The sequence below is a fragment of the Pseudomonas sp. 22515 genome (genome assembly GCF_052044625.1).
GTDB classification, from domain to species: domain Bacteria; phylum Pseudomonadota; class Gammaproteobacteria; order Pseudomonadales; family Pseudomonadaceae; genus Aquipseudomonas; species Aquipseudomonas alloputida.
On the sequence record NZ_JBQENN010000001.1, the window covers coordinates 271,594 to 314,384 of the forward strand.

At 63.1% G+C, this 42,791-nt stretch carries 38 protein-coding genes and 1 tRNA gene (1 of these 39 running past the window's edge); 29 read left to right on the top strand and 10 right to left on the bottom strand.

The window, feature by feature from the left end; translation table 11 throughout:
• A protein-coding gene (gene thiC, locus ACTJJN_RS01150) for a phosphomethylpyrimidine synthase ThiC (protein WP_003249473.1) crosses the window boundary here: on the top strand, nt 1-666 show its final stretch. It extends 1,215 nt beyond the left edge of the window; only the last 666 of its 1,881 coding nucleotides appear in the window; the start codon falls outside the window, past its left edge; the stop codon is at nt 664-666.
• Between the two features lie 99 nt (nt 667-765).
• Complete coding sequence (cytX, locus tag ACTJJN_RS01155) at nt 766-2,049, top strand: putative hydroxymethylpyrimidine transporter CytX (protein WP_221099815.1); 1,284 nt, start codon at nt 766-768, stop codon at nt 2,047-2,049.
• On the opposite strand, the gene ACTJJN_RS01160 is transcribed toward cytX, so the two are convergent.
• Nucleotides 2,018-2,764, bottom strand: coding sequence for an RsiV family protein (locus ACTJJN_RS01160; protein WP_003249476.1), 747 nt, complete (start codon nt 2,762-2,764; stop codon nt 2,018-2,020). The two genes, cytX and ACTJJN_RS01160, sit on opposite strands and share 32 nt — an antisense overlap.
• Before the next feature lie 185 nt (nt 2,765-2,949).
• On the opposite strand from ACTJJN_RS01160, the gene ACTJJN_RS01165 reads away from it, so the two are divergent.
• The 9 genes from ACTJJN_RS01165 (at nt 2,950) to ACTJJN_RS01205 (ending at nt 12,321) form a co-directional block, all read left to right on the top strand.
• The gene (locus ACTJJN_RS01165) at nt 2,950-3,567 is read left to right on the top strand and encodes an NUDIX domain-containing protein (RefSeq protein WP_179053250.1); all 618 of its coding nucleotides are present in this window, start codon (nt 2,950-2,952) and stop codon (nt 3,565-3,567) included.
• Nucleotides 3,558-4,010 (top strand): DUF1249 domain-containing protein, encoded by a 453-nt coding sequence (locus ACTJJN_RS01170; RefSeq protein ID WP_003249480.1) that lies wholly within the window; start codon nt 3,558-3,560, stop codon nt 4,008-4,010. The genes ACTJJN_RS01165 and ACTJJN_RS01170 overlap by 10 nt, the downstream gene beginning before the upstream one ends.
• 85 nt (nt 4,011-4,095) lie before the next feature.
• A complete protein-coding gene (gene cpdA, locus ACTJJN_RS01175; protein WP_012053867.1) occupies nt 4,096-4,896 on the top strand; it encodes a 3',5'-cyclic-AMP phosphodiesterase in 801 nt (266 codons plus the stop codon).
• A gap of 226 nt (nt 4,897-5,122) precedes the next feature.
• On the top strand, nt 5,123-5,731 hold the full coding sequence (locus tag ACTJJN_RS01180; protein ID WP_003249484.1) for a YqiA/YcfP family alpha/beta fold hydrolase: 609 nt from the start codon (nt 5,123-5,125) through the stop codon (nt 5,729-5,731).
• 35 nt (nt 5,732-5,766) lie between these two features.
• Nucleotides 5,767-7,671, top strand: coding sequence for a DNA topoisomerase IV subunit B (parE, locus tag ACTJJN_RS01185; protein ID WP_003249486.1), 1,905 nt, complete (start codon nt 5,767-5,769; stop codon nt 7,669-7,671).
• Nucleotides 7,668-8,654 carry an esterase-like activity of phytase family protein gene (locus tag ACTJJN_RS01190; RefSeq protein ID WP_440780756.1) on the top strand — a complete coding sequence of 329 codons (987 nt, stop codon included), beginning with the start codon at nt 7,668-7,670 and terminating at the stop codon, nt 8,652-8,654. The genes parE and ACTJJN_RS01190 overlap by 4 nt, the downstream gene beginning before the upstream one ends.
• On the top strand, nt 8,651-9,121 hold the full coding sequence (locus ACTJJN_RS01195) for a retropepsin-like aspartic protease family protein (RefSeq protein WP_440780757.1): 471 nt from the start codon (nt 8,651-8,653) through the stop codon (nt 9,119-9,121). The genes ACTJJN_RS01190 and ACTJJN_RS01195 overlap by 4 nt, the downstream gene beginning before the upstream one ends.
• Nucleotides 9,122-9,179: 58 nt before the next feature.
• Nucleotides 9,180-11,438 (top strand): DNA topoisomerase IV subunit A, encoded by a 2,259-nt coding sequence (parC, locus tag ACTJJN_RS01200; RefSeq protein WP_014754625.1) that lies wholly within the window; start codon nt 9,180-9,182, stop codon nt 11,436-11,438.
• 172 nt (nt 11,439-11,610) lie between these two features.
• Entirely contained in the window at nt 11,611-12,321 is a 711-nt protein-coding gene (locus ACTJJN_RS01205; RefSeq protein WP_003249494.1) for a PqiC family protein, read from the top strand.
• Between the two features lie 261 nt (nt 12,322-12,582).
• On the opposite strand, the gene ACTJJN_RS01210 is transcribed toward ACTJJN_RS01205, so the two are convergent.
• Nucleotides 12,583-14,040, bottom strand: coding sequence for an AhpA/YtjB family protein (locus ACTJJN_RS01210; protein WP_003249496.1), 1,458 nt, complete (start codon nt 14,038-14,040; stop codon nt 12,583-12,585).
• A 134-nt stretch (nt 14,041-14,174) separates the two neighbouring features.
• Between ACTJJN_RS01210 and serB the strand changes: the two genes are divergently transcribed.
• The gene (gene serB, locus ACTJJN_RS01215; protein ID WP_003249498.1) at nt 14,175-15,389 is read left to right on the top strand and encodes a phosphoserine phosphatase SerB; all 1,215 of its coding nucleotides are present in this window, start codon (nt 14,175-14,177) and stop codon (nt 15,387-15,389) included.
• Nucleotides 15,390-15,465: 76 nt separating this feature from the next.
• On the opposite strand, the gene asd is transcribed toward serB, so the two are convergent.
• Genes asd through ACTJJN_RS01230 form a run of 3 tightly spaced genes read right to left on the bottom strand, consistent with a single transcriptional unit; the run spans nt 15,466 to nt 18,728 of the window.
• A complete protein-coding gene (gene asd / locus ACTJJN_RS01220) occupies nt 15,466-16,329 on the bottom strand; it encodes an archaetidylserine decarboxylase (protein ID WP_003249501.1) in 864 nt (287 codons plus the stop codon).
• Nucleotides 16,330-16,338: 9 nt separating this feature from the next.
• Nucleotides 16,339-17,148 (bottom strand): rhodanese-like domain-containing protein, encoded by an 810-nt coding sequence (locus ACTJJN_RS01225; protein WP_003249503.1) that lies wholly within the window; start codon nt 17,146-17,148, stop codon nt 16,339-16,341.
• Between the two features lie 44 nt (nt 17,149-17,192).
• Nucleotides 17,193-18,728 carry an HDOD domain-containing protein gene (locus tag ACTJJN_RS01230; RefSeq protein ID WP_003249505.1) on the bottom strand — a complete coding sequence of 512 codons (1,536 nt, stop codon included), beginning with the start codon at nt 18,726-18,728 and terminating at the stop codon, nt 17,193-17,195.
• 130 nt (nt 18,729-18,858) lie between these two features.
• On the opposite strand from ACTJJN_RS01230, the gene motA reads away from it, so the two are divergent.
• Nucleotides 18,859-19,710 carry a flagellar motor stator protein MotA gene (gene motA / locus ACTJJN_RS01235; RefSeq protein WP_003249507.1) on the top strand — a complete coding sequence of 284 codons (852 nt, stop codon included), beginning with the start codon at nt 18,859-18,861 and terminating at the stop codon, nt 19,708-19,710.
• A gap of 3 nt (nt 19,711-19,713) precedes the next feature.
• Entirely contained in the window at nt 19,714-20,754 is a 1,041-nt protein-coding gene (gene motB, locus ACTJJN_RS01240) for a flagellar motor protein MotB (protein ID WP_003249509.1), read from the top strand.
• Nucleotides 20,755-21,061: 307 nt separating this feature from the next.
• On the opposite strand, the gene rsgA is transcribed toward motB, so the two are convergent.
• Nucleotides 21,062-22,093, bottom strand: coding sequence for a small ribosomal subunit biogenesis GTPase RsgA (gene rsgA, locus ACTJJN_RS01245; protein WP_003249512.1), 1,032 nt, complete (start codon nt 22,091-22,093; stop codon nt 21,062-21,064).
• A 152-nt stretch (nt 22,094-22,245) separates the two neighbouring features.
• On the opposite strand from rsgA, the gene orn reads away from it, so the two are divergent.
• Together orn and ACTJJN_RS01255 are read left to right on the top strand one after the other, a co-directional pair.
• On the top strand, nt 22,246-22,788 hold the full coding sequence (gene orn / locus ACTJJN_RS01250) for an oligoribonuclease (RefSeq protein ID WP_003249514.1): 543 nt from the start codon (nt 22,246-22,248) through the stop codon (nt 22,786-22,788).
• A gap of 91 nt (nt 22,789-22,879) precedes the next feature.
• The gene (locus tag ACTJJN_RS01255) at nt 22,880-23,491 is read left to right on the top strand and encodes a trimeric intracellular cation channel family protein (RefSeq protein WP_003249516.1); all 612 of its coding nucleotides are present in this window, start codon (nt 22,880-22,882) and stop codon (nt 23,489-23,491) included.
• Nucleotides 23,492-23,574: 83 nt separating this feature from the next.
• On the opposite strand, the gene queG is transcribed toward ACTJJN_RS01255, so the two are convergent.
• Nucleotides 23,575-24,639 carry a tRNA epoxyqueuosine(34) reductase QueG gene (queG, locus tag ACTJJN_RS01260; protein WP_014754621.1) on the bottom strand — a complete coding sequence of 355 codons (1,065 nt, stop codon included), beginning with the start codon at nt 24,637-24,639 and terminating at the stop codon, nt 23,575-23,577.
• Nucleotides 24,640-24,704: 65 nt separating this feature from the next.
• On the opposite strand from queG, the gene ACTJJN_RS01265 reads away from it, so the two are divergent.
• The 13 genes from ACTJJN_RS01265 (at nt 24,705) to ACTJJN_RS01325 (ending at nt 39,806) form a co-directional block, all read left to right on the top strand.
• Nucleotides 24,705-25,565 carry an NAD(P)H-hydrate dehydratase gene (locus tag ACTJJN_RS01265; protein WP_003249520.1) on the top strand — a complete coding sequence of 287 codons (861 nt, stop codon included), beginning with the start codon at nt 24,705-24,707 and terminating at the stop codon, nt 25,563-25,565.
• Nucleotides 25,553-26,026, top strand: a complete 474-nt coding sequence (gene tsaE, locus ACTJJN_RS01270) for a tRNA (adenosine(37)-N6)-threonylcarbamoyltransferase complex ATPase subunit type 1 TsaE (protein ID WP_003249523.1) — start codon at nt 25,553-25,555, stop codon at nt 26,024-26,026. The genes ACTJJN_RS01265 and tsaE overlap by 13 nt, the downstream gene beginning before the upstream one ends.
• 11 nt (nt 26,027-26,037) lie before the next feature.
• Nucleotides 26,038-27,468 (top strand): N-acetylmuramoyl-L-alanine amidase, encoded by a 1,431-nt coding sequence (locus tag ACTJJN_RS01275; protein ID WP_003249525.1) that lies wholly within the window; start codon nt 26,038-26,040, stop codon nt 27,466-27,468.
• Nucleotides 27,468-29,366: a DNA mismatch repair endonuclease MutL gene (gene mutL / locus ACTJJN_RS01280; RefSeq protein ID WP_004577531.1), complete on the top strand. Its 1,899-nt coding sequence runs from the start codon at nt 27,468-27,470 to the stop codon at nt 29,364-29,366. Before ACTJJN_RS01275 ends, mutL begins: the two co-directional genes overlap by 1 nt.
• Nucleotide 29,367: 1 nt before the next feature.
• Complete coding sequence (gene miaA / locus ACTJJN_RS01285; RefSeq protein ID WP_004577530.1) at nt 29,368-30,339, top strand: tRNA (adenosine(37)-N6)-dimethylallyltransferase MiaA; 972 nt, start codon at nt 29,368-29,370, stop codon at nt 30,337-30,339.
• A 94-nt stretch (nt 30,340-30,433) separates the two neighbouring features.
• On the top strand, nt 30,434-30,694 hold the full coding sequence (hfq, locus tag ACTJJN_RS01290) for an RNA chaperone Hfq (RefSeq protein WP_003249532.1): 261 nt from the start codon (nt 30,434-30,436) through the stop codon (nt 30,692-30,694).
• A 12-nt stretch (nt 30,695-30,706) separates the two neighbouring features.
• Nucleotides 30,707-32,008: a ribosome rescue GTPase HflX gene (hflX, locus tag ACTJJN_RS01295; RefSeq protein ID WP_003249534.1), complete on the top strand. Its 1,302-nt coding sequence runs from the start codon at nt 30,707-30,709 to the stop codon at nt 32,006-32,008.
• Nucleotides 32,009-32,104: 96 nt separating this feature from the next.
• Nucleotides 32,105-33,286, top strand: a complete 1,182-nt coding sequence (gene hflK, locus ACTJJN_RS01300) for an FtsH protease activity modulator HflK (protein WP_003249536.1) — start codon at nt 32,105-32,107, stop codon at nt 33,284-33,286.
• On the top strand, nt 33,286-34,155 hold the full coding sequence (hflC, locus tag ACTJJN_RS01305) for a protease modulator HflC (protein ID WP_003249538.1): 870 nt from the start codon (nt 33,286-33,288) through the stop codon (nt 34,153-34,155). The genes hflK and hflC overlap by 1 nt, the downstream gene beginning before the upstream one ends.
• Nucleotides 34,156-34,456: 301 nt before the next feature.
• Nucleotides 34,457-35,644 carry an ATP phosphoribosyltransferase regulatory subunit gene (locus ACTJJN_RS01310; RefSeq protein WP_010955481.1) on the top strand — a complete coding sequence of 396 codons (1,188 nt, stop codon included), beginning with the start codon at nt 34,457-34,459 and terminating at the stop codon, nt 35,642-35,644.
• 56 nt (nt 35,645-35,700) lie between these two features.
• Complete coding sequence (locus ACTJJN_RS01315; protein WP_003249542.1) at nt 35,701-36,993, top strand: adenylosuccinate synthase; 1,293 nt, start codon at nt 35,701-35,703, stop codon at nt 36,991-36,993.
• 341 nt (nt 36,994-37,334) lie between these two features.
• Nucleotides 37,335-39,269 (top strand): methyl-accepting chemotaxis protein, encoded by a 1,935-nt coding sequence (locus tag ACTJJN_RS01320; protein ID WP_440780761.1) that lies wholly within the window; start codon nt 37,335-37,337, stop codon nt 39,267-39,269.
• Between the two features lie 69 nt (nt 39,270-39,338).
• A complete protein-coding gene (locus tag ACTJJN_RS01325; protein ID WP_012053859.1) occupies nt 39,339-39,806 on the top strand; it encodes a DUF2867 domain-containing protein in 468 nt (155 codons plus the stop codon).
• Nucleotides 39,807-39,890: 84 nt separating this feature from the next.
• Here ACTJJN_RS01325 and ACTJJN_RS01330 read toward each other — a convergent pair whose 3' ends face one another.
• From ACTJJN_RS01330 to ACTJJN_RS01340, 3 genes are all read right to left on the bottom strand, one after another.
• Nucleotides 39,891-41,456 carry an ABC transporter permease gene (locus tag ACTJJN_RS01330; RefSeq protein WP_012053858.1) on the bottom strand — a complete coding sequence of 522 codons (1,566 nt, stop codon included), beginning with the start codon at nt 41,454-41,456 and terminating at the stop codon, nt 39,891-39,893.
• Nucleotides 41,456-42,469 carry an extracellular solute-binding protein gene (locus ACTJJN_RS01335; RefSeq protein WP_003249550.1) on the bottom strand — a complete coding sequence of 338 codons (1,014 nt, stop codon included), beginning with the start codon at nt 42,467-42,469 and terminating at the stop codon, nt 41,456-41,458. Before ACTJJN_RS01335 ends, ACTJJN_RS01330 begins: the two co-directional genes overlap by 1 nt.
• 242 nt (nt 42,470-42,711) lie before the next feature.
• A tRNA-Leu gene (locus ACTJJN_RS01340) sits at nt 42,712-42,790 on the bottom strand.
• Nucleotide 42,791: the final 1 nt, after the last annotated feature.

Sequence of the window (42,791 nt, forward strand, 5' to 3'; positions counted from 1 at the left end):
CTGGAAACCCTCGGCGAGCTGACCAAAATTGCCTGGAAGCACGACGTGCAATGCATGATCGAAGGCCCCGGCCACGTGCCGATGCAGTTGATCAAAGAGAACATGGACAAGCAGCTGGAGTGCTGCGACGAGGCGCCGTTCTACACCCTCGGCCCACTGACCACCGACATCGCGCCGGGTTACGACCACATCACCTCGGGCATTGGTGCGGCGATGATCGGCTGGTTCGGTTGCGCCATGCTCTGCTACGTCACGCCGAAGGAGCACTTGGGCCTGCCGAACAAGGACGACGTCAAGACCGGCATCATCACCTACAAGATCGCCGCGCATGCCGCCGACCTTGCCAAGGGCCACCCGGGTGCACAGATTCGCGACAACGCCTTGTCCAAGGCGCGTTTCGAGTTCCGTTGGGAAGACCAGTTCAACCTGGGCCTCGACCCGGACACTGCCCGCGCTTTCCACGACGAGACCCTGCCGAAGGAATCGGCCAAGGTCGCGCACTTCTGCTCGATGTGCGGGCCGAAGTTCTGCTCGATGAAGATCACCCAGGAAGTGCGTGAGTACGCAGCCAAGATCGAGGCCGTGGATGTGACGGTCGAGCAAGGCATGCGTGAGCAGGCCGAGCGGTTCCGCCAGGAAGGCAGCCAGCTGTACCACAAAGTCTAAGCACGCTGGGGCCGCTTTGCGGCCCTTTNNCCTTGCGTCGCGATACGAGGACGAAGTCCTCGCCAGGAACACCAACAATATTGCCGGCGAGCGCCAACCATGACATCACCCAGCCAGTTCTCTCCCGACCATCCAATCCCCATCCAGCAGCGCATTTTCGGTGCTCGCGACCTATTTTCACTGTGGTTTTCCCTCGGCATCGGCCTGATGGTACTGCAGGTCGGCGCCATGCTGGCGCCAGGCCTGGGCCTTGCTGGCGCCGTGCTGGCCATCGCCCTGGGCACCGGTGTCGGTGTGCTGTTGCTGGGTGCGGCGGGGGTTATCGGCAGCGACACCGGCCTGTCCGCCATGGGCACCCTGAAACTCAGCCTGGGCAGCCATGGCGCGCGCTTGCCGGCGCTGCTCAACTTGCTGCAACTGGTGGGTTGGGGCGCTTTCGAGATTATCGTCATGCGCGATGCTGCCAGCTTGCTGGGGGCGCGAGCGTTCGGTGAGGACAGTGCCTGGAACAGCCCCATGCTCTGGACGTTGTGCTTCGGTGCCCTGGCCACCCTGCTGGCCGTCAGCGGGCCACTGGCCTTCGTGCGCAAAGTGCTGCGCGCCTGGGGCATCTGGTTGTTGCTGGGCGCTTGCCTGTGGCTGACCTGGAACCTGTTCGCCAAGGCTGACCTGGCGGAGCTGTGGAACCGTGCCGGGGATGGTTCGATGTCGCTGGCGGTTGGCTTCGATATCGTCATCGCCATGCCGCTGTCCTGGCTGCCGCTGATCGCGGACTACTCGCGCTTTGCCCGCAATGGCAAGCATGTGTTCGGCGGCACGATCGTTGGCTACTTCATCGGCAACACCTGGCTGATGAGCCTGGGCGTGGCGTACACGCTGGCGTTCGCCGCCAGTGGCGAAGTCAATGCCCTGCTGCTGGCCCTGGCAGGCGCCGGCATGGGGATTCCGCTGCTGCTTATTCTGCTGGACGAGTCGGAAAAGGCTTTCGCCGACATTCACTCGGCGGCGGTTTCCACTGGTGTGCTGCTACCGCTGAAGGTCGAGCACCTGGCGTTGGCCATCGGCGTGTTGTGCACCCTGATTGCCCTGTTGGCGCCGCTGGCACAGTACGAAAACTTCCTGTTGTTGATCGGCTCGGTGTTCGCGCCGCTGTTCGGCGTGGTGCTGATGGACCACTACGTGGTCCGTCGACGCCGTCTGCCAGCGCAGGTCAATGGCTTGCACTGGCAGGCGTTGGTGGCCTGGTTTGCCGGGGCGGTGGCCTATCACCTGATTGCCGCCAAGGCGCCGGAACTGGGCGCTACCCTGCCCGCATTGCTGCTGGCAGGTGTGCTGCATGGGCTGCTAAGCCTCAGCCGCGGCCGGGAAACAGTTCAGGCTTGAGTACGCCATTCAGGCGCGGGTAGGGGATCTTCAGTTCCACGTGGCCCATGGAATAGGGCGCGATGGCATAGACCTCGTACTTGACCACTACCGCGCCGTACGTCAGGGCGACGTGCGGCGATTTCTTGAACGGCCAGGTCTTGACGAACTCGGCATCCTTGTCCATTCCCACGCTCATCAGCCAGGCACGGTGCGATTCTTCGACGGTTTTCCAGAAGGTGTCTTCCTGGCCGGGCACCAGCATGTCCTGCAGGGTCAGCACCTTGTCCAGTTTGCGTGAATAGTTGATGAAGCCGCGCCCGGGCATGCCGTGGGCGCCACCGCTGTCCAGGTAGCTGGACAACTCGATGATCACCAGCCCGTCATGCTGCTCGCGTACCTTGGCTTGCAAGTAGCTGCTGTTACGTTTGTCGGCACTGGCCAGATATTGCTGTTCGTAGGCCTGCAGGGTGGCTGGTGCGGTGCCATGCTGATTGTCTTCGGTCAGTTGCAGCAGGCGTTTTTCGACGATGCCGTCGAGCTTGGGCAGGGCCGGGAAGTGGATCATGTCGATGTTCACCAGCGGGCAGTCGCTCTCGCTGCAGCCGGGTTTGACATGCTCCCAGGCGTCGCGCTTGACCTCGAGCGGGGCCCGGTAGTTGGGCGTGAACAGGCTCTGGCAGGCGCCCAGAGCGAGTGCCAGCACGGCCACGGAAGTCAGTTTGACAAGTGTCATGATGATCCTTGCAGAACAGGGAAAAGTCGGCCTTTGACCGTCTGCGCGGCCTTCAGTTCGCCACTAAGCTAACAGAGTGAAGGGCTGCTGTCCCGAGTGCGCCAGCGGTTGCTGGAAAGGGGTGAAACCAACAGGCGTGCGGAGTAGGATGGCGCGAAGCAGTATTCGAGGTAATGAGGATTTCCATGTCAGACGCGTTGAACGCTGTGCCCAAGGGCTTCGAAATCATCGAGCGGGCCAATTGCTTCCAGGGCTTTTACAAGCTCGACAAGTTACGCCTGCGCCACGAGCTATTTGCCGGGGGCATGGGGCGCGAGATCAGTCGCGAACTGTTTGTGCGCCACGATGCGGTATGCGTGCTGCCGTACGACCCTGTGCGGGACGAAGTGGTGCTGATCGAGCAGTTCCGCGTGGGCGCACTGGACAAGGTCGCCAACCCTTGGCTGATCGAGATGGTTGCCGGGCTGATCGACAAAGACGAGCAGCCCGAGGAAGTCGCCCATCGCGAGGCTGAAGAAGAAGCAGGCCTGACGTTCAGCGCCCTGTGGCCGATGACCCGCTACTTCCCGTCGCCTGGCGGCAGTGACGAATACGTTCACCTGTTCCTAGGCCGTTGCAGCAGCGAGGGCGCGGGAGGGCTGCATGGCCTGGAGGAAGAGGGCGAAGACATTCGCGTACGCGTGTGGGCGTTCGAGGATGCCCTGCAGGCGGTGCGCGACGGGCGCATCTGCAATGCGGCCACCATCATTGGCCTGCAATGGCTGGCGCTGAACCGTGACGAAGTAAGAGGTATGTGGAAGTGAACCTGCTGCGCGAGCGCTATCGAGTTGACCTGGTCGGGCTGCAGGCAGCCTGCGAGGCCAACTATGCCCGGCTGATGCGCTTGTTGCCCGACATGCGCACCACCCAGAGCTCGCGCCGCATCGGCATGACCCAGGGTGACCAGATGCTTGGCGTGCTGGTGCTCGACGTGGTGCTGGCCTGCCCGTATACCACCACCCTGCATGTGCGCCAGGAACACAGCCTGCCGTGGCTGCCAGTGCCCCACCTGGAAGTGCAGGTGTATCACGATGCGCGCATGGCCGAAGTGGTCAGCGCCGAACACACCCGGCGCCTGCGCAGCATCTACCCGTATCCGAACGACGCCATGCACCAGCCGGACGAAAAGGCTCAGCTCAACCTTTTCCTGGGGGAATGGCTCAGCCACTGCCTGGCCTGCGGCCACGAACTGGCAAGTGTTCGCTGAATTGTGACGTGAGTCGGTTGCGGGTGTTTGCTCGTCACCGTCGCACAGCCATAATTCCCGCTGAATCCATTCGAGGAGATGGCCGTTGTCGCCGCCAGACCAATCCCGCCCCGTGCATGTGGTGCAACTGACCGATGCCCACCTGTTCGCCGACCCGGCTGGCAGCATGCTGGGCCTCAAGACCCGAGACAGCCTGCGCCACGTGGTGGCCCAGGTGCGGCGCGAGCAGCCGCTTGTCGACTTGCTGCTGTGCACGGGCGACCTGTCCCAGGATGCCAGCGTGGCATCCTATGAAGCGTTTCGGGAGCTGACCGCACCGTTTGCCGTGCCCACGCGCTGGCTGCCGGGTAACCATGACGAGGCTCAGGTGATGGCGCAGGTGGCGCCGGAACTGGTGCAGGCGGTGACCGATATTGGCGCATGGCGGGTAGTCATGCTCAACACCGCCGTGCACGGTGCTACCCACGGGTTTCTGCAAGACGACCAGCTGGCCGTGCTGGAAGCCGCCTTGAAAGAGGCTGGCGAGCGGCATTGCCTGGTGTGCTTCCACCATCAGCCAGTGGACATCGGCTGCGCCTGGATCGCGCCGATCGGCTTGCGCAATGCCCAGGCGCTGTTCGATATCGTTGAAGGATATCCACAGGTACGGGCTTTGCTATGGGGGCATGTGCATCAGGAATGGGATGAGGTCCGAGGGGGGCGGCGCCTGCTGGCCACGCCGTCGACCTGCATTCAGTTCGCGGCGCGCAGCGAAGACTTCCAGGTGAGCGAAGAGCCTCCGGGGTATCGCTGGTTGCGCCTGCATGCCGACGGGCGGCTGGAAACCGGGGTGGAGCGGGCGCTGGATTTCGAGGTGCAGCTCGACTTCGATAGCCCTGGCTATTGATGATTTTGGGGCTGCTGCGCAGCCCTATCGCGACACAAGGCCGCTCCCACAGGNTGGGAGCGGCCTTGTGTCGCGATAGGGGCGCAAAGCCCCCCCGGCACTCTAAAAGCTGTTGAAGAATGTGTTGCTAAAACCCCTGTGCGGCGCCAAAACCCGGCGAACGCGCTACACTGCGCGTCCCTGCGCCCGCATTATCAGGCGCGAAGCCACAGATTCCGGGGGCAGCATGTCGGGTTCCATCCTCTATATCCATGGCTTCAACAGCTCGCCGCTTTCGACCAAGGCGCGTCAGCTGGAGGCAGTCATGCAGCAGCTCGGCCTGGCCGACCAGCTGCGAGTGCCGGCCCTGCACCACCACCCACGGCAAGCCATGGTCCAGCTCGAAGCGGCCATCGCCGAACTGGGTGCGCCACTGCTGGTGGGCAGTTCGCTCGGCGGCTACTATGCCACCCATCTGGCCGAGCGCCATGGCCTCAAGGCCCTTCTGGTCAACCCGGCGGTAACCCCGCACAAGCATTTCGACGGTTACCTGGGCACCCAGCGCAACCATTACAGCGGTGAAACCTGGGAACTGACCCACGATCACGTGCAGGCCCTGGCCGAACTGGAAGTCGCGGCCCCGGCCGATGCCGACCGCTATCAAGTGTGGCTGCAGACCGCCGATGAAACCCTGGACTATCGCCACGCCGAGCGCTATTACCGTGCTTGTGCCCTGCGTATCCAGGCCGGTGGCGACCACAGCTTCCAGGGCTTCGCCGAGCGCCTGCCGGCACTGCTGGCCTTCGCCGGCATTGCCCGTGGGCAGTATGCGGCGCTCGATTTTTCTGTATTTTGACTTTTTTGCATTCACCAGACTGACGACGAGACCCTATGGCCAATCCCAGCGCTAGCGCCTATAACGCAGACGCCATCGAAGTCCTCTCGGGCCTTGATCCGGTCCGCAAGCGGCCGGGCATGTACACCGATACCAGCCGCCCCAACCACCTGGCCCAGGAAGTCATCGACAACAGTGTCGACGAAGCACTGGCCGGCCACGCGCGTTCGGTGCAGGTCATCCTGCATGCCGACCATTCGCTGGAAGTCAGCGACGACGGCCGCGGCATGCCGGTGGACATCCATCCGGAAGAGGGCGTGTCCGGGGTCGAGCTGATCCTCACCAAGCTGCACGCCGGCGGCAAGTTCTCCAACAAGAACTATCAGTTTTCCGGTGGCCTGCACGGGGTGGGCATCTCGGTGGTCAACGCCCTGTCGACGCAGGTGCGTGTGCGCGTCAAGCGTGACGGCAATGAATACCAGATGACCTTTGCCGATGGCTTCAAGGCCAGCGAGCTGGAAGTGGTCGGCTCGGTTGGCAAGCGCAACACCGGCACCAGCGTGTACTTCAGCCCAGACCCGAAGTACTTCGACTCGCCCAAGTTTTCCATCAGCCGTCTCAAGCACGTGCTCAAGGCCAAGGCGGTATTGTGCCCGGGGCTGCTGGTCAGCTTCGAGGACAAGGCCAGCGGCGAAAAGGTGGAATGGCACTACGAGGATGGCCTGCGCTCCTACCTGGTCGACTCGGTCAACGAATTCCAGCGCCTGCCCGACGAGCCGTTCTGTGGCAGCCTGGCGGGTAACAAGGAAGCGGTTGACTGGGCTTTGCTGTGGCTGCCCGAAGGCGGCGACAGCATTCAGGAAAGCTACGTCAACCTGATCCCCACCGCCCAGGGCGGCACCCACGTCAACGGCCTGCGCCAGGGCCTGCTGGATGCCATGCGTGAGTTCTGCGAGTTCCGCAACTTGCTGCCGCGCGGGGTGAAGCTGGCGCCGGAAGACGTTTGGGAGCGCATCACCTTCGTACTGTCGATGAAGATGCAGGACCCGCAGTTCTCCGGGCAGACCAAAGAGCGCCTGTCATCGCGCGAGGCCGCCGCGTTCGTCTCCGGTGTGGTCAAGGATGCTTTCAGCCTGTGGCTCAACGCCCACCCCGAGCTGGGCATGCAACTGGCAGAACTGGCCATCAGCAACGCCGGTCGCCGCCTCAAGGCCAGCAAGAAGGTCGAGCGCAAGCGCATCACACAGGGCCCGGCATTGCCCGGCAAGCTGGCCGATTGTGCGGGCCAGGACCCGATGCGTGCCGAGTTGTTCCTGGTCGAGGGTGACTCGGCCGGTGGTTCGGCCAAGCAGGCGCGGGACAAGGAATTCCAGGCCATCCTGCCGCTGCGCGGCAAGATCCTCAACACCTGGGAAGTAGACGGTGGCGAAGTCCTGGCCAGCCAGGAAGTGCACAACATTGCCGTGGCCATTGGCGTCGATCCGGGGGCAACCGACCTTGCGCAGCTGCGCTATGGCAAGATTTGCATCCTCGCCGACGCTGACTCCGATGGTCTGCACATCGCCACATTGCTGTGTGCGCTGTTTGTTCAGCACTTCCGGGCACTGGTCGAAGCTGGGCACGTTTACGTGGCCATGCCGCCCCTGTACCGCATCGACCTGGGCAAGGAAATCTACTACGCCCTCGACGAAGCCGAGCGTGACGGCATCCTCGACCGCCTGGTGGCTGAGAAGAAGCGCGGCAAGCCGCAGGTAACACGCTTCAAGGGCCTGGGCGAGATGAACCCGCCGCAGTTGCGCGAAACCACCATGGACCCGAACACCCGGCGCCTGGTGCAGCTGACCCTGGACGACGTAGAAGCCACCTGCGAGCTGATGGACAAGCTGCTGGCCAAGAAGCGCGCCGGTGACCGCAAGAGTTGGCTGGAAACCAAGGGCAACCTGGCCGAGGTCATGGTTTGATTCGGCAAGTACTTGCCGTTTGCCTGGCGCTGGTTGCCCTGCCTTCCCTGGCGGGCAACTGGCCAGAGCTGAAGATGACAGCCGAGCACCCGATCGACGGTATGCGCGGTGGCAACCTGTCGGGGCTGGTGGAATGCCGGGGCGGGTTGTGGGGCGTGTCCGACCGTGACGACGACCGTATCTACCGCTTCGATCAGCAGAACCCTACCTGGCGCGCGCAGCCGCTGACCTTCACCCCGCCGGCTGTCCCGGAAAGCGGCCTCCCATGGGGGTTGAAGTCGCGCAATTGGGCGGCATCGTACATTCGCGGTGGCGAGCTGGATTTCGAAGGTATCACCTGTGACCAGGCGGGTAACCTCTATCTGGTCAGCGAGGCGCATGCCGCGGTGCTGCAATTGCCGCTGGAAGGCGAGCCGGACTGGTTGAGGATCGACTCGGCCATGGTGCGCCAGGCCCGGGCAAGCGGCATGCTGCTGAACTTCAATGCCCTGTTCGAAGGCCTGGCGATCAACCCGACGGGTGACCGCCTGTGGCTGGCTGCGGAGCGTGAGCGCCGTGGCTTGGTGGCCATCGAGCGCCAGCAGTCGGTCTGGACCTGCGGGCGTGGTTGCGTGCTGCTGAGCGAGGCGGGGGTCGAAATGCAACCCGCGCAGATGCCCAATGCCAGGGCCCTGTCGCGCGACTTCGCTGACCTGGCCTGGTTCGAGGGCAAGCTGTTTACCCTCGAACGCAACGCCTACCGGGTGTGCCGACGTGATGTCGACAGTGGCAAGGTCGAGCGTTGCTGGTCGTTCGCTGCTGATGCGCTGGTCGAGTCACGGCGCTACGCGCAGCCGTTTGGCCTGGCCGAAGCACTGGTGATCGATGCCAAGGGCGCCTGGATTGGCCTGGACAACAACAACGGCGCCCGTGCCGACGGTGAAACCCGCCCACTCGTCTGGCGCTTCGACGCACCGGAAGGTGGCTGGAGCGCCAAACCATGAGCCAGGCGCCGGGCAAGCGCGCGGGCAAGTTGCTGATGATCGTCGCTTGGGCGGCGGCGCTGTTTCTTGCCACGCGTTTTTTCGGCCAGTGGGAAGACAGCCAGCGTAATCCCAACAGCCAGGTGCAATCCGAACATGGTCAAGGCTTTATCGAAGTGCGCCTGCTGAGTAATGGCCAGGGCCACTTCGTGGTGGATGGTGCCATCAACGGCCAGGTGGTGCATTTCATGCTCGACACCGGCGCCACCGATGTGGCGATCCCGGAGGCGTTGGCTCATGAACTGAGCCTGGAGCGCGGTAGCCCGGTGCTACTGAGCACCGCCAATGGCCGTACTGAAGGTTACCGCACGCGCCTGACCAGCCTGCAACTGGGCGATATCCGCCTGCAGAACGTACGCGCCATCGTGGTGCCGGGCCTGGATGGGGCCACCGTACTGCTGGGTATGAGTGCCCTGCAACAACTTTAATTTACCCAGCGCGGTGGCACCATGTTGCTGCGCCAGAACCTGAAATGACGAGGCCCGCATGAGCGACTCACTGGAACTCAGCCTGGACGGCGTAGAACGCCGCTCGCTGGCTGAATTCACCGAACAGGCCTACCTCAACTACTCCATGTACGTGATCATGGACCGTGCCCTGCCGCACATCGGCGACGGCCTGAAGCCGGTGCAGCGCCGCATCGTCTACGCCATGAGCGAGTTGGGGCTCGATGCCGATGCCAAGCACAAGAAGTCGGCACGTACCGTCGGTGACGTGCTTGGCAAGTTCCATCCCCATGGCGATTCGGCCTGCTACGAGGCCATGGTGCTGATGGCGCAGCCGTTCAGCTACCGCTACACCTTGGTCGATGGCCAGGGCAACTGGGGTGCGCCGGATGATCCGAAGTCGTTCGCCGCCATGCGCTACACCGAGGCGCGGCTGTCACGCTACGCTGAAGTGCTGCTCAGCGAAGTCGGCCAGGGCACCGTGGACTGGGTGCCGAACTTCGACGGCACGTTGCAGGAGCCGGCCGTGCTGCCTGCGCGCCTGCCCAACATCCTGCTCAACGGTACCACCGGTATCGCCGTGGGCATGGCCACCGACGTGCCGCCGCACAACCTGCGAGAGGTGGCCAGTGCCTGTGTGCGACTGCTCGATGAGCCCAAGGCAACCATCGAGCAGTTGTGCGAGCACATCCAAGGGCCGGATTACCCGACCGAGGCGGAGATCGTCACGCCGCGGGCTGAAATTCTCAAGATGTACGAAAGCGGCCGCGGCTCGATCCGCATGCGCGCCGTGTACCGCGTCGAGGATGGCGACATCGTCGTCACTGCGCTGCCGCACCAGGTCTCCGGGGCCAAAGTGCTGGAGCAGATTGCCGCGCAGATGCAGGCCAAGAAGCTGCCGATGGTCGCCGACCTGCGCGACGAGTCGGACCACGAGAACCCTTGCCGTATTGTCATCATCCCGCGATCCAACCGCGTCGATGTCGACGAGCTGATGCAGCACCTGTTCGCTACCACCGACCTGGAAAGCACCTACCGGGTCAACGTGAATATCATCGGCCTGGACGGCCGGCCGCAGTTGAAAAACCTGCGAACCATCTTGGTGGAGTGGCTGGAATTCCGCACCAATACCGTTCGTCGCCGCCTGCAGCACCGTCTGGATAAGGTCGAGAAGCGTCTGCACCTGTTGGACGGTTTGCTCACCGCATTCCTCAACCTGGATGAAGTGATCCACATCATCCGTACTGAGGAATACCCCAAGCAGGCCCTGATCGAACGTTTCGAGCTGACCGAGATCCAGGCCGACTACATCCTCGAGACCCGCCTGCGGCAGTTGGCGCGCCTGGAAGAGATGAAAATCCGCGGTGAGCAGGATGAGTTGCTGAAGGAGCAAGCCAAGCTGCAGGCCTTGCTGGGGAGCGAGGCCAAACTGCGCAAGCTGGTGCGCAGCGAGCTGATCAAGGATGCCGAAACCTATGGCGATGATCGTCGCTCGCCGATCGTAGCGCGTGCCGAAGCCAAGGCCCTATCGGAAAACGAGCTGATGCCGACCGAGCCCGTCACCGTGGTGCTGTCGGAGAAGGGCTGGGTGCGCTGCGCCAAGGGCCACGATATCGACGCCACTGGCCTTTCCTACAAGGCCGGCGACGGTTTCAAGGCTGCTGCGGCTGGGCGTTCCAACCAGTTTGCCGTGCTTATCGATTCCACCGGTCGCAGCTACTCGCTGGCGGCCCACAGCCTGCCATCGGCGCGTGGCCAGGGCGAGCCGCTGACTGGCCGTCTGACGCCGCCACCGGGGGCGACTTTCGAATGTGTGTTGTTGCCTGACGACGATGCGCTGTACGTGGTGGCTTCGGATGCCGGTTACGGCTTCGTGGTCAAGGGTGAAGACCTGCAGGCCAAGAACAAGGCCGGCAAAGGCCTGCTCAGCTTGCCCAACGGGGCCAAGGTCATGACCCCGCGTCCAGTAGCTGATCGCGAGCAGGACTGGTTGGCGGCCGTGACCACCGAAGGCCGCTTGCTGGTGTTCAAGGTCAGCGACTTGCCGCAGCTGGGTAAAGGCAAGGGCAACAAGATCATTGGCGTGCCGGGTGACCGGGTGGCCAGCCGTGAAGAATTTGTTACCGATCTGGCCGTGATTCCCGAAGGCGCGACCCTTGTATTGCAGGCCGGCAAGCGTACCCTGTCTTTGAAGGCGGACGACCTGGAGCACTACAAGGGCGAGCGCGGTCGGCGCGGCAGCAAGCTGCCACGCGGGTTCCAGCGCGTCGATGGGTTGCAGGTGGAAGTGCCGACATAACCGGTTGTAATGTCTGGAACGGCAATTTCAACGCCGTTTCGGGCAGAAATGCTGGAGTCGGACGGTTATTTCGCGGATGATATGCCCCTTGCGGTGCCGGCGTGGCCGTGTGCCCGTTTGAATCTACATGTATCACTGCGGTGTGCCTTGTGGCAGCCGCCTGGATGGGATGATGAAATTTCTGCGCCTTCCATTTGCGCTGTTGATGACTGGCCTGCTGGGCCTTGGCGGGTGCACCATGCATCAGCCGGTTGCCCTGTATCAGCTCGACAGTGGTGATCCTGGCCAGCCGTCGCAGAGTGCGGGCATGGCCGTGGTACTCGGCCCGGTATCGGTGGCCGATTACCTTCAGCGTGAGACGTTCCTGCAGCGTCAACCTGATGGCAGCCTGAGCGCGGCGACCGACGGTCGTTGGGCTGGCAGCCTGTCATCGGATATCGACCAGCTGCTGGTGCGTCAACTGGCCTGGCGCCTGGACAGCCAACGCGTAGTACTGGCCCCGGCGACCGCAGGCTTCAGCCCGGACGTGCAAGTGCTGCTGTCGATTACACGCCTGGACTCGGGCAAGAACCAGCCGGCCATCCTGGATGCCCAGTGGCGTCTGCTTGACCGCCGTGGCCGTGTGCGTGACAACCGTATCATTCACCTCGAGCAGCAGCATGAGGGCAGTGAGTCGTCGCAGGTGCAGGCTCAGGGCCAACTGCTGCAGAAGCTGGCCGAACAGCTGAGCACGGCGGTGAAGCCGCTGGCCAACCAGCCGGCGATTGCCGAAGAAGCACCGAAAAAGCCCGCTGCACCGACGCAGGTGAAGAAGGGGCCGGAGAAACCCAAAATCCCGATGGCCTCGCCGATTCGCACCGATATGGAAGTTTATCGGTTCTGATCAAGCGGCCAGATACGACAAAGCCCGCATTCGCTGCGGGCTTTTTTGTATCTGCCGGTCTTCGTAGGAGCGGGTTTACCCGCGAAGAGGCCGGCCCTGCTGACCAATTTCCACCCGCCGTTCACCGTTGCCGCCGCCACCGTATTCGCGGGTAAACCCGCTCCTACCGGGGGCGCTATTGGCTGGATCTTGCGCCAGGCACGTGATCGCAAGGAAACCAGCCTGGCTCAAGACATGCGCTGTAGATGCAGCGTATGCCTGTCAGGCGCGGTGCTCATGCATGCGTGCCAGTTGCCGTTCCAGCATTGACGGGTAGGGCTCCATCAGTCGCTCCACACAGCAGGCGCCTTCGGGGCTGGCGATCGGGCGAATACGCGCACGCTGGCGAATGAGGGCGTCATCGTTGATCTGCCGCTCTACCAGCAACAGGTTACGGCTGTGCTGCGACAGTGCCAGGGCATCCTGGACCTTCTCGGCCATCAACAGGTCAACCAGTTCCAGCCCATGCAGGTCGTTGCCCAAGACCAGGCCTAGCTGCAGTTGCAGGGTAATGCCGCTGTCGGCTACCTCGATCTGCAGGGCGTGGCCCAGGGCGCGCAACAGTTCGCCACAGCAAATGGCGTTGGTCAGGTAGTCCTCGCCACACTCGCGGCTGTGGAACAGCACCAAGGTGCTGCCGTCGTTCAGCGTGTGGGTTTCACCGTCGTAGAGCGAGGCTGCGTGCTCCAGGCAATCGCGGTAGCGCTCGGTCAGCTCGGCCAGGCGTGTGCGTGGCAGGCGACGCAGTTGCTCCTGCGAGCCCAGCTGCACGGCAAGTACGGCGCTGTACTGCGGCTCGTCGGACTCGACCTCTGCGGCGGCCTTGGGTGCAGTGTCGTCGTCCAGCAGGCCGGCGAAGGCCTCGTCGTCATCCTCGTCTTCCAGGGCAGGTTTGGCGCGCGGTACGGCCTTGGGTGCCGGGGCAGCGGCGGGCAGGTCGTCGAACTGCTCGTCGTCTTCTTCCTCAGGCTCCGGCTCCGGGGGCGGAGGCGGGGCCAGGCGTGCATGCAGCTGGCGGGCGATGTCGCCAATTTCGTCCTGGCGGTCGGTGGCCGGGGTATAGGGCTGCGGGTCGCGCAGCCATACCCGCAGCTGCAGCAGTGGCAGGGTGATGAAGCGGCCCTGACGCAAGCTGAGGGCCAAGGCCAGGGCCAGCAGGATAGCGGCCAGAATGCCCATGCTCTGCAGGCTGATCAGCATCGGTTGCTGGAACTGGCTCATGTCCAGGCTGATGCGCAACTGCCCGGCCGTCACGTCCTGGAACGTGATTTTGGTCTGGTACAGGCCTTCGGCCTCGCCCAGCAGGCTGTTGCGCGGGCGCTGGCCCGCTTCGGCGAGGATGCGGTTATCCACGCTGTAGATTGCGGCATGGGCCACCAGCGGGTTTTTAACCAGGTTGCCCAATAGCACGTTGAGGCTGAGGATGTCATTGGACACCAGCAGCTCGGTGGCCGATGTGGCCGTCTGGGTGGTCAGGCTCTGGCCCAAGGCATCGGCCTGCTCATGCATGGCCTGCTTGAACTGCAGGCCCATCACGCAGGCGTAGATCACCAGCGCCAGCGCCACCAGGAAAATGTTGGTGCAGGCGATGCGCAGTGCCAGCGGCACGCGACGTTGACTCAGGGCGCGATAGATCATCAGGAAGAAATTGTCTGGTTTGACTGGCGTGGGCCGGTTCACAGAGCTCGGCTCTTAATGGCATGAAAGTGGGGGGAGTATAGCGAGCCGGGTTTTGTCGGCAAAGTATCGTTGGCGCCCGATGGTCATGGAAAATCGGTAGAATGCGCATTTTTCATCGAAGTCGGAGCCAGGTTGTGCGCGAAATCGTCCTGATCAACATCACCGGTGAGGACCGTCCCGGTCTCACTGCGGCTATCACCGGCGTCCTGCTACAGGGCGGTGTGAGTATCCTCGACATCGGCCTGGCGGTCATGCACGGCACCTTGTCGTTTGGCATCCTGGTCGACATCCCGGACAACGAAGTGGCTACCGCGCTGTTGCAAAGCGTGCAGGCTAAAGCCCACGAACTGAACCTGCAGGCCCGTTACACGCCGATTTCCGAGGCGGACTACCAGCATTGGGCTGATGGGCATGGCGAAGCGCGCCACATCGTTACCCTGCTCAGCCGTAAGATTACTCCCGAGCAGCTGCAGCGGGTGAGTGCGGTGATCAGCCAGTACGGCCTGACCATCGAGCGTATCGAGCGCCTGTCGGCCCGGGTGGCACTGGATGCCGAAACCGACAAGGGTAAGGCAGCCGTCGAGATCTCCGTGCGCGGTGTACCGAGCGATGCCCAGGCCCTGCGTGCCGACTTCTTTGCCCTGGCTGAAGAGCTGAGCGTCGACATCGCCTTCCAGAAGGACGATCTGTTCCGCCGTAACCGCCGCCTGGCGGTGTTCGACATGGACTCCACGCTGATCGAGGCCGAAGTCATCGACGAACTGGCCAAGGCGGCGGGTGTGGGTGAGCAGGTGGCGGCGATCACCGAGCGCGCCATGCGCGGTGAACTGGACTTCCGCGCCAGCTTCAAAGAGCGCATGGCGCTGCTCAAGGGCCTGGATGTGGGGGTACTGGACGAGATCGGGGCATCGCTGCGCCTGACCGAGGGTGCCGAGAACCTGTTTGCCGAGCTCAAGCGCCTGGGATACAAGACCGCGATTCTGTCCGGTGGCTTTACCTATTTCGCTCGTCAGGTGCAGGCGCGCCTGGGTATCGACTATGTGTTCGCCAACGAACTTGAAGTGGTCGATGGCAAGGTGACGGGCGTGGCTGTTGAGCCGATTGTCGATGCCCAGCGCAAGGCCGATTTGTTGAAGAAGCTGGCCAGTGACGAAGGCTTGCAACTGGAGCAGACCATCGCCGTGGGCGATGGTGCCAATGACCTGCCGATGCTGTCGCTGGCCGGTTTGGGCGTGGCGTTTCGTGCCAAGCCGCTGGTGCGCCAGTCGGCCAAGCAGGCGATTTCCACCTTGGGGCTGGACGGGGTGCTGTATCTGCTGGGCCTGCGTGATCGTGACGCCCGCGGCTGATCCGTAAATCCGGGGCCGCATGGCGGCCCAACGAAAAAGGCCCTGCATATGCAGGGCCTTTCTCATATGGCTCGAATCAAGCCTGCACAGGCGCCGCCAGCTGCTGCCCCATGCGCACTGCAGAACCCGCACCCAGGCTCTCAGCCCACTTCACCTGCTCCGGCCCGAACAGCACGATGGCGGTCGAACCCAGCTTGAAGCGGCCTAGTTCGGCACCTTTCTCCAGGTGGATCGGCGTGCGGCTGGCTTCGTCGTAGCGGAAGGTCTTCAGCTCACGTTTGGGCGGCGTGACCAGCCCGGCCCATACCGTTTCGATCGAGGCGACGATCATCGCGCCGACCAGTACCACAGCCATTGGCCCACGCTCTGTATCGAACAGGCAGACCACGCGCTCGTTGCGAGCGAACAGCTCGGGGACATTCTCTGCGGTGGTCTGGTTGACCGAGAACAGGCGGCCCGGCACATAGACCATTTCGCGCAGGGTGCCGGCCAGCGGCATGTGCACGCGGTGGTAGTCCTTGGGCGACAGGTAGATGGTGGCAAACTCGCCGCCCATGAACGGCGCGGCCATGGCCGGATCACCGCCCAGCAGCTCTTGCGCGCTGAAACCGTGGCCTTTGGCCTGGAAGATACGACCGTGCTCGATCGGGCCAAGCTGGCTGACCGCACCGTCGGCCGGGCACAGGATGGCGCCCGGGGTTTCGTCCAGCGGACGGGCACCAGGTTTCAAGGCGCGGGTGAAGAACGCATTGAAGTGCTCGTAAGCGCTCAGGTCTTCGACCAGCGCCTCGCTCATGTTCACCTGGTAGCGCTTGGCGAACCATGCGGTGAAGGCGTTCTTGAACCAGCGCACGCGGCACTCGGCGATGCAGCCGGCCAGCCGCGACAGCAGGTGGTGCGGCAGCAGGTACTGGCTGATGATGAACAGACGGGATTTCATGCAGGTTCCTTAGACTTCTACAGGCGTGTCCGGGTGGTTGCCCCATTCGCCCCACGAGCCGGCGTAGGCCTTGACGCGTGGGTAACCGAGGGACTTGGCCACCAGGTAAGTGAAACCGGAGCGGCGGTGGGTCTGGCAGTGGGTGATCACCTCCTTGTCAGGGGTGATGCCCAGTTGCTTGAGGACTTCAGCGATGTCCTGGCGGATGCGCAGGTGGTCGTTGAAATCCATGCCGGCGGTCCACTCGAAGTTGATCGCGCCGGGGATGTGGCCGCCTTTGGCTGCCAGCACTTTTTCGCCGCTGAATTCCTGCGGGCCGCGTGCGTCCCAGATGACCAGGTCATCGGCGCCCAGGCGGCTTTGCAGGTACTCGCGGGTGGCAGTGGGTGCGCTGTCTATGTGCAGGTGCACCGGGGCGCTGCCAATGGCAGGCACTGCGGTGGACAGCTTGTCTGCCGGCCAGGCCTGGATACCGCCATTGAGGTAGTGGTAGCGCTCGTGGCCGATGACATCGAGCAGCCAGATGAAGCGCCCGGCCCAGCCGCCGCCTTCATCGTCGTACACCACATACACGGCATCGGCGCGGTGGCCGAGTTCGCTGAACAGTTTTTCGAGCTCGCCCAGGGCTGGCAGCAGGCCGGGCGCCGGGGGCTGGCCGAGCTGGGTGCGCTTGCCTTCGACAAAGCGCGCGCCGGGGATATGCCCGCTGACATAGCGGTTGGCGCTGCTCAGGTCGACCAGGATCAGCTGCGGCGAATCCAGGCGTGGCAGCAGGTCTGCAGCTTCGATCACCAGGGGCAGGCCGGAAAAGTCGGTCATCCACGGTCTCCAGTGTGGAAAGAGGGGCGATTGTAGCGCAAGGCTCAACCCTTGCGGTTGGTAAACACCGACAAGGCCCGCTCGATGCATTGCGCGGTCTTGCCGAAGGCTTGCACGCTGATATCGGCCAAAGGCCGGCAGCCCTGGTCGGCCACCAACAGCATCAGCACCTGGTCGTTCGCAGCCAGCGAGCGAAGCAGTACATGTTCGCTGCGGAACAAGGTGCGCAGCGGGGCGGGCAGCAGCGCCGAGAACTGGCTGTGGTTTTCCGGTGTGATGCGCAACTGCCCGGCCTGACTCAGCAGCTTTTGCAGCAGCTTGTTCTGCGATACCTGCAGGGCCAGAGCCCCGGCCTCCTTGGGCAGGCCGGCAATTTGCTGCACGCGCAGGTAGTCACTGGCCTTGTCCAGGCTAAGCAGCATGATGCGTTGCATGCCGCAGGCCAGCAGGGCCTCACGGGCCTGCGTGGCCAGGTGCACGGTGTTGGTGAACGGGCTGGGTTGGGCCAGCAGGTGCTGGCACAGCGTGCGCCAGCGTGCCAGGTCGTCGCTGCTGGGCGGTGGCGGGGCCAGCATGTCCGGGTGAGGGCGGCGTTGGTGCCACGGCCAGATCAAGGCCTCGGCCGGGTGGAACAGGGCATGCCGGGCGTGGCGGCGGGCGCTGGCGGCAGCCTGCTGGTGCACCTGCTGCTGCACATCTTCCAGCGAGGTTTGCAGGTACAGCGCGGTCAGCAGTTGCCAGCGCAGCAGGTGCGGGTTGTCCCAGCCGACCTGTGCCGCCAGGGCCAGGTTGTTGGCCAGCAGTACGGTATTGGCCGGCTGGTTGAACCAGCGCCGCAGGCCGGGCTCGGCGTCCAGGCGGTGTTGCTGGCTGAGCAGGTCTTCGTCGCGGGCGATATTCAGCACCTGGGCCAGTTGTTCGCGCTCTTCCAGTAGCAGGCGATAACCCTGGGTGACCCATTGGGGCAGGCGCCAATACTCGGCCATGGTCTGGCACAGCGCCATGATGCGCACGCCAAACAGTTCTTCCTCGACGTGGGCGGCGTCTTCACCTTTGTGGATAACCCGCAGCTCCCAAGTGTCGAGCAGCTTGGGGTAGGCCAGTGCCAGTGGCCAGAGTGGCGACAGGAACAGCAGGCTGCCCCAGTGAATCTCTTGCCACAGCCGTGCCAGGCGGCTGGCGAACAGGCCGCTGGCCTGCTGTGCCGCATGCTGGCTGATCATCTGGAACTGGCACAGTACCGGCGGAATTTCCTCCACGGGCAGCGCCGGCAGGCGTTTGAGAAGCTGCTCGCTGCGCTCCAGGCCCAGGCGGTTGAGGGCGACTTCCAGGCTTTCGGCGGGTTCGGCAAGGCTGGCATTGGTGGGGTGATTGGCTTCGCGCATCACTGACAGCACCAGTGCCGGGCTATCCTGCATCAGTTCGGCGATATCGCGCAGCGAGCGACGGCTATCGTGGATGGCAGCCATGACCCGGTCGTAGCTGTGCTTCGGCACGGGGATGCGAACACTCTCGAGCAGCTTTACCCAGGCCTCTAGCGTACGCGGGGCCTGAGTGGGCACCTTGGTTTCAATTGGCATTTTGACATCAGTCCGAACTGGCTTTTCGCATTGAGTGGCTATAGTCTGGCGCAGTTCTGCCGATAAGTAGAAGAAGAGTTTTAAAGCTCCCGTCTCTTCCCCTGACCACGACAGCAAGTGCTTTGAACCTATGGCTAAAATTATCGGCATCATCGTCGTATTCGCGAGCGTGCTCGGCGGCTACGTGCTCTCCCACGGCAAGATCGCAGCGCTGATCCAGCCGTTCGAAGTACTGATCATCGGCGGTGCGGCCTTTGGTGCATTCCTGCAGGCCAACCCTGGCCACATGACCATGCACGTCATCAAGAAGTCGATGAAGATGTTCGGCTCGCGCTTCAGCCATGCCTTCTACCTGGAGGTGCTGGGCCTTGTGTACGAAATCCTCAACAAGAGCCGTCGCGAAGGCATGATGGCCATCGAGGCCGACATCGAGGACGCCGCTGCCAGCCCGATCTTCGCCAAGTACCCGACGGTACTGGCCGATGAGCGCATGACCGCGTTCGTCTGCGATTACCTGCGCATCATGTCCACCGGCAACATGGCCCCGCACGAGCTCGAGGGCCTGTTCGACATGGAACTGCTGAGCATGAAGGAAGAGCTGGAGCACCCGTCCCACGCGGTGACCGGCATCGCCGACGGTATGCCCGGGTTCGGTATCGTTGCGGCGGTACTGGGTATCGTGGTGACCATGGCCTCGCTGGGCGATGGCGATCAGGCGGCCATCGGCATGCACGTAGGTGCGGCGCTGGTGGGTACCTTCTTCGGTATTCTGGCGGCTTACGGGTTCTTCGGCCCTTTGGCCAAGTGCCTGGAGCACGATGCCAAGGAAGAACTGAACCTCTACGAATCGATCAAGGCTTCGCTGGTGGCCTCGGCGTCGGGCATGCCACCTTCGCTGGCGGTCGAGTTCGGGCGCAAGGTGCTGTACCCCAAGCACCGCCCAAGCTTCGCCGAACTGGAACAAGCGGTTCGCGGTCGCTGAGTCATGGAGAACAATCAGCCCATCATCGTCAAGCGCGTCAAGCGCTTTGGCGGCGGCCACCATGGTGGCGCCTGGAAAATCGCCTTTGCCGACTTCGCCACGGCGATGATGGCGTTCTTCCTGGTGCTGTGGCTGTTGTCCACGGCCACGCCTGAGCAGAAGATCGCCATTGCCGGCTACTTCCAGGACCCTATTGGTTTCTCCGAGAGTGGCACGCCTTATGTCATCGACCTGGGGGGTTCCCCGGAGATGGCGCCGGATAAAACCATCAATCCGGAAGTGAAGACCGAGCCGACGCAGCAGTCCCCCACTCAGCTGAACAAGGACCAGGTCGAGACCATGGCCGAGCAGGTCGAGCGCGAGCGTCTGGAGCTGTTGCTGCAGGAACTGCAGAACAAGGTGGAAGAGAACCCGCAGCTGCAGAAGTTCAAGGACCAGATCCTGTTCGAGATCACCCAGGACGGCCTGCGCATCCAGATCATGGATGCTGAGAACCGACCGATGTTCGACATCGGTAGCGCGCGCCTGCAGCCTTACTTCGAAGATATCCTGCTGGCCATGGCCGACACCATCAAGGCGGTGCCGAACAAGATCAGCATCAGCGGCCATACCGATGCCAAGCCGTATGCTGGCACTGGCGAGTACGGTAACTGGGAGCTGTCGGCCAACCGCGCCAACGCCGCGCGGCGTGCCCTGGTGGCGGGTGGTTACCCCGACGGCCAGGTGGCACGGGTCGTGGGGTACGCCTCGTCGTCACTGTTCGACCGCAAGGACCCGTTCAACCCGGTCAACCGCCGTATCGACATCATCGTGCTGACCAAGAAAGCCCAGCGCAATATCGAAGGTGAGCAGGGTGCGCCGGAAACACCGCCAGCTGCGCCAACGGCACCTGCAGCGCCAGCCAGTGGTGCTGCGCCAGGGGCTTCGGCACCGGCTGACCCAGGGGCAACTGAACAGGCACCGATGCAACCGCGCGAGCTGCGCCAGAAGCTGAACATCTTTGAAGATGGCACGCTGAAGATGGATGAAGCCAAGGATCAGTAAGCGGCTTTTTGGGGTGGGCAACTGTGCTACCCACCACCTGAACGCTGGCGCGATCACTGTAGGAGCGGGTTTACCCGCGAAGCCGCCAGTGCGGTGAATGGCACCGGCGTTGCCGGTGTTCGCGGCTAAAGTCGCTCCTACATACGCATCGGTGATTGGGCGCAGGCCGTCGTAGGAGCGGGTTCACCCGCGAAAGGGCCGGACCTGCTGGCCAATTTCCACCCGCCGTTCACCGTTGCAGTCGCCACCGTATTCGCGGGTAAACCCGCTCCTACAGGGGGGCGCGGCAACTTTCATTTCGAGCGTTTCAGTAGCTGTCTTCTGCCAGGCTGGCGATGATCGAGCGGTAGCTGTTCATGCGCTGCGGCTTGATGCGCCCCTCTTCCAGTGCCTTGAGCAGCGCGCAGCCCGGTTCGCGGTCATGCTTGCAGTCGCGGAAGCGGCAGGTGCCGAACAGGTCGCGGAACTCGATGAAGCCATCCTCCACGTCGTCGCGGCTGACATGGCCAAGGCCGAACTCGCGGATACCCGGCGAGTCGATCAGGTCCCCGCCATTGGGGAAGTGGTAAAGCCGCGCCGTGGTGGTGGTGTGAGTACCCTGGCCTGACCATTCCGACAAGTCGCCGACGCGGGTGCCCGCGTCTGGAAGCAGGCTGTTGACCAGCGACGACTTGCCCACCCCCGACTGGCCGACGAACACGCTGATATGGCCGTCGAGTTGTTGTTGCAGGCGCTGCATGCCATCGCCGTGGTGTGCCGAAACTTCCAGCAGCGGGTAGCCCAGTTCGCGGTAGACCTCCAGCAGCGCATGCAGGCCGGGGCCGTTCTCGTCGTTGATCAGGTCGGCTTTGTTCAGCAGCAGCAGCGGGCGCAGGCCGGCGTGCTCGGCCGCTACCAGATAGCGGTCGATCAGGTTCGGGTGCGGCTCCGGCGCCGGGGCGAACACGATCACGATCAGGTCGACGTTGGCTGCCACCGGCTTGAGTTGACCATGGTTGTTCGGCCGGCACAGCTCGGTGCTGCGCGGCATCTGCGCCACGATTACGCCGATGCCCTGGTTACCCGCACGCCACACGACACGGTCGCCGGTGACCAGTGCTGGCAGGTTTGCGCGCAAATGGCAGCGGAACACCTGGCCTGCGGTTTCGCCATCCTGAGCTTCAACTTCTACCTGCACGCCGAAGTGCGCGATCACTAGGCCCAGTTGCTCAGGCCCCAGGTCGCCACCTTCCAGTTCCTGCAGTGCATGCTGCTCGCGTTTGGCCGCGCGAGCGGCGCGCTCGCCCTGGATTTTTTCGATCCGCCAGTTTTGGCGGCGATTGAGCTGGCGTTTGGCCATGAAGGTACCGTAAGAGAGGCCCGGCGTGGGGCATTGAAAACGGCAGGCAGTTTAGCACGCCAGCCGCTGGACTATTCTGCTCACCTTTGTGCCGTGAATGGGCGTGCCTTGGCCACTAGGCTAATATGACCGCCTATATGAGGAGCCCCTGCATGCAAAACCCACAGAACCTGATCTGGATCGACCTGGAAATGACCGGCCTGGATCCGGACAGCGACGTCATCATCGAAATGGCCACCATCGTTACCGACAGCGAGCTCAATACCTTGGCCGAAGGCCCGGTAATCGCCATCCACCACAGTGACGAAGTGCTGGCGCGCATGGACGAGTGGAACACCCGCACCCATGGCGCTTCGGGGCTGACCCAGCGCGTGCGCGAGAGCAAGGTCAGCATGGCCGAAGCCGAGGCACAGACCATCGCCTTCCTCGAGCAGTGGGTGCCTAAAGGCAAGTCGCCGATCTGCGGCAACAGCATCTGCCAGGATCGTCGTTTCCTCTACCGCCACATGCGCAACCTGGAAAACTACTTCCACTACCGCAACCTGGATGTCTCCACCCTCAAGGAGCTGGCCGCGCGCTGGGCGCCGGACGTGCGTGACAGCTTCAAGAAGGGCAATACCCACCTGGCGCTGGACGATATCCGCGAATCGATCGCCGAACTGCGTCACTATCGCGAGCACTTCATCAAGCTGTGAGTCGAAACGGCGCAGATATTGTATCTGCGCCCCCTTTTGGTGCCTTGGGCAACTGGTTAGACTGCGCGCCTTTCCTGCACGGACCCGCACCATGTTGTTGATGCTCTACCTTATCGCCATTACCGCCGAAGCCATGACTGGCGCGCTGTCTGCCGGGCGTCGCGGCATGGACTGGTTTGGCGTGGTGCTGATCGCCTGCGTCACTGCGCTTGGGGGTGGCTCGGTGCGTGATGTGCTGCTCGGGCACTACCCGCTGACCTGGGTGAAGCACCCTGAGTACCTGGTGCTGACCAGTTTTGCGGCGCTGCTGACCATTTTCATTGCGCCAATGATGCGCCGCCTTCGCTCGCTGTTCCTGGTGCTCGATGCCCTGGGGCTGGTGGCGTTTACCCTGATAGGTTGCATGACGGCGCTGGAGATGGGGCAGGGCATGCTGGTGGCGTCGATCAGCGGGGTGATCACTGGGGTGTTTGGCGGGATCCTGCGGGATATCTTCTGCAACGACATCCCGCTGGTGTTCCGCCGCGAGCTGTATGCCAGTGTGTCATTTGCGGCGGCCTGGTTCTATCTGGGATGCGTGTATTTCAAGGTGCCGGCGGAGCAGGCGATGTTGCTGACTCTGTTTGGCGGCTTCCTGGTGCGCCTGTTGGCGATACGCTTCCACTGGGAAATGCCCAAGTTCCACTACAACGACCAGCAGTGACGCAATTTACAAGCGCAACATGGCCCATGTGGGAGCGGGCGTGCCCGCTCCCACAAGGATGGCGCATGCTCTGAGGCTGGTCGCTATTGAGCTCCGTGTCGGGCCAGCGCCCACTCCACATGCTCGCGCACCAATTCCGATTCATCGTCACGCCTGGCCTTCAGCGCCTCGATCACCGGAATCGTGGAGGGCGCATTGCCCAATCCCACCGCCAGGTTGCGCAAGAACCGCTCGTACCCCGCACGCCGCAAAGGCCCGCCCTCGGTCTTGCGCAGGAAGGTGCGTTCATCCCACAGGAACATCGCCGCCAGGTCGGTATTTTCCAGCCCGTGCCGTGGCTGGAAGTCCTGCTCCTGGCTGTGCTTGGCAAAACGGTTCCAGGGGCAGACGATCTGGCAGTCGTCGCAACCGAACACCCGGTTGCCCATCTTTGCGCGTAACTCGACAGGGATCGCGCCCCTCAGCTCGATGGTCAGGTATGAGATGCAGCGTCGCGCATCCAGCACATAGGGCCCGACAAACGCTTGTGTCGGGCAGATGTCCAGGCAGGCCTGGCAACGCCCGCAGTGCTCGCTGGTGGTGGCTTCGTCCACCGGCAACGGCAGGTCGACGAACAGTTCGGCAAGGAAGAAGTAGCTCCCCGCCTTGCGGTTGAGCAATAGCGTGTTCTTGCCGATCCAGCCCAGCCCAGCCTGTTCGGCCAGGGCTTTTTCCAGTACCGGGGCGCTGTCCACAAAGGCGCGGTAGCCGAACGGGCCGATGGCTTCCTGGATGCGGTCGGCGAGGAACTGCACGCGCTTGCGCACCAGCTTGTGGTAGTCCCGGCCAAGCGCGTAGCGTGACACGTAGGCCTTCTCGGGCTGGGCAAGGCGCTGCGCCATCTGCGTGTCGCCGGGTAGGTAGTCCATACGTAGCGAGACCACGCGTACCGTGCCGGGGATCAGCTGGTCGGGATGTGACCTTTTGCTGCCGTGGGCGCCCAGGTATTCCATTTCACCCTGATAACCGGCGTCGAGCCAACGCTGCAGGTGGTGTTCGTGTTCGCCAAGGTCGACCCCGGCGATGCCAACATGGGCAAAACCGAGTTCCTGGCCCCAAATCTTGATCGATTGGGCCAGTTGGGCGAGGTCAGGTGTAGAGGCGGACATGGATGGGCAAGGCAATACGGGCTCAGGTGCGTATAATTCTGCCAGACATTGGAGCCTTTGACCCCATGCCGCAGACCAAACACCCCAGTAATGCCCCACAATTGCTCAGCAGCGTGACGGTTGCCCGCCTGCCGGCGCGGCAGGCGCATGCCCACAAAGGCGACTTTGGCCATGTACTGGTGGTCGGTGGCGACCTGGGTACCGGAGGCGCTGTGTTGCTCAGTGCCGAAGCCGCCCTGCGTTGCGGCGCCGGGCTGGTCAGCGTGGCAACCCGGCCCGAGCACGTGTCGGCCAGCCTGGCGCGCCTGCCCGAGGTCATGTGCCTGGGTGTCCGTTCGGCCAACCAACTGATGGGTGTGCTGGAGCGCGCCTCCGTCCTGGTGGTCGGGCCCGGCCTGGGGCAGGCGGCGTGGGGCTGTAGCCTGTTGTCGGCGGTGGCCAACGCCGAGCGGCCGCAAGTGTGGGATGCCGATGCCTTGAATTTGCTGGCGCGAACCCCGCTGGCCCTGCCCAGTGGCAGCATCCTTACTCCGCACCCGGGGGAGGCGGCGCGGCTGCTGGGCATTGCCACTGAGGCCGTGCAGGCCGACCGCCCTGGTGCTGCGCGCAAGCTGGCGCGCCGTTATAACAGCGTCTGTGTACTCAAAGGTGCCGGCACCCTGGTGGCAGCCCCGAGCGGGCAGCTGGCGTTGTGCGAGCGCGGGCACCCGGCGATGGCCGGCGCCGGCCTGGGCGATGTGCTGACTGGCGTGCTGGCAGCCCTGTTGGCCCAAGGCCTGGATGCCTGGGGCGCAGCCTGTCTGGGGGTGTGGCTGCACGCCTGTGCCGGCGAGCGCCTTGGGAAAAAAGGTAGAGGCCTGGCGGCCAGTGATCTGGCGCCGGTCATTCGTGAGTTGTTGGAGGAGCATTCTGCGTGTCTGGCTTAAATCTGTTTCTGGCCGATGAAGAGGCCACGGTCAAATTCGGTGCAGCGCTGGCCGAGGTGACCGGCGGTCGCGGCGTGATTTTCCTCGAGGGCGACCTGGGCGCGGGTAAAACAACCCTGTCGCGTGGCCTGATCCGCGGTCTGGGCCATACTGGGGCTGTGAAAAGCCCGACGTTCACCGTGGTCGAACCCTATGAAATCGGCGAGGTCCGAGCCTTTCACTTCGACCTGTATCGCCTGGTCGACCCGGAGGAGCTTGAGTTCATGGGCATTCGTGACTATTTCGAGGGCGACCCGCTGTGCCTGTTCGAATGGCCACAAAAGGGTGCGGGCGTTTTGCCAAAGCCTGACCTGACCATTACCATAAGCCCCCAAGCGAGTGGACGCTCGCTGAACCTTTCGCCGCAGGGGGCTCGCGGCGAGGCCTGGTGCGTGGCACTGGCCGAACACTATAAACAGTAAGTGGGGTAGGTATGCGCATACGCGCACTGGTCGCCATCGTTGGGCTGCTGCTGACAACGGTGACCGTTGAGGCTCTGGCCGTCACTCAAGTCAAGAGCATGCGCCTGTGGCGCGCACCGGACAACACGCGGCTGGTCTTCGACCTGTCTGGCCCCGTGCAGCACAGTGTCTTCACCCTGAGCGCACCCGATCGCCTGGTCATCGACATCAATGGCGCAACACTGGCCGCGCCACTGAATGTGGCCACCTCCAACACGCCGATAAGCAGTGTGCGTTCGGCTCAGCGTACGCCAACCGACCTTCGGGTTGTGGTCGACCTGAAAAAGTCGGTTACCCCGAAAAGCTTCACCCTGGCGCCCAATGCACAGTACGGCAACCGCTTGGTGGTCGACCTGTATGACCAGGAGGCTGACGCTATCGCGGCCAGCACGCCGCCACCTGCGCCGGCCCCGGTACAAACGCCTGCGACAACGCCCGCGGTGCCAGTGACGCCGACCCAGCCGGCGATCAAGCTGCCACCGGTACCCAGTGGCAAGCGTGACATCGTGGTTGCCATCGATGCCGGGCACGGCGGCGAAGACCCTGGCGCTTCCGGCTCGCGTGGCCAGCACGAAAAAGACATCGTGTTGCAGATCGCCAAGGAGCTGCAGCGTCAGATCAACAGCGAAAAAGGTTTCCGTGCAGAGCTGACCCGCACCGGTGATTACTTCATTCCGCTGCGCAAGCGTACGGAAATCGCCCGCAAGAAAGGCGCCGACCTGTTCATTTCGATTCACGCCGACGCGGCCCCGTCGCGCGCAGCCTTTGGCGCCTCGGTGTTCGCCCTGTCCGATCGTGGCGCCACCTCCGAGACGGCGCGCTGGCTGGCCGACACGGAAAACCGTTCTGACCTGATCGGTGGTGCGGGTAATGTCAGCCTCGACGACAAGGACCGCATGCTCGCGGGCGTGCTGCTTGATCTGTCGATGACCGCTACGCTCAGCTCCAGCCTCAACGTGGGGCAAAAGGTATTGGGCAACATGGGGCGTGTCACTTCGTTGCACAAGCAGCGTGTGGAACAGGCCGGGTTCATGGTGCTGAAGTCGCCGGATATTCCGTCGATCCTCGTTGAAACCGGGTTCATCTCGAACAACAACGAAGCAGCCAAACTGGCCTCCTCCAGCCACCAGCAGGCGCTGGCCCGGTCGATCCGCACTGGGGTGCACCAGTACTTCCAGCAGAACCCGCCACCTGGCACCTACATCGCCTGGCTGCGTGACACCGGCAAGATCGCCGCCGGCCCGCGTGAACACACCGTGCGCCCTGGCGAAACCCTGGCAATGCTCGCCGTGCGTTACCAGGTTAGCGTGGCCAGCCTGCGCAGCATCAACAGCCTGAAGACCGATGAGCTGAAGGTTGGCCAGCGCCTGGATGTACCCGCCACAACCTTGGCCGCGCAATGATGAGTGGCGGTTCGCGAATTCAGCTGCTCAGCCCGCGGCTGGCCAACCAGATTGCCGCCGGCGAGGTTGTCGAGCGGCCGGCGTCTGTAGCCAAGGAACTGCTGGAAAACAGCCTGGACTCCGGTGCCCGGCGCATCGATATCGAAGTCGAGCAGGGCGGCGTCAAACTGCTGAAGGTGCGGGACGATGGCAGCGGTATTTCTGCCGACGACCTGCCGCTGGCCCTGGCCCGACACGCCACCAGCAAGATCCGCGAGCTGGAAGACCTTGAAGGGGTATTGAGCCTGGGCTTCCGTGGCGAGGCCTTGGCCTCGATCAGTTCGGTGGCGCGCCTGACCCTGACCTCGCGTACCGCCAGTGCCAGTGAGGCCTGGCAAGTCGAAACCGAAGGCCGTGACATGACGCCGCGCGTGCAGCCGGCGGCGCACCCGGTCGGTACCTCGGTGGAAGTGCGCGATTTGTTCTTCAATACCCCGGCCAGGCGCAAGTTCCTCAAAGCCGAGAAAACCGAATTCGATCACTTGCAGGAAGTGATCCGGCGGCTGGCGCTGGCCCGTTTCGATGTCGGCTTCCACCTGCGCCACAATGGCAAGAGCATCCTCAGCCTGCACGAGGCCCACGACGAAACCGCCCGTGCACGGCGGGTGGGTGCCATCTGCGGCCCGGGCTTCATGGAGCAGGCACTGCCGATCGACGTCGAGCGCAACGGCCTGCGCCTTTGGGGCTGGGTCGGCTTGCCGACGTTCTCGCGCAGCCAGGCAGACCTGCAGTACTTCTTCGTCAATGGCCGGGCAGTGCGCGACAAACTGGTCGCCCATGCCGTGCGTCAGGCCTACCGGGACGTGCTGTTCAACGGCCGCCACCCCACGTTCGTGCTGTTCCTGGAGCTGGAGCCCAACGGCGTCGATGTGAACGTGCACCCTACCAAGCATGAAGTACGGTTCCGTGAAGGGCGCTCGGTGCATGACTTCCTGTATGGCACCTTGCACCGTGCCTTGGCCGATGTACGTCCGGAAGACCAGCTGGCCGCACCTGCTGCCGTACCTGAGCTGGTTCGTCCCACGGGCCAGCAGGCCGGTGAGTTCGGGCCCCAGGGTGAAATGCGCCTGGCCTCGCCGGTGCTTGAACAGCCTCGAGCCCCGCAACAGTCGTTTTCCAATGGTGGCAGTGGCGCCGGTTACCAGTATCAATACACCCCACGTCCCTCACAGCCGCTGCCGGCCGCAGAGGCACAGGCGGTGTACCGCGAGTTCTATAAGCCGCTGGAAACCGGTGCTGCGCCTGCGACGGCACTGCCCGAAAGCCAAGGCGACATTCCCCCGCTAGGCTATGCCCTGGCGCAGCTCAAGGGTATCTACATCCTGGCCGAGAACGCTGTTGGCCTGGTGCTGGTGGACATGCACGCTGCCCACGAGCGGATAATGTACGAGCGCCTCAAGGTGGCCATGGCCAGCGAGGGCCTGAGTGGCCAGCCGCTGCTGGTGCCGGAGACCCTGGCCCTTAGCCAGCGTGAAGCCGACTGTGCCGAAGAGCATGCACAGTGGTTTCAGCGGCTGGGCTTCGAATTGCAGCGCCTGGGCCCTGAGACCCTGGCGATTCGCCAGATCCCGGCCTTGCTCAAGCAGGCTGAAGCCAACCGCCTGGTCCAGGACGTGCTTGCCGACCTTATGGAGTACGGCACCAGTGATCGCATTCAGGCGCATCTCAACGAACTGCTCGGTACCATGGCCTGCCACGGTGCCGTGCGCGCCAACCGGCGCCTGGCAATTCCCGAGATGAACGCCCTGCTGCGCGACATGGAAAACACCGAGCGCAGCGGCCAGTGCAACCATGGCCGTCCTACCTGGACTCAGATGGGCCTGGATGATCTGGACAAACTTTTCCTGCGCGGTCGATGAAATGAGCGGCAAGCCCCCTGCAATATTCCTGATGGGTCCGACGGCGGCCGGCAAGACCGACCTTGCCATCGAACTGACCACGGTGCTGCCGTGTGAACTGATCAGCGTCGATTCGGCACTTGTGTACCGTGGCATGGATATCGGTTCGGCCAAGCCGTCGAAAGAAGTCCTCGCCGCCCACCCGCACCGGCTGATCGACATTCGCGACCCGGCGCAGAGCTATTCCGCCGCGCAGTTCCGTACCGACGCGCTGGAGGCCATGGCCGAGATCACCGCGCGCGGCAAGATCCCGCTGCTGGTCGGCGGCACCATGCTCTATTACAAGGCGTTGATCGATGGCCTGGCCGATATGCCGGCCGCCGATGCGGCGGTGCGCGCCGAACTGGAAGCGCAGGCTGAAGCCCTGGGCCTGGCCGAGCTGCACCGCCAGTTGGCCGAAGTCGACCCGGAGTCCGCGGCACGTATCCACCCCAATGACCCGCAGCGGTTGATCCGGGCCTTGGAGGTGTACCGGGTGAGCGGCGAGAGCATGACAGCTCATCGTCGGCGTCAATTCGCGGAAAGTCGCGGCGCAGACGCAGGCGCCGGCGGACATTTGCCCTATACTGTCGCCAGTTTGGCGATTGCTCCTACAGATCGTCACATTTTGCATCAGCGAATTGCGTTACGATTTTCGCAGATGCTGGAACAGGGCTTCGTTGACGAGGTCCGATCGCTGCGAGCCAGAAGTGACTTGCACGCCGGGCTGCCGTCTATACGGGCAGTGGGTTATCGGCAAGTGTGGGATTACCTGGATGGCAAGCTGACTGAGAATGAGATGCGTGAACGCGGTATCATTGCTACCCGGCAGCTGGCCAAGCGGCAGTTCACCTGGTTGCGTGGCTGGCCTGACGTGCACTGGCTTGACAGCCTGGCCTGCGACAATCTGTCCCGCACCTTGAAATACCTTGGGGCCATCTCCATATTGAGCTGAGTCCCTGCTGATTGCCGTCTATTCTTGCGAAGGGGCGGCCTAATTTATCGTTTTTATTGATTTTCTATTATTTATCCTTACAGGAGTGCGGCATATGTCAAAAGGGCATTCGCTACAAGACCCTTACTTGAACACCTTGAGAAAAGAAAAGGTCCCGGTATCCATTTACCTGGTCAACGGTATCAAACTGCAGGGCTCGATCGAATCGTTCGACCAGTTCGTGGTATTGCTGAAGAACACCGTCAGCCAGATGGTCTACAAGCACGCCATCTCGACCGTAGTTCCGGCCCGTCCGGTCCGCCTGCCAAGCCCGACCGACAGCGAGCACGGCGACAGCGAGCCAGGCAACGCCTGATAGGAGCCTGCATTGTTCTTTGAGCGCCACGGTGGTGGTGAGCGGGCGTTGCTCGTTCACTTGGAAGGTCAGAACCCTGAGGCGCGCGAAGACCCGCAGGAGTTTCAGGAGTTGGCATTGTCGGCCGGTGCCGACATCGTCTCGCTGGTCACGGTGACAAGGCATCAGCCTTCCGCCAAATACCTGATTGGCAGTGGCAAGGTCGAAGAGTTGCACGACCTGGTCCATGCCGAACAGGTAGACCTGGTGATTTTCAATCACACCCTCACGCCCAGTCAGGAGCGCAACCTTGAACGTGTGTTCGAGTGTCGTGTGCTCGACCGTACCGGGCTGATCCTCGATATCTTCGCCCAACGGGCGCGTACCCATGAAGGCAAGCTGCAGGTCGAACTGGCCCAGCTGGAGCACATGAGCACGCGGCTGGTGCGCGGCTGGACTCACCTTGAGCGACAAAAAGGTGGTATCGGCCTGCGCGGCCCGGGTGAAACCCAGCTGGAAACCGACCGCCGCCTGTTGCGGGTGCGTATACGCCAGATCAAGTCACGCCTGGAGAAAGTGCGCAGCCAGCGTGAGCAGGCGCGTCGCGGGCGCAAGCGCGCGGATATCCCCTCGGTGTCGCTGGTGGGTTATACCAACGCCGGCAAGTCCACGCTGTTCAACGCCCTGACCGAATCCGAGGTGTATGCCGCGGACCAGTTGTTCGCCACCCTCGACCCGACCCTGCGCCGGCTCGAGCTCAACGACCTGGGGCCGATCGTGCTGGCCGACACCGTAGGCTTCATTCGCCACCTGCCGCACAAGCTGGTCGAGGCATTTCGGGCTACGCTCGAAGAGTCGAGCAACTCCGACCTGTTGCTGCATGTGATCGACGCCCATGAGCCAGAGCGCATGGAGCAGATCGAGCAGGTGCTGGCGGTGTTGGGCGAGATTGGTGCCGAGGGGTTGCCGATCCTGGAGGTGTACAACAAACTCGACTTGCTCGAAGATGTCGAGCCACAGATCCAGCGCAATGCCGATGGCAAGCCGGAACGGGTCTGGGTATCGGCACGCGATGGGCGTGGCCTGGAGCTGGTTGGCCAGGCGGTTGCCGAGTTGCTGGGGGATGATCTGTTTGTCGGTACCCTGTGCCTGGAGCAGCGTTTTGCCCGCTTGCGCGCGCAATTCTTTGCCTTGGGTGCCGTGCAGAGTGAAGAGCATGATGAAGAAGGGCGCAGCCTGCTGAGCGTGCGACTGCCCATGGTCGAACTGAATCGCCTGGTCAGCCGCGAAGGCATGGAGCCGCAAGTGTTTGTCCAGCAACACACTTTGCAATAAATGCTCGTCGAGGTCGCCGGGCAGCAGTGACAGGCATTCTGTAGCATTGGACGGCGCGCCGTGGGCGCGTCTTTGCTTTATCAGATGGAGAGCGCTATGGCTTGGAACGAGCCGGGTGGCAACTCGAACAATCAGGATCCCTGGGGCGGCCGCCGCGGTGGCGGTGGCGGCGGTGGTGACAAGAAAGGTCCACCGGATCTGGACGAGGCCTTCCGCAAACTGCAGGACAGCCTGAATGGCATGTTCGGCGGCAGCAAGAAACGTGGCGGCGGTGATCGCAATGTCGGCAAGGGCGGTGGCCTGGGCCTGCTGGGCATCGGCCTGGCGGTGCTGGCTGCAATCTGGCTGTACAGCGCCGTGTATGTGGTCGACGAGCAGGAGCAGGCGGTTGTGCTGCGCTTCGGCAAGTACTATGAGACGGTCGGCCCCGGCCTGAACATCTACTTCCCGCCGATTGATCGCAAGTACATGGAAAACGTCACGCGTGAGCGTGCCTACACCAAGCAGGGCCAGATGCTGACCGAAGACGAGAACATCGTCGAGGTGCCGCTGACCGTCCAGTACAAGATCAGCAACCTGCAGGACTTCGTGCTCAACGTCGACCAGCCTGAGGTGAGCTTGCAGCACGCGACCGACAGCGCCCTGCGCCACGTGGTGGGTTCCACTTCGATGGACCAGGTGTTGACCGAGGGTCGTGAGCAGATGGCCGTGGATATCCGCGAACGCCTGCAGCGCTTCCTCGACAACTACCGCACCGGTATCACCGTTACCCAGGTCAACGTACAGAGCGCGGCAGCCCCGCGTGAAGTGCAGGAAGCCTTCGACGACGTGATCCGCGCCCGCGAAGACGAGCAGCGTGCCCGCAACCAGGCCGAGTCCTATGCCAATGGCGTGGTGCCGGAAGCCCGTGGTCAGGCCCAGCGCATCATCGAGGATGCCAATGGTTACCGCGACGAAGTCATTGCCCGCGCCAAGGGTGAGGCAGACCGCTTCACCAAGCTGCTTGCCGAGTACCGCAAGGCACCTGACGTAACCCGTGAGCGTCTGTATCTGGAGACCATGCAAGAGGTCTACAGCAACTCGAGCAAGGTCATGGTGGCAACCAAGGACGGGCAGAGCAACCTGCTCTACCTGCCGCTGGACAAGATGGTCGAAGGCAGCCGCAAGCCGTCCGTGCCAACCACCAGCGCGTCGCCATCGGCTAACGATGCGGCCGCTCGTGCCGCGCAGGACATGCAACAGCAACAGCAGCCGCTGCGTACTAGGGAGAGCCGCTGATGAGCAATAGATCGCTGATCGCCCTGATCGCCGCCGTGGTCCTGGCCATTGTGGCCTGGAACAGCTTCTACATCGTGTCCCAGACCGAGCGGGCGGTACTGCTGCGTTTCGGTAAGGTGGTCCAGGCGGATGTTCAGCCAGGCCTGCACGTGAAGATTCCGTACGTGAACCAGGTGCGCAGGTTCGACGCCCGGCTGATGACACTCGACGCGCCTACCCAGCGGTTCCTGACCCTGGAAAAGAAAGCGGTGATGGTCGACGCCTACGCCAAGTGGCGCGTCAAGGACGCTGAACGCTTCTACACCGCCACGTCCGGCATGAAGCAGATCGCCGACGAGCGTCTGTCGCGTCGTCTGGAAAGTGGCCTGCGCGACCAGTTCGGTAAACGTACCCTGCACGAAGTGGTTTCCGGTGAACGTGATGCACTGATGGCTGACATCACTGCATCGCTGAACCGCATGGCGAGCAAGGAACTGGGCATCGAGGTGGTCGACGTGCGCGTCAAGGCCATCGACCTGCCGAAGGAAGTCAACCGCAGCGTGTTCGACCGCATGAGCACCGAGCGTGAGCGTGAAGCCCGCGAGCACCGTGCCAAGGGTAACGAGCTGGCTGAGGGTATCCGTGCCGATGCCGACCGTCAGCGCCGTGTGCTGCTGGCCGAGGCTTATCGCGAAGCAGAAGAAACCCGTGGTGATGGCGATGCCCAAGCGGCCGCTATCTATGCCAAGGCTTACAGCCAGGACGCTGATTTCTATGCGTTCCACCGTAGCCTGCAGGCATACCGCGAGAGCTTCTCGAGCAAGAGCGACGTGATGGTCCTGGACCCGAAGAACGAATTCTTCCGTTACCTGGACAAGAGCAGACCGTGATGCTCAGGCCCTGATTTTCATGCAGCGGCACCCCGCCTGGCAGCTAATGCACCAGGCGGGGTGCATCCTGAATGAAAAGGGGTGTATGATGAGGCAGCCGGGAAATTTCCCGGCTTTTTTGCGTCTGCAAGGTTGATTGGCACAGCGCCGGTTGACAGTTTGGTCAGCTCGCAAGGCAATTTGAGGGTGTCGGGTACGGTGGCTGCGCTGGGATCAGTGCTGCCCGCTGCTGTGCGCGATACCGGCTTTTCTGACGGTTTGCCTGCTGGCAAGCCGCCCGGACCAGAGGGGAAATGGCGTAATGGCAACGGTAGACCGCTGGCTGCTGCCAGATGGCATCGAGGAAGTACTGCCACCTGAGGCTGCGCGCATCGAGATCGCGCGCCGCCAGGTGTTGGACCTGTTCCAGAGTTGGGGCTACGAACTGGTCGTCACCCCGCATATCGAGTACCTGGAGTCGCTGCTTACCGGCGCCGGCCAGGACCTGGATCAGCGCACCTTCAAGGTAGTGGACCCGCAGTCCGGCCGCCTGATGGGCTTCCGCGCCGACTTCACCCCGCAGGTAGCGCGTATCGATGCGCACACACTGCGCCGTGAGGGCCCGAGCCGCCTGTGCTATGCCGGCAGCGTGCTGCACGCCCAGCCGCGTGCCCTGTCCACCTCGCGCAGCCCGATCCAGCTGGGTGCCGAGCTGTACGGCGATGCCAGCCCTACCAGCGACGTCGAAGTCATCAGCCTGATGCTCGCCACGCTACAACTGGCCGATGTGCCGGATGTGCACATGGACCTGGGCCACGTCGGTATTTACCGCGGCCTGGCCCGTGCCGCCGGCCTGTCTGGCGCGGTCGAACAGCAGCTGTTCGACGCCATGCAACGCAAGGCTGTCGATGAAGTGCAGGCGCTGACCGCCGACCTGCCGAAAGACCTGGGCAGCATGCTGCGCGCCCTGGTCGAGCTGTGCGGTGGTCGTGAAGTACTGGCTGAAGCCCGCGTGCGCCTCGGTCGCGCCCCGGCCAGCGTGCTGGCGGCGCTGGACGACCTGCTGGCGATCGCTGATCGCCTGGCGTCGCGCTACCCGGACCTGCCGCTGTACTTCGACCTCGGCGAGCTGCGTGGTTACCACTATCACACGGGCGTGGTGTTCGCCGTGTTCGTGCCAGGCGAAGGCCAATCGATCGCCCAGGGCGGGCGCTACGACGATATCGGCGCCGACTTTGGCCGGGCGCGCCCGGCCACTGGTTTCTCCACGGATTTGAAGACCCTGGTCACACTGGGGCGAGCGGAGGTCGTATTGCCAACTGGCGGCATCTGGATGCCGGACAGTGGCGATGCGGCCCTCTGGCAGCAAGTCTGCCAGTTGCGCAACGAGGGCCAGCGTGTGGTTCAGGCTCTGCCTGGCCAGCCGTTGAGTGCTGCTCTCGAGGCGGATTGTGATCGGCAATTGATTCAGCAAGACGGGCGCTGGCAGGTTCTGCCGCTGGCCCAGTGAGTTTCTGCGTCGGCAACAGGCCGGCAACCAAGTTTGCGTGAATGAGGACCAATGTAATGGGTAAGAATGTCGTCGTCCTGGGCACCCAGTGGGGTGATGAGGGCAAAGGCAAGATCGTCGATCTGCTGACCGAACATGCTGCCGCCGTAGTGCGCTACCAGGGTGGCCACAATGCGGGTCACACCCTGGTGATCAACGGTGAAAAGACCGTTCTGCACCTGATTCCATCCGGCATCCTGCGTGAAGGCGTACAGTGCCTGATCGGTAACGGCGTGGTCGTTGCCCCGGATGCGCTGATGCGTGAAATCACCAAGCTGGAAGAGAAAGGCGTACCGGTGCGCGAGCGCCTGCGCATTTCCCCGGCCGCGCCGCTGATCCTGTCGTACCATGTGGCCCTGGATCAGGCCCGCGAAAAAGCCCGTGGCGAAGCCAAGATCGGCACCACCGGCCGTGGTATCGGCCCAGCTTACGAAGACAAGGTGGCACGTCGCGGCCTGCGCGTGGGTGATCTGTTCCACCGCGAGCGTTTCGCCGCCAAGCTGGGTGAGCTGCTGGATTACCACAACTTCCAGCTGGTGAACTACTACAAAGAGCCAGCCATCGACTTCCAGCAGACGCTGGACGAGTGCATGGCTTACGCCGAACAGCTCAAGCCGATGATGCTCGACGTCACCGCCGAGCTGCACAACCTGCGCCGCGCCGGCAAGGACATCATGTTCGAAGGCGCCCAAGGCTCGCTGCTGGACATCGACCACGGTACCTACCCGTACGTCACCAGCTCCAACACCACGGCTGGCGGTATTTCCACCGGTTCCGGCGTCGGCCCGATGTACCTCGACTACATCCTCGGCATCACCAAGGCCTACACCACTCGCGTAGGTTCCGGTCCGTTCCCGACCGAACTGTTCGACGAGACAGGTGCTACCCTGGCCAAGCGTGGCCACGAGTTCGGCTCCACCACTGGCCGTGCCCGTCGTTGCGGCTGGTTCGATGCCGTGATCCTGCGTCGCGCCATCGACGTCAACAGCATCTCGGGCATCTGCCTGACCAAGCTGGACGTACTGGACGGCCTGGAAACCATCAACATCTGCGTTGGCTACAAGAACGAGAACGGTGCCGTCATCGACGCGCCTTCCGATGCCGACAGCTACATTGGCCTGGAGCCTGTGTACGAAGAGATGCCAGGCTGGAGCGAGTCGACTCTGGGTGTGAAAACCCTGGAAGAGCTGCCGCAAGCTGCGCGTGACTACATTAAGCGCATCGAAGAGCTGGTTGGCGCGCCGATCGACATCATTTCGACCGGCCCGGACCGCAACGAGACCATCGTGCTGCGTCATCCGTTCGCCTGATCTGCCCTCCAGGCTGATCTGACGCCGCGGCCCTGAGAAGGGCCGCGGCGTTTTCATTTGTGGGCATGTCTGTGCTGGCCAATATCCACCGGCAATCCACCGTTGCCGCCGCTACCGTATTCGCGGGTAAACCCGCTCCTACACTGGTTGGGCGTGGGCACACACCAGCGGTTGGGCGCAGGCCGTTGTAGGCGCGGGTTTACCCGCGAATGGGCCGGCACACGAAACCCCATTGCTAGACCTTGGCGCATTTCCCTGCTGCCTACGGCACAACCCTTGCTGTAAGAAGTTTCTGTAGATGCCATCAAAATAGTGGCGCCAGAAAACACGAGGGTTACACCGTGTCTGCCATCCTCTCACTGTTACGAAGCCGCCTCTTGCGGCCTGTGTTTGTTGCCCTTGGTATCGCTCTTTTGGTGCAGGTGCTGGTTGCCGTTGCGCTCACCCGAAGCACGGTCACTGCCCTGGAGGCTGACCTTGGCGAGCGACTGGGTAATGACAGTCGCCAACTCGCAAGCGATCTGGAGCAAGCCGGGCAAGATGTGCGCTCTGGGCTCGACGGCCTGTCCAGCAGTACCCGCCAGCGCCTGAGCGCAGGGTTGTCGGAGCGCCTGCAAAGCGAACAGCAGCAACTGCGCAGCACCCTGGAAAAGAACCTCAAGGACTCCGCCAACGACATGGCCGAACTGCTGGCTTCGGTTGCCCCGCGGGCGATCTGGGACAACGATGTGCCAGTGCTCTCCGACTTTGCCCGGCGTGCCCAGCGCAACCCCAATGTGCTGTTCGTGGTTTACGACGATGCACAGGGCCAGCACCTGACCCGTTACCTGAACCGGCAAAACCCGATCAACCAGGCTTTGATGGACAAGGGCCAGGGCGAGCGTGCGCTGGACAAGGTGATCAATGCCGCCCGACAAGACCCGGCGGTGTACTTTGTCGAAGCTTCGATCAACCCCAATGGCGCAGAAATCGGCAAGGTGGTGATGGGGGTTTCCACGGCGGGCATCGACCAGGAGCTCAAGGCCTTGGACCAGCGCTTCGCGGCGCTGATTGCCAGCGGTGAGCAACTGGTTGGCGACAGCCTGGTGGGTGCCGCAGCCGACAGCGGCAAAACCCTGCGTGAGCGCCTGGAGAAGGCGCAGGGCAGTGCTGCCACCATGCAGGCCAATACCGCGCAAACTGTGCGCGATGCCGCTGCAGAGCTGCGCTGGCGTATCGGTCTGGGCCTGGTGCTGGTCGGCCTTGGGGTGCTGCTGGTGGTGGCCCTGGTACTTGGTCGACGGGTACTGAGCAAGCTGCGCCTGTTGATTACCGCCCTCGATGACCTGGCAGCCGGCGAAGGTGACTTGACCAAGCGCGTGCCGCTCGACAGCCGGGATGAAATCGGCGACATGGCCTCAGCAGTGAACCGCTTTGTCGACAAGTTGCAGCCGATTGTGCGCGAGGCGGGTGAAGTGGCGCAGCGCACCGGTGTCGAGATTGGCGCGATGGCCCAGCGTAATGCCGGTGCCGATGCTGCCGCCGCGTTGCAGCGCGACGAAGTAGCGGCGAGCCTGCGCGACCTGTCGAGCATGGCCGACGAAGCCCAGGCCGAAAGCCATGCGATGCAGGCGGCGTTGCAGCAGGTGGTGGATATCCGCCAGGCCACGGATGAAAACAGCCGCACTTCGACCCAACTGGCGGGTTTGATCGAGAACCTGGCCGGGCAGGTGGATGCCGGCTCTCAGGTGATCGAGCGCTTGGCCAAGCAGAGCGAGCAGATCGAAGTGGTGCTGACGGTGATTCACGGGATTGCCGAACAGACCAACCTGCTGGCCCTGAATGCTGCCATCGAGGCAGCCCGTGCGGGTGAAACCGGGCGTGGTTTTGCCGTGGTGGCCGATGAGGTACGGGCACTGGCGAGCAAGACGCAAAGCTCTACGGGCGATATCCAGGCGCACATCGCAGCATTGCAGAAGGGCGCCAAGGAAGCTGTGGCCACCATCAGCCAGGCTGGGCTCAAGGCTAGCGAAGGCTTGCTGGTGCTGCGTGACAACGAGCGTCGGCAGCAGTCAGTGCAGGCGGCGGTGGAGCAGGTGCATGCGGCCATTGGCTTGGCCACCCGTGCGGCCGAGCAGCAGGCGAATGGCGCGCAGGCAGTGCGTGGGCGAGTGGAGACTATCCATGCTCAGGCTGAGCGTTCGGCTGAGGTGGTGATGCAGACCACGGCCAGTAGCAAGGTGCTGGATGATCTGGCGGCTCAGCTGCGCGCCAGCCTGGGCCAGTTCCGGGCCTGAATCCTGCGCGGTCCTTTGTGGGAGCGGCGTTGCTATGCTGTCGGCGACACATGACAAAAGGAGTTGCTCATGTCCGCCCAACTAATCGCTGCCCAGGCCGACCTGAATTTCCTGCACAGTGACAGCGTACGGCTCACTGACCCGATGACCGCCCTGCAAGCCTACTGCGCCATGACCTCGGACGTCCCCGGCTGGCTGGCCCGGGCCTTCCGCATTCGCGACTTTATCTCACGCCGTTTCAATGTCGCCGATATCCACGGCTTCTCTCGCGGCGATCCAACGCATGTGCCAGCCGTCGGTGAGCGCCTGGACTTCTTCACTGTCGAGGCCATCAGCGACCAGCAACTGGTCCTGACCTCGCGTGATACGCATCTGGCTGTAATGGTGAGTGTGGATCTAGATGATCAGGGGGAGGGGTGTCAGCGCTTGGGCGTGACCACCTCGGTGCAGTGCTTCAACACCTTCGGCCGGCTTTACATGTTGCCGGTCGGCAAGGCCCATGGGCCAATTGTGCGGCGCATGCTGCGTAACATCTGATGGCCTGATCATCGGCGAGCCCCCACAGGTACAGCGCAGGCCCTGAGACCGGTGCTGTACCTGAGGGCAAACCCGCGAAGAAGTTCATGCCTTGTTCAGATACATCCGCGTAGTCAGCAAGTAAACCGGCAACCCCGACACCACGATCAGCAACGCAGCATAAGGCGCCGCTGCCGCGAACTCGACGTTGGCTGTGTGTGCCCACACCTCGGTGGCCAGGGTGGTCATGCCGGTCGGGCTGAGCAGCAGGGTAGCCGTCAGCTCTTTCATGGCATCCAGGAACACCAGCGCAAAGGCTGCCGCCATGGCCGGGAAGATGATCGGCAAGGTCACCCGGCAGAACGCGGCAAAGCTGCTCGCGCCTAGCGTGCGTGCGGCTTCTTCCAGCGTCGGCGAAGCCTTGTTCAGCGCGGTGCGCACCGGTGATTGCGCCAACGGCAGGAACAGCAGCGCATAGGCCAACAGCAGCAAGGCCGTGGTCTGGTACAGCGCCGGCACGTAGTGCAGGGCGAAGAACACCAGGGTCAGGGCAATCACCAGGCCGGGCAGGGCGTGCAGGAGGTAGGGCAGACGCTCAGCCCAAATCGCCAGGCGGCCTTTGTAGCGCACCACCAGGAAGCTGATAGGCAGAGCCAGCAGCACACAGAAGCCGGCACCGCCCAGCGACACCGACAGCGAGGTGAACAACGCCTTCGAGATGGCCGCCACCGGGAATGCCGCCGACGAACCCACGCTCAGCCAGTAACCGAGCATCGCCAGCGGAATGCCGCTGCCCAGCGCCGCCAGGCCCACGCAGAACAGTTGCGCCAGCACCGCCCAGCCGCGCAGCCGCACCGGTTGCGCACGCCGGGCTACGCCCTGGCCGATACGTACATGGCGGGCTTTGCCGCGCACCCGCAGTTCCAGCCACAGCATTGCCAAGCACATCGCCAGCAGCACGGCAGACAGCATGGCCGCGTTGGCGTTGCTGAACTCCAGTTCGAACTGCTGGTAGATCGCCGTGGTAAAGGTTTGCAGGCCGAGGATCGACAATGCGCCAAACTCCACCAGCATATGCAGGGCAATCAGTAGCGCACCGCCGAGCATCGACGGCCACAGCAGCGGCAGGGTGACTTTGCTGAACACCCCCCAGCGGCTGCAACCCAGGGTGCGTGCCGACTCCTCCAGCGACGTGTCGAGGTTGCGCAGGGTCGCGGCAACGGGCAGGAACACCAGTGGGTATTTGGATAGGGCCATGACCATGATCGCGCCGCCCAGGCCTTCAAAGTCCGAACTTAGCGACACCCAGGTGAAGCTGCTGACGAACGACGGCACGGCGAATGGCAGGCACAGCACCACGCCCCACAACCGGCGGCCGGCCAGGTTGCTGCGCTCCAGCAGCCAGGCCAGTGCCAGGCCGACCACCATGCAGGTCAGTGTCACCCCGACCATCAACATCAGGGTGTTGCGCATCAGCCCCCAGACAAAGGGCCGCCACAGCAGGTGCAAAGCTTCGCGCCAGCCGGCCTCCCAGGCTTTGATGGCGACATAAGCCAGTGGCAGCAAGCTCATTGCCACAAGGAACAGCACAGGCAGCACTACCCAGATGGAAGGGCGCTTGCGGCGCGGTACGAAGCGTACCGGCACCGGTTCGGACAGGGCGGCAGTCATCAGAGCAGGCCGACCTCACGCTCAAGTTCGATGGCTTCCTCGGCATTGCCCAGGTCAGCTGGCGAGATCTTCGGCGGGCGCAGTTCGTCGAACGGCTTCAGGCCGCGGTCAGAAACCATGCCCTTGTGCAGCGGGTACTCGGCGGTGGTCTGGGTGATCACGCGCTGGCCTTCCTCGCTGGCCATCCAGTTGAGCAGGGCCTGGGCTTCTTTCGGGTGTTTGCTGGCCTTGACCACGCCTGCGCCGGAGATAGTGACCAGGTTGCCAGCATCGCCGTCGGCCAGGTAATAGAGCTTGGTGTCCAGCTTGCCGCGTTCGCGTTCAAGCGCGTACCAGTAGTAGTTGTTCACCAGTACCGCAGCCACTTCACCTTTTTCCACGGCTTTGAGGGCGACCATGTTGTTGGTGTAGGTCTTGCCGAAGGCTTTCAGGCCGGTCAACCATTCTTCGGTGGCTTCACGCCCGTGCATCTTCAGAATGGCCACGGCCTGCTCCTGGAACGCACCGCTGGTAGGGACGTAGCCGACGCGGCCTTCCCACTCAGGGTTGGCGAAGTCCATCACCGTGGTTGGCAGGTCTTTCTCGTCGACTTTCTTGGGGTTGTACACCACGATGCGCGTACGGGCGGTGATACCCATCCAGGTGCCGTTGGCGCCAACGTACTCCTTGGGCATCATGTTCAACGTGGCGTCGTCAATCTTGGCCAGCAGGCCCAGCTCGCCCAGATTGTTCAGGGGCGGGGACTCTTCGGTATAGATGATGTCGGCTGGCGAACGGTCGCCTTCCTCGATGATCTGGCTGGCCAGCTGGTTGCTGCTGCCTTTGCGGATGTCGATGTGAATGCCGGTCTTGGCCTCATAGGCCTTGGCAATGGCTTCGCCGATTTCCTTGTGCTGACCGTTGTACATGGTCAGCGTGACCGGTGCGTCTGCCATGGCGGCCGGAGCGCCGATGACCAGGCTCAGCACTGCGGCGGCCAGGGTACGCATCAGCGGTTGCGGGCGGATCGTCATGCGGGTACTTCCTCGCTTACGGCTACATATTTGGAAACAATGGTAAACGAAATTGTTTCTCAAGTGGCCGGGTGACGAGAAATTCATGGTCAGACCATGGTGCAAGGGGGGCGCTGGGCGTGTGTTGCCTGTACGGGCCTCTTCGCGGGTGAGCCCCCTCCTACGACGTGCGGGTATCGGGGGAGGGGGCACAAAAATCGCAGGCAAGAAAAAACCCACTAGCAAGCTAGTGGGTTTTTGTATGGTGCCCAGGAGAAGACTCGAACTTCCACGACCTTGCGGTCACTGATACCTGAAACCAGCGCGTCTACCAATTCCGCCA

What these genes read in the sequence shown, in the direction of transcription:
- cytX (WP_221099815.1), top strand. Translation starts at nt 766, where the DNA reads ATGACATCACCCAGCCAGTTCTCTCCCGACCATCCAATCCCCATCCAG.
- ACTJJN_RS01160 (WP_003249476.1), bottom strand. Translation starts at nt 2,764, where the DNA reads ATGACACTTGTCAAACTGACTTCCGTGGCCGTGCTGGCACTCGCTCTG.
- ACTJJN_RS01165 (WP_179053250.1), top strand. Translation starts at nt 2,950, where the DNA reads ATGTCAGACGCGTTGAACGCTGTGCCCAAGGGCTTCGAAATCATCGAG.
- ACTJJN_RS01180 (WP_003249484.1), top strand. Translation starts at nt 5,123, where the DNA reads ATGTCGGGTTCCATCCTCTATATCCATGGCTTCAACAGCTCGCCGCTT.
- parE (WP_003249486.1), top strand. Translation starts at nt 5,767, where the DNA reads ATGGCCAATCCCAGCGCTAGCGCCTATAACGCAGACGCCATCGAAGTC.
- ACTJJN_RS01195 (WP_440780757.1), top strand. Translation starts at nt 8,651, where the DNA reads ATGAGCCAGGCGCCGGGCAAGCGCGCGGGCAAGTTGCTGATGATCGTC.
- parC (WP_014754625.1), top strand. Translation starts at nt 9,180, where the DNA reads ATGAGCGACTCACTGGAACTCAGCCTGGACGGCGTAGAACGCCGCTCG.
- ACTJJN_RS01205 (WP_003249494.1), top strand. Translation starts at nt 11,611, where the DNA reads ATGAAATTTCTGCGCCTTCCATTTGCGCTGTTGATGACTGGCCTGCTG.
- asd (WP_003249501.1), bottom strand. Translation starts at nt 16,329, where the DNA reads ATGAAATCCCGTCTGTTCATCATCAGCCAGTACCTGCTGCCGCACCAC.
- ACTJJN_RS01225 (WP_003249503.1), bottom strand. Translation starts at nt 17,148, where the DNA reads ATGACCGACTTTTCCGGCCTGCCCCTGGTGATCGAAGCTGCAGACCTG.
- ACTJJN_RS01230 (WP_003249505.1), bottom strand. Translation starts at nt 18,728, where the DNA reads ATGCCAATTGAAACCAAGGTGCCCACTCAGGCCCCGCGTACGCTAGAG.
- motA (WP_003249507.1), top strand. Translation starts at nt 18,859, where the DNA reads ATGGCTAAAATTATCGGCATCATCGTCGTATTCGCGAGCGTGCTCGGC.
- motB (WP_003249509.1), top strand. Translation starts at nt 19,714, where the DNA reads ATGGAGAACAATCAGCCCATCATCGTCAAGCGCGTCAAGCGCTTTGGC.
- rsgA (WP_003249512.1), bottom strand. Translation starts at nt 22,093, where the DNA reads ATGGCCAAACGCCAGCTCAATCGCCGCCAAAACTGGCGGATCGAAAAA.
- orn (WP_003249514.1), top strand. Translation starts at nt 22,246, where the DNA reads ATGCAAAACCCACAGAACCTGATCTGGATCGACCTGGAAATGACCGGC.
- ACTJJN_RS01255 (WP_003249516.1), top strand. Translation starts at nt 22,880, where the DNA reads ATGTTGTTGATGCTCTACCTTATCGCCATTACCGCCGAAGCCATGACT.
- queG (WP_014754621.1), bottom strand. Translation starts at nt 24,639, where the DNA reads ATGTCCGCCTCTACACCTGACCTCGCCCAACTGGCCCAATCGATCAAG.
- ACTJJN_RS01265 (WP_003249520.1), top strand. Translation starts at nt 24,705, where the DNA reads ATGCCGCAGACCAAACACCCCAGTAATGCCCCACAATTGCTCAGCAGC.
- ACTJJN_RS01275 (WP_003249525.1), top strand. Translation starts at nt 26,038, where the DNA reads ATGCGCATACGCGCACTGGTCGCCATCGTTGGGCTGCTGCTGACAACG.
- mutL (WP_004577531.1), top strand. Translation starts at nt 27,468, where the DNA reads ATGAGTGGCGGTTCGCGAATTCAGCTGCTCAGCCCGCGGCTGGCCAAC.
- miaA (WP_004577530.1), top strand. Translation starts at nt 29,368, where the DNA reads ATGAGCGGCAAGCCCCCTGCAATATTCCTGATGGGTCCGACGGCGGCC.
- hfq (WP_003249532.1), top strand. Translation starts at nt 30,434, where the DNA reads ATGTCAAAAGGGCATTCGCTACAAGACCCTTACTTGAACACCTTGAGA.
- hflK (WP_003249536.1), top strand. Translation starts at nt 32,105, where the DNA reads ATGGCTTGGAACGAGCCGGGTGGCAACTCGAACAATCAGGATCCCTGG.
- hflC (WP_003249538.1), top strand. Translation starts at nt 33,286, where the DNA reads ATGAGCAATAGATCGCTGATCGCCCTGATCGCCGCCGTGGTCCTGGCC.
- ACTJJN_RS01310 (WP_010955481.1), top strand. Translation starts at nt 34,457, where the DNA reads ATGGCAACGGTAGACCGCTGGCTGCTGCCAGATGGCATCGAGGAAGTA.
- ACTJJN_RS01315 (WP_003249542.1), top strand. Translation starts at nt 35,701, where the DNA reads ATGGGTAAGAATGTCGTCGTCCTGGGCACCCAGTGGGGTGATGAGGGC.
- ACTJJN_RS01325 (WP_012053859.1), top strand. Translation starts at nt 39,339, where the DNA reads ATGTCCGCCCAACTAATCGCTGCCCAGGCCGACCTGAATTTCCTGCAC.
- ACTJJN_RS01330 (WP_012053858.1), bottom strand. Translation starts at nt 41,456, where the DNA reads ATGACTGCCGCCCTGTCCGAACCGGTGCCGGTACGCTTCGTACCGCGC.
- ACTJJN_RS01335 (WP_003249550.1), bottom strand. Translation starts at nt 42,469, where the DNA reads ATGACGATCCGCCCGCAACCGCTGATGCGTACCCTGGCCGCCGCAGTG.